Below are 57,194 nucleotides of genomic sequence, written 5' to 3'. Positions count from 1 at the left end.
CAGATGGCGTTCATCCTGTTCGCTGCGCTTGGCTTCGAAGAAAGCAAGCGGATCAAGGACCTGCTCGAGCGCGGCCGAGAACGCCTGGAACAGCTCGTCGCTGCCGATCAGCAGGCGCGCTTCGAGTAGCGCCGTCTGGATCGTGAGGTCGCTGGCAGCAGCCTGCGAGCACTCGTCGACGGTGCGCACGCTGGGAGCGACTTCCAGGCCAATGTCGTAGCAAAGGGTGACCGCCTGTTCCAGCTGCGTCGTCAGATCGCCGTCGGGCGGTGCGGGGAGAAGCAGCAGCAGGTCAACATCCGAGGCTGGATAGAGCTCGCCACGCCCGTAGCCACCGACCGCGAGCAAGGCCAGAGACGCCGGCAACTGCAGCGATCGCCACAGGTCGCAGAGAACTTCATCGATCAGGCAACAACGCTCGTGCAACAGGCGCGGCGCATCGCCGCTGGCCAGATAACGCTCGCGGATCGCCGCCTGGCCTTGTTGCAGATGTGAGCGGTACTGCGCGACCAGCGCCAGCGGGTCGACGGTGGCGGCGTCCACCGGCTTAATGTGAAAGTCGCGCATGCGACTCACCAACCTCCCTTCTCCCCCTGCGGGAGAAGGGTCGGGGGTGAGGCGGGGAATTCAGGGAGCATGCTCCCTGCCTGCCGAACGATTCCGGCGTGCAAGCCGGAATGCGCACTGCAAGTGAGAGGGGGGCGGTCATGACTTTCATGATCAGGGGTGTCTCGACATGTCATGACCGTTAGGCCCGGATTCCCGCGGGCGGTGGCCGCGTCCCCTCGGACACGGTAAGCACTTCGTAACCCGTTTCAGTGACCAGGATAGTGTGCTCCCATTGCGCAGACAGGCTGTGATCCTTGGTAACGATCGTCCAGCCATCGGCCATGGTCTTGATCGCCGCCTTGCCGGCATTGATCATTGGCTCGATGGTAAAGACCATTCCTGCCTGTAGTTGGAGGCCCGTGTGTGGGCGGCCATAGTGAACAACCTGCGGTTCTTCGTGGAACTTGGCGCCAATACCGTGACCACAGAACTCGCGGACCACCGAGTAGCCCGATTTCTCTGCCTGCTGTTGAATGGCATGGCCGATATCGCCGAGGTGCGCACCCGCGCGAACTTGCGCGATGCCCAGCCACAGGCATTCGAAAGTGATCTCGCACAGTCGCCGCGCTTGAACCGAGGTTTCTCCGATCTGAAACATGCGGCTACTGTCGCCGTGATAGCCGTCTTTGATGACCGTGACATCAAGATTGACGATATCGCCGTTCTTCAGTTGCCGATCGCCGGGAACGCCGTGGCAGACTTGGTGGTTCACCGAGGTGCACACCGACTTCGGGTAGGGTCGGTAGCCTGGTGGCGCGTAGTTGAGGGGCGCCGGAATGCTGCCCTGAACATCGACCATGTAGTCGTGGCAGAGGCGATCAAGCTCGCCGGTCGTGATTCCCGATCGCAGGTGTGGCGTGATGTAGTCGAGTACTTCGGCCGTGAGTCGGCCGGCGACACGCATCTTTTCTATTTCCACGGGGGTCTTGAGTGTAATGCTCATGCGTTCGGGTCGCCGCCAAGGGTAAGAGCGGCAAGGATAAAGGAAGCGACCGGCTTAGGCAATTTGCCGAGCGCACTCGGTGCGCCGCGAACATTCCCCGGGCGCGTCGGAGGCGCCGCTGGGGAAGGACCTGCGAAGTCATTTGAAATGCAGGGGCCCCTGATGGTACTATCGCCCGGTTTTGCTGGCTGCGGTCAGCAAAGCGGGAAGCTGCGCCGCTGGGGCGCAGCGGGTGTGCCGACGAGGCACGCCTCATTTCGCACATTCGCCTGTTCAAGGGTGCCTGCCAACATAACACGGCAGACTGTAGCTCGGCGGATGGTGGTCAAACCCTGAATATAGAGAGTAAAAACATATGTCTACAACGATGCGTCAGATGCTCGAGGCCGGCGTCCATTTCGGTCACCAGACACGTTTCTGGAATCCCAAAATGGCGCCTTATATTTTTGGTGCTCGCAGCAAGATTCATATCGTCAACCTGGAAAAAAACGCTTACCAAATACAACGAAGCCATGACCTTCGTGCGCAAGCTGTCTGCCAACAAAGGCAACATTCTGTTTGTCGGGACCAAGCGCCAGGCGCGCGAGATCATGGCCGAAGAAGCTTCGCGATGTGGCTCGCCGTACGTCGACCAGCGTTGGCTGGGCGGCATGTTGACCAACTTCAAGACGATCAAGCAGTCGATCAAGCGTCTCAAGGACATGGAAGGCATGGTCGAAGATGGTTCTCTTGAGCGCCTGGGCAAGAAAGAGGCGCTGATGACCACGCGCGAATTGGACAAGATGCTCAAGTCGATCGGTGGCATCAAGGACATGGTGACCTTGCCCGATGCGCTGTTCGTGATTGACGTGGGTTACCACAAGATCGCCATTACCGAGGCCAACAAGTTGGGTGTTCCGGTGGTGGCGGTTGTCGATACCAACCACTCGCCGGAAGGCGTTGACTACGTTATCCCGGGTAACGACGATTCTTCGCGCGCCATCCGTTTGTACGCGCGCGGTGTCGCCGATGCCGTTCTCGAGGGGCGTAGCCAGTTTGTCGAGGAAATCATCGAAGCGGTCTCTGGCGACGAGTTCATTGAAGAGGCCAGCGACGACTGATCGTCGCCTGCTGCGACCGTGCGGCGTGCTGTCGCCGTCGGTCTGTTTGTTCTGAATGTTCAGTGAGGCACGGCCGGCACTACCGGCCGTGTTCACAAGTGGAGAATGAAATGGCGGAAATTACCGCAAGCATGGTTAAAGAGTTGCGCGAGAGAACCGACGCGCCGATGATGGAGTGCAAACGGGCGCTGACCGAGGCTGCTGGCGACCTGAGCAAGGCTGAAGAAGTCCTGCGCGTCAAGCTTGGTTCGAAAGCGAGCAAGGCGGCAAGTCGTATTACCGCCGAGGGTGTGGTGGCGATCCATCTATCAGCTGACGGCAAAGTGGGCGCGCTGGTCGAAGTCAACTCCGAGACCGACTTCGTTGCCAAGAACGATGACTTTCTGAAGCTGGCCAGTGATTGTGCGGCGCTGGTCGCCAGCCATGATCCAGCCGACGTGGCTGCCTTGTCGGCCCTGCCGATGGGTGACGGGACCGTTGAATCGACGCGTACCGCATTGGTGGGCAAGATCGGTGAAAACATGTCGATTCGGCGTTTCGTGCGCATGCCAGCCACAGGCCAGCTCGCTTCGTATGTTCATGGCGGTGCCAAGATCGGCGTCCTGCTTGACTACGTGGGTGGTGACGAGCAGCTGGGCAAGGATCTGGCGATGCAAATCGCCGCCGGGAAGCCGAAAGCGCTGGATTCGACGGGCGTTGCCGCCGATCTGATCGAGAGCGAGCGGCGCGTTGCCATCGAGAAGGCGAAAGAGGCCGGCAAGCCGGAAGCGATGCTGGAAAAGATCGCCGAGGGCTCGGTGCAGAAATTCCTCAATGAGGTGACCCTGCTTGGCCAGGTCTTCGTCAAGGCCGAAGACGGCAAGCAGACGATTGCGCAATTGCTCAAGGCCAAAGCGGCGTCGGTTGCCGGCTTCACGCTGTTTGTGGTTGGCGAAGGCATTGCCAAGAAAAGCAACGACTTCGCGGCCGAAGTGGCTGCTCAGGCTGCCGCTGCACAGAAGTAAACGACGACCCGTACCCAGACCGACCAAGGAGCCAGACGACGATGTCCGACAACTCGCCGAAATACAAGCGCATCCTGCTCAAACTCTCCGGTGAGGCCCTCATGGGGTCCGATGCATACGGCATCAACCGGCAGACGATTGCGGGAATCGTTGCCGAAATAAAGGGCATTGTCGACATGGGCGTCCAGGTCGGTGTGGTGATCGGCGGTGGCAACATCTTTCGTGGTGTTGCACCCGCCGCGTCCGGCATGGACCGGGCGCAGGCAGACTACATGGGAATGCTGGCGACGGTGATGAATGGCCTGGCCTTGCACGACGCCATGCGTTCGGCCGGAATGGTCTCGCGCGTCCAGTCGGCGCTGAACATCGAGCAGGTGGTCGAGCCGTACATTCGTGCCAAGGCCATTCGCTATCTGGAACAGGGTCGAACGGTGATTTTCTCTGGCGGTACCGGCAATCCTTTCTTCACTACCGATACGGCAGCCGCTCTGCGTGGCGCCGAAATCGGCGCTGAAATCGTCCTCAAGGCGACCAAGGTCGATGGTATCTACTCGGCCGATCCGAAGAAGGATCCGCTGGCCATCCGCTATGACCGGATCAGCTTCGACGAGGCGATCGCCCAGAGCCTGGCGGTGATGGATGCCACGGCTTTCGCACTTTGCCGAGACCAGAAGTTGCCGATCAACGTCTTCTCGATTTTCAAGAAGGACGCTTTGCGGCGGGTTACGATGGGCGAGCACGAAGGCACCCTGGTGTATTGCTGAAGGAGACCAAGATGTCCATAGCAGATGTAAAGAAGACGACAGAAGCGAAAATGCACAAGTCCCTGGAGGCGCTGCGCAGCGACCTCGCCAAGGTACGCACCGGACGCGCTCACATCGGTCTGCTCGACCATGTGCAGGTCGAATACTACGGCTCGCTGGTGCCGATCAACACCGTCGCCAACGTGACCTTGATTGATGCCCGTGCGCTCGGAGTTCAGGCTTGGGAAAAGGGGATGGCGGCAAAGGTCGAGAAGGCCATTCGCGACTGCGACCTGGGGCTCAATCCGTCGTCGCAAGGCGATCTGATCCGCGTGCCGATGCCGATGCTGACCGAGGCGCGCCGCCGCGATCTGATCAAGGTTGTGAAGGCCGAGGCCGAAGGTGCCAAGGTCGCTGTCCGCAATTTGCGGCGGGACGCCATGGCGACGCTGAAAGAGATGCTCAGGAACAAGGACTGCTCCGAGGATGAGGAGCACCGCGCCCAGGACGACATTCAGAAGCTCACTGACCGCCACGTGGCGGAAATCGATCAGCAACTCAGCCACAAGGAAACCGAGTTGATGGCTATCTAGGGCTTTCGGAGCAGTTATAGAAATGGCTCTTTTCGCCAGTTCCACTCGCGACGTTCCGGTGACGTCGGTGGTGCCTCGGCACGTGGCGATCATCATGGACGGCAATGGTCGCTGGGCCAGGAAGCGCTTGTTGCCGCGCTTTGCGGGCCATCATCGCGGCGTCGAAACGGTGCGTGCCACGGTCAAGACCTGTCTTGAGCGGGGTATCGAGTTCCTGACGATTTTTGCGTTCAGTTCCGAGAACTGGCGTCGTCCGCAGGAGGAAGTTTCCCTTTTGATGCAACTCTTCGTAAAGGCATTGAAGGATGAAGTCAGCAAGCTGCATCGTAACGGTGTTCGCCTGCGGGTGGTAGGCGATTTGTCGCGCTTTGAGCCGGAGCTGCAGGCGCTGATCCGCAGTTCCGAGGAGCGCACCGCCGACAACAAGCGCCTGATCCTGACGGTGGCCGCGAACTACGGCGGGCGCTGGGATATTCTTCAGGCAGTCAACCGCATGTTGCTTAGCGAGCCGGGAAAGAACGGCGAGTGGACCGAGAGCGACATGGCGCCGCATCTGGCGATGAGCTACGCGCCAGAGCCTGACCTGTTCATCCGCACCGGCGGTGAGCAACGGATCAGCAATTTCCTGCTCTGGCAGCTGGCGTATTCCGAATTCTATTTCACTGACCTGCTTTGGCCGGAATTTGATGCGACGGCTTTCGATGCCGCGCTGGCCTCTTTTCAGCAGCGCGAACGCCGCTTCGGACGAACCAGCGAGCAGCTGCTTGGCGATTCTCCTGCGACCACCGCGGCAGCGACGAGCCGGCGCATAGATGCTTAGGACGCGGGTAATCACCGCGGCCTTCCTGTTTGCCGCTTTCTTTGCCGCCCTTTTCTACCTGCCGCCCGCGGGTTGGCTGGTCTTCGTCACGGCGATAGCCGCCGTCGCCGCCTGGGAGTGGGGGGCGTTGATGCGCCTTGCTGCTGTGGCACGGATCGCGCTCGGGGTTCTCGCCGTCGCGCTGTGTGCCTTGCTGAGTGCCGTCGAACCGGCGGCTGTTGGGCTTGGCACGGGTTTTTCTCAGCCGGCAGCGTGGCGTCTGGGTGCTTTCCTCTATTTGCCGGCGGCCGCTTTCTGGCTGCTCGCGGTGCCCATCTGGCTTCGTCAACGCTGGCCTTTGTCGAACGCGGTGTTTGGCCTGCTCACCGGCTTGCTCTTGATCCTGCCAACCTGGTTGGCCCTGGTACAGCTACGGCAAGCGGGCCCTCTCGCCCTGCTGGCGATTATGGCCGTCGTCTGGCTGGCGGACATTGCTGCCTATTTCGCCGGCCGCCGCTTCGGGAAACACAAGCTGGCCGCCAATATCAGCCCGGGAAAAACCTGGGAGGGGGCGATCGGGGGGGGCATCGCCGTCCTCGCCTACGGTTTTCTGTTGTCATCGAAACTGCCTGTGGTGCTGGCCGAGAAGCCTTTGCTGCTGCTCCTGGTGTTGATCGCCCTGACCTCGATCAGCGTCGTCGGCGATCTCTTCGAGTCGCTGCTCAAACGCCAGGCGGGGCTGAAGGATAGCAGCAATGTGTTGCCAGGCCATGGTGGAGTTCTCGATCGTATCGACAGTCTCACCTCGACACTGCCGCTGGTGGCACTCGTTTGGCTGTTGAGCTTCTCGTGAGGGCTGGCAGCGCTGGCAGCACCGTGCAAAACCTGACCATCCTCGGGTCGACCGGGTCGATCGGGGCCAATACTCTGGACGTCATTCGCCGCCATCGGCAAAGCTATCGACTGGTGGCTCTGTGTGCGCATCGGCAGATCGATCGCCTGTTCGAGCAGTGCCTCGAGTTTCAGCCGCGCCATGCGGTGGTCGGCGAAGCGGCGCTGGCGACTGAACTGGCGGCACGCTTGCTCGCCGTCGGCTGCCAGACCGAGGTTAGCTACGGTCCTGATGCGCTGCTGCGCATGGCGGCCCTGCCGGAAGTTGATACCGTCATGGCCGCCATTGTCGGTGCGGCTGGCTTGCCGCCGACCTTGGCAGCGGCCGTCGCCGGCAAGAAGATCCTGCTCGCCAACAAGGAGGCTCTGGTCATGGCCGGCGCGGTCTTCATGCGCGCTGTTCGCCAGAGTGCTTCCATCCTGTTGCCGATCGATAGCGAACATAATGCGATCTTTCAGTCCTTGCCGAGTGGTTATACGGGTGATATCGACGACGGCGGGGTGCTCGGCCTGTATCTCACCGCCTCGGGTGGTCCGTTTCGCCTGACGGCGCTTGCTGACCTCGCTGCGGTCACTCCGGAGCAGGCTTGTGCGCATCCGAACTGGGTGATGGGACGAAAGATTTCGGTCGATTCGGCGACGATGATGAACAAGGGTCTGGAGGTGATCGAGGCGCATTGGCTGTTCAACGTCCCGGCCGAGCGCATCGAAGTGGTGATCCATCCGGAAAGCATCATCCATTCGCTGGTTCAATACGCTGACGGCTCGGTGATCGCCGAACTTGGCAATCCGGACATGCGCACTCCAATCGCGCATGCGCTGGCTTACCCGCGGCGCATGACTGCGGGCGTCGAGCCTCTGGATCTGTTCAAGGTCGCGTCGCTGCATTTCGAGCGCCCGGATCTGGAGCGTTTTCCCTGCCTTGCCCTGGCCTATCGTGCGCTCAAGGAAGGCGGCTGCGCGCCAACGACCTTGAATGCCGCCAACGAAATAGCGGTCGAAGCTTTTCTTGACGGGCGGATCGGCTTTACAGCGATTCCCCGAGTCATTGCTGGCGCCATGGACCAGCTACCGGTAACCCGGGTGCCAGGCTCGCTGGCCGAAGTTCTTGCCGCCGATCGCATGGCGCGCGCCGCCGCCGAGCAATTCGTCGTCACCCTGGGCCGACCATGAGCAGTTTTCTGTACTACCTGGCGGCATTCGCTCTGGCCCTCGGAATTTTGGTCGTGGTGCATGAGTTCGGCCACTATCTGGCCGCGCGTTGGGTGGGGGTCAAAGTGCTGCGTTTCTCAGTCGGTTTCGGCCGGCCGCTGTGGGCGAAGCGCTTGGGGGCGGACGGCACCGAGTGGGCCATTGCGGCTTTCCCCTTGGGCGGTTATGTCAAGATGGTCGACGAGCGCGAAGGCGATGTTGCTGTCGAAGACTTGCCGCGCAGCTTCAATCGGCAGCCGGTGCTGTCGCGAATTCTCATTGTTGCCGCGGGCCCGGCCGCCAACTTTCTGCTCGCTATCGTGCTCTATTGGGGACTCTTCTGGCACGGTACCGAGGAGTTCAAGCCGCTGCTGTCTGCACCGGTTGCGGCCAGCGCCGCCGCTGCGGCCGGCCTGGAAGACGGTGAGTTGGTGCTCAAGGTGGCTGGTGAAAAAGTTCAGACCTGGCAGGAGATGCGCTGGCTGCTGCTGCAGCGGGCGGTCGATCAGGATCTCATCGACCTCGAGGTGATCAATGCGCGCCACGAGATCAGCCTCCGTCGCCTCGATGTCTCGCCTGTCCGTCAGTCGGGCTGGGAGGGGGACGCCTTGGGACGGCTTGGCCTGGGCCTCTTCCGCCCAGAACTGCCGGCGGTGTTCGGGACGGTCAGTGGTAACAGCGCTGCGGCCGACGCTGGGTTACTTTCGGGAGACGAGGTGCTGGCCGTCGATGGGCAGGCGATCGGCAACTGGTCGGACTTCGTGCACATCGTTCGCGGCTCGCCTGGCAAGCCGCTTAGTCTGGACTTGCTGCGCAATGGGCAGCAGATTACGGTCACGGTGACGCCGGCTTCGGTCGATGAGCAGGGGCAGGAGGTCGGGCGCATTGGCGTCGCAGTGAGTGATGGCGATCGGTCGCGAGCCGAGTTGATGGTCACCGTTAGCTATGGCCCCCTGGCGGCACTGAGCAAGGCGGTTGGGGAAACCTGGGACAAGTCGACCTTCACCCTGCTGATGATCGGCAAGATGATCACCGGTGACGTGTCGTGGCGAAATATCAGTGGGCCGGTGACCATTGCCGACTACGCTGGCCGATCGGCGAGGCTGGGAGTGGACTATTACATCAAGTTCCTGGCGCTGGTCAGCATCAGCCTCGGTGTCTTGAATCTGTTGCCGATCCCGATTCTGGACGGGGGGCATTTGCTGTATTATCTCGTCGAAATCATCAAGCGTGGGCCAGTTTCCGAGCGCAGCATCGAAATCGGTCAGAAGATCGGTATGGCACTCCTGTTCATGCTGATGGCTTTCGCTTTCTACAACGATATCAATCGACTGTTTTCCGGCTGAGTTCATGAACAAATCGCTGCTCACAGGTCTGCTGGCCACCCTTTTTGCTGCTGGCGCCATGGCCATGGAACCGTTTACGGTCGCGGACATTCGTGTCGAAGGCATCCAACGCGTCGAAGCCGGGACGGTGTTCAGTTACCTGCCGGTCAAAGTTGGCGAAACGATGGATGACGAGAAGGCGGCACAGGTCATCAAGACCTTGTTCGCCACCGGCTTCTTCGAGGATGTGCGCGTTGAAATAAATGGCGACGTGCTGATCGTCGTCGTCCACGAGCGACCGGCGATTGCACAGATCGACTTTGTCGGGCTGAAGGAGTTCGACAAGGAACAGTTGCTCAAGGGCCTCAAGGAGGTCGGGATTGCCGTCTCGCGCACCTTCGACCGAGCCACGCTCGATAAAGCCGAGCAGGAACTGAAACGCCAGTATCTGTCGCGTGGCAGGTATGCGGTGACCATCACCACCACCATCACACCGCTGGATCGTAATCGTGTGGCGATCAACTTCAACGTCGACGAAGGTGACACTGCCAAGATCAGGGAGATCAACATTGTCGGTGCCCATGCCGTCAAGGAGAAGGACCTGCTGAGCGTGATGGAGCTGAAAACGCCAAACTGGGTCAGTTGGTACACCAAGAGTGACCAATACTCGAAACAGAAGCTGGCAGCAGATCTCGAAACGCTGCGTTCCTACTACCTGGATCGTGGCTTTCTGGAGTTCAACATCGAATCGACGCAGGTTTCGATCAGTCCCGACAAGAAGGACATCTACCTCACGATCAGCATCAAGGAAGGCGAGCCTTATCTTGTTTCCTCGGTGAAGCTCGCTGGCGATCTGATCTTGCCGGAAGAAGTGTTCAGGGAATCGGTCAAGATCAAGCCGGGCCACGTTTTCTCACGCAAAATACTTAACGAAAGTACGAAATCGATTGCCGACAAACTCGGCGCTGAAGGCTACGCGTTTGCCAACGTCAACGCTGCGCCAGAACTCGACCAGGAAAAGCATCTGGTGGCGTTCACCATTTTCGTCGATCCCGGGAAGCGTGCCTACGTCCGGCGGATCAACATCACCGGCAACACCAAAACGCGCGACGAGGTGATTCGTCAGGAAGTGCGTCAGATGGAGGGGGCCTGGTACGACGCGAACCGGGTCGTGAAATCACGTGAAAGAATCGACCGGACCGGCTACTTTGGCGAAGTCAACGTCGAGACGCCGCCAGTGCCCGGGACCATTGACCAGGTTGATGTCAGCATCAACGTGGCCGAGAAGTCGACCGGCAATATCTCACTCGGCGCCGGTTACTCGAGTTCGGAGAAGGTCATCCTTTCAGGTTCGATATCGCAGTCGAACATTTTTGGTAGCGGCAAGTACCTGGCTTTGCAGTTGAATACGGGCAAGTTGAACCGTACTCTGGGGATCAACTATACCAATCCATACTTTACCGTTGACGGTATCAGTCAGGGCTTCGATCTCTACTATCGCACGCTCAACCCGACTTCTCTCGGCTACGCGTTCCAGTCCACGTCCTACGGTGGTGGGATCCGCTTTGGCTACCCGCTCACGGAGGTGGACTCGCTTACCTTCGGTTTGGCGATAGATCAAACCAATATCGACATAACGCCGGTTACCTTGGCAACGCCAATCCAGTATATCCAGTTCCAGGCGCAGCACGGCGACTCCAATCTTACCCTGCCGACGACCTTGGGCTGGGCTCGTGACACGCGGGACAGCGCTATCTATCCGACCAAAGGTGGAACCCAGCGAGCCGGAGTGGAGGTGGCGATTCCCGGCGCCGACCTGACTTTTTATCGGGCGACCTATCAGAATCAACACTACTTTGAACTCGTCAAGGACCTTGTGCTGATGCTCAATGTCGACCTTGGCTACGGGGACGGTTTGTCGGGGCAGACCTTGCCTTTCTACAAGAATTTCTATGCTGGTGGTGTAGGTTCGGTACGTGGCTACGATACAGCCAGCCTCGGCCCGGTAGATCCGCTATATCCGGATACACGCCTCGGCGGCACGCGCAAGGCAGTGTTCAATTCCGAGATTCTGATGCCGTTTCCGGGCGTCGACAAGTCCTTCCGCTTCGGTCCTTTTTTTTGATGCCGGCAATGTTTTCACCGATAACTATACCTATGCCGAAGAGGGCTTGCGGACCTCGGTCGGCCTCGCTGCGGCGTGGATTTCGCCTCTGGGGCCGCTGAAATTCAGCTACGGTCAGCCGATCAACGAGCAAAGTAATGATAAACTCCAGAAGTTCCAATTCCAGTTTGGAACGACTTTCTAACCCAGGAGAACAAGCTTGAAGAAGACGATTGCCAGACTGCTGGTTGCGTTGATGGCCTCGCTGCCGGTGTCCTATGCGTCGGCGGTGGATCAACTCAAAGTGGGGTACGTGAATACCCAGCGTCTTTTCCGCGACGCTCCCGCTGCCGTGCGCGCGGCGAAGAAGATCGAGCAGGAGTTCTCCAAGCGCGACCAGGATTTACAGCGTCTGGCGAAGCAGGTGCAGGGCTTGCAGGAAGCGCTGGAGAAAAATGGTGTGACCATGGCCGAGCCCGAGCGCCGTACCAAGGAGAAGGATCTTGGTGAGTTGTCGCGAGAGTTTCAACGCAAGCAACGCGAGTTCCGTGAGGATCTGAACCTGCGCCAGAACGAAGAGAACGCGGCAATCATCGAAAAGGCCAACAAGGCGATCAAGCAGCTTGCTGAAAATGAGAAGTACGACCTGATCGTTCAGGATGTGGTCTGGGTCAGCCCGAAACTTGATATCACTGACAAGGTGATCCAGGCCTTGTCCGATCCCCGGGACGGAAAATAAGCCTTAATGTGAATGTCGCGTACGCGACTCACGAATCACCCTTCGTCCCTGCGGGACAAGGGCCGGGGGTGAGGCGGGGAATTCAGCGAGCATGCTCGCTGCCCGTCGAACGATTCCGGCGTGCAAGCCGGAATGCGCGCTGCAAGTGGAGGGGACGGTCATGACTTTCATGATCTGGGGTGCGATCTGGGGTGTCTCGACATGTCATGACCGTTAGCTCACCAGGCAACGGAGTGGAGGTGTCAAGGGGGCTACGGCTAGACGAGATCGTCGCCGCTCTCGGCGGGGTGCTTGAAGGCGACGGGTCGGTGCTTGTCTCGCAGGTCGCCAGCCTCCTTTCGGCCGGCGAAGGGCGCATCGCCTTTCTCGCCAGTTCCAAATACCGGCAGCAACTGAAAACAACGCGGGCGACGGCGGTCATTGTGCCGCCGCAGTTTTCAGCCGAGACCTCACTGCCGCGAATCGTGCACCCCAATGCCTACGCCTACTATGCGCGTGTGGTTGCCTTGCTCAATCCGCTCCGGCAACGTCGGCCCGGCATCCATCACGGCGCAGTGGTCAAGTCGGAATTGCGACCATCGGTGAGTGTTGGCGAGAATGCCGTCATCGGCGAGCGCGTGCACATGGGTGAGAATGTCACCCTCTACCCGGGCTGTGTGATCGGTGATGACGTCGTGATTGGCGACGATTGCGTGCTCTACCCGAATGTCGTGGTCTATGACGGCTGCGTGATCGGCAGGCGGGCGATTATCCACGCCGGTGCGGTTCTCGGTGGCGACGGCTTTGGCTTTGCCAAGGACGGTGAGCGGTGGGTCAAGATCCCGCAAATCGGTCGGGTGGTGATTGGCGATGATGTCGAAGTCGGAGTGAATACGTCAATCGACCGAGGCGCACTGGACGACACGGTGATTGGCAATGGCGTCAAACTCGACAATCAGATTCAGATTGGTCACAACGTCAGTATTGGTGAGCATGCGGCGATGGCCGGCTGTGTCGGGATCGCCGGCAGTACCCGCATCGGCCGTCGCTGTACCGTTGGCGGCGCCGGCATGATCATCGGTCACCTGGAACTCGCCGACGACGTGCATATCTCGGCGGGCAGTATGGTGACCAAGAGCCTGCCCAGAGCCGGGCAATACACCAGCATCTTTCCGCTCGAAGGGCACCAGGAGTGGTTGCACAATGCGGCACAGATCAAGCGTCTGGCGAGACTCGCCGAGCGGGTCGCCGAACTTGAAAAGAAACTCGAACAAAGGGAGAACACGACTTGAACGCAATGAGTATCCACGAAATCCTCGAACATCTGCCGCACCGCTATCCCTTTCTCCTGGTCGACCGGGTGCTCGATTTCGAACTCGGCAAGTCCATCCATGCCTACAAGAACGTGACCGTCAATGAACCATTTTTCGTGGGTCACTTTCCGCATCACCCGGTGATGCCGGGGGTATTGATCATGGAGGCTCTGGCGCAGGCGGCCGGCATCCTGTCTTTCAAGACCATGGGCGCCAAGCCCGACGCGAATTCCGTTTTCTATTTCGTCGGCATCGACGGCGCGCGCTTCAAGAAGCCGGTGACAGCGGGCGACCAGTTGCACTTGCACGTACAGATCCTGCGCCAGATGCGCGGCATCTGGAAATACAAGGCGGAAGCACGCGTCGACGGCGACATCGTCGCCGAGGCCGAACTGATGTGCGCCAAGCGCGATGTCGGCGGAGCCGGGGTGTGACAGGTGCCATGATTCATCAAAGTGCGCTCGTCGAGCGCGGCGCGCAACTCGGCTGCAATGTTTCAGTTGGTGCCTATTCGATCATCGGCGAAGACGTGGAAATCGGCGACAACACGGTGATCGGTCCGCATGTGGTGATTTCCGGGCGGACGCGCATCGGTCGTGACAACCGGATCTTCCAGTTCAATTCGCTGGGGGAAGTGCCGCAGGACAAGAAATACGACGGCGAGCCGACGCGACTGGAGATCGGTGACCGCAACACCATTCGCGAGTTCTGCACCTTCAACCTGGGGACCGCCCAGGATGTTGGCATCACCCGCGTTGGTAATGACAACTGGATCATGGCCTATGTGCATATTGCGCATGATTGCCAAGTGGGTAACCACACCGTATTCGCCAATAACGCACAGTTGGCCGGCCATGTGCATATTGATGACTGGGCAATTCTCGGCGGCTATACCGGGGTACACCAGTTCTGCCGCGTTGGCGCCCATACCATGACGGCCGTCGGGACGGTGGTGCTGCAGGATATTCCGCCGTTTGTCATGGCAGCCGGAAACACGGCCAGTCCCTTTGGGATCAACGCCGAGGGGCTCAAGCGGCGTGGTTTTTCTCCGGAAGCGCTGCTGGCTTTGAAGCGCGCCTACCGGACCCTCTACAAGTCGGGGTTGATGCTGGATGAGGCGCGCGCCAAACTGAACGAAGAGGTGCTCGTTCATCCGGAGATCCAGCCGCTCCTCGATTTCCTCGCGGCTTCGAAGCGCGGCATCATTCGATGAGCGCTGCGGCACCGCTGCGCATCGCCATGGTCGCCGGCGAAGCCTCGGGCGATCTCCTCGCCAGTCAGCTGGTTCAGGCCTTGCAGGCGAGGCTTCCGGGGGCCGTTTTTTTCGGTGTCGGTGGCCCGAAGATGCTCGCGACGGGTTTTACGGCCTGGCATCCGCTCGAAAAGCTGGCCGTCCGCGGTTACGTCGAAGTCCTTCGGCACTATCGCGAGATTGCCGCCATCCGCCGCGATCTCAAACGCCGCTTGCTTGCTGACCCGCCGGACGTCTTCATCGGCGTCGATGCGCCGGACTTCAATCTATCGCTCGAAAAGGCGCTCAAGCGGCGCGGCGTTGCCTGCGTGCATTACGTCAGCCCGTCGATCTGGGCCTGGCGCGGCGAACGCATCCACAGCATCGGTGCGGCAGTTTCGCGTGTGCTGGCACTTTTTCCGTTCGAGACCGCGCTCTACGAGAAGCAAGGCATTCCCGTGAGCTATGTCGGCCATCCTCTGGCCGACATGCTGCCGCTCGAAGACGGTCGCCATACGGCGCGGACGCTGCTCGGCATTTCACCAGCGACGCCGGTCTTCGCGCTCTTGCCCGGTAGCCGCCAGTCCGAACTGCAGTACATGGCGGAGACTTTCATCGAAACCGCCCGCCGCATGCACGAGCAGATTCCGGAGGCGATTTTCCTGGCTCCGCTGACGACGCGCGAAACGCGCGTGTTGTTCGAAAGCGCACTGCATCGCCGGCGGGCGAAGCAGTTGCCTATTCGCCTGCTTTTCGGGCACGCCCATCAGGCGATGATGGCCGCCGATGCGGTCCTGGTCGCCAGCGGCACGGCGACCCTCGAGGCAGCACTGCTCAAGCGGCCGATGGCCATCGTCTACAAGATGGCGCCGCTGTCGTACCGAATGATGCGCCGTATGGGCTACCTGCCCTATGTCGGTCTGCCGAACGTCCTGGCCGGCAAATTCGTTGTTCCGGAGTTCATCCAGGACGAAGCGACCGCCGAGAATCTGGCGCAAGCACTGCTCAATCTCTATGCGGACAAAGAGGCGTGCGAGCGCATCAAGTCCGTATTTCGGGAGATCCATTTGCAGTTGCGGCAGAACGCCGCCGAGAAGGCTGCTGCTGCGGTCATCGCCTGCCTGCCAACAACAGCGCTACACGTCGATGCCCTTGCTGTTGCCGGTTGAAGGTCTGGTTTGCGGCGTCGACGAAGCCGGCCGCGGGCCGCTGGCGGGACCCGTGGTCGCCGCCGCCGTGATCCTCGATCCAGGTCGGCCAATTAGCGGTCTGAACGACTCGAAAAAACTTTCGGCCGGCAAGCGGGAATTGCTCGCCGAGCAGATTCGCGGCAGCGCACTGGCCTGGGCCGTCGCTGAAGCCAGTGTCGCCGAGATCGACCAGATCAACATCCTGCAGGCCAGCCTGCTGGCCATGCAGCGTGCCGTCGCGGCGCTCACCGGCGCCCACGGTCCGGTATTCCCGAGTCATGCACTGGTCGACGGCTGTCATTGTCCACAGCTGTCGTGTTCCGTCGAAGCCATCGTCGGCGGCGACGGCAAGGTCGCAGCGATCGCTGCCGCATCGATTCTCGCCAAGACCTATCGCGATGCCGGCATGCTTGTGCTGCACGCTAGTTATCCGCAGTACGGTTTTGATCGCCACAAGGGTTACCCGACCGCATTTCACCTGCAGGCGCTGCGCGAACAGGGTGCGAGTCCGCAGCACCGCCGCAGCTTTGCACCGGTGGCGCGGCTCAGCGACTTATGAAACGAATCGGCTCGCGCGACAATGCCCATTACAAGGCACTCCTGAAACTCTCGCAAAGCAGTCGTGAGCGGCGCAAGAGCGGCCGCGCGCTACTTGACGGCATGCACCTCATCGAGGCCTACGAGCAGAGCTGCGGGGTGCCTGACGAGATCGTGGTCAGCGACGGCGGTGCTGCGCGGCCGGAGAATGCGCGTTATCTCGATAGCCGGCCAGCGGGTAGTCGCATCAGCGTTCTGGCCGACGCCTTGTTCGACGATCTGGCGCTGGTCGATACGCCCAGTGGCATCATGGCCGTCGTTGCGCAGCCACAGCCGGCTGGCGGCTGCGACCATGCAGCCGATGCGGTTTTGCTTGATGGCGTTCAGGATCCGGGTAATCTCGGTTCGATTCTGCGTAGCGCTGCTGCTGCCGGCTTTCGCCAGATCCTGCTCTCGGCGGATTGCGCGCAAGCCTGGTCGCCAAAGTCCCTGCGTGCGGCGATGGGTGCGCATTTTCAACTCGACATCCACGAAAACAGTGATTTGAGCCGCTTTCTAGCCGCCTATCGTGGCCAGTCTGCTGCCACGCTCCCCGCCGCATCGAGCAGTCTCTACAGCGCTACGCTCGGCCGACCGCTGGCCTGGGTTTTCGGCAGCGAAGGTCTTGGTGTCCGGCCGCAAGTCCTTGCACAAACCAGTCGGCATCTGCGCATCCCCATGTCTGCTGCCAGCGAATCGCTGAATGTCGCCGCCGCCGCTGCCGTTTGCCTTTTTGAAACGCTGCGCCAGCGTCAGGCGGCCGAACTGTCGGCGCTGCCTGGCGTGGACTAGCGAGGCCCGGTGTTCTGCCTTTCTGGCTCGTTTCACATTTGGTGTTGGCGTCACCTTCTGCTAGAATTCGCGGTCTTCCGGAGAGATGGATGAGTGGTTTAAGTCGCACGCCTGGAAAGCGTGTTTAGGATAATATCCTAACGCGGGTTCGAATCCCGCTCTCTCCGCCATAGGCCTATCAGGCAAGGGCGTTATAGGCTGAGCAGGCGAAATGTATGCCTAGAAGTAGGCCTGCGATTATTTGGCGGTAGCACGGGAAGGGCCACGTCGTTGGCCATGCGACCAGCGGTCGTGAATTGCTAGCCTATGGACATGGATGGACCGTCAAGCCCTTGGCAGTCCTTCGGCTTAACGCCTATAGAGCCGCCATAGCAGTCGCCATCGCACCCCAATTCCTGCCCTCCGCGCGCTCCTGTTGCCATCGTCCGCATCGCAGAGGTGCGAAGCTTGCCCTTGACGTCTGGCAGGCCTCTTCACCCGCCAGACGGGGGGCTTTCCTGGCAGCGCTCAGCTAACGGTCATGACATGTCGAGACACCCCCGATGATGAAAGCCATGACCGTTTTCCCTCTTCCCCTGCCCCTTCTCCCGCAAGGAGAAGGGAGTTTCGTGAGTCGCTTGCGCGACTTTCACATTAACACGTGAGGGCTACTTCACCTACCGGCTGGTGCGTGGCGAACGCATCGCAGGCAAGGTCCGTCAGATCGTCCTGCTGAATCTGGGACGCAATTTCTCTATCAAGCAGGAAGACTGGCCGGTGCTGTGTCGGCGCATCGAACAGCTGCTGCACCCCCAGGAAGCGCTGCTGCCCGTGCCATGCGCAGGTCATATCGAAAGTGCGGCCCAGCGCTACGCCCGGCAGCTGATCGTGCGGGCACCGATGAGCAACGCGTCGGCGACAGAGGCCAGCGACCCTGCCGGAAACCCGCGTCCGCCGGTGACATTCGTCGAAGTCGATGTTGACTCGCTGCAAACGATGCAGTCGCGTTCGGTCGGCGTCGAGCACGTCGGCCTGCATGCGCTGGCCGAACCGGGCATCATCGACAAGTTGCGGGAGTTGGGCGTTAATGGCGTTCTGCGGGCGTCGATTATCGGCAACCTGATCGGAAGAATGGGCCATCCGGGCTCCGAGCGGGCGACCTGGAACTGGTTGCAGAAGCACAGCGCCTTGGGCGAACTGATCGACGTCGACTTCCTGTCGATGTTGCACATGGCTCTTTACCGGGGTTCGGACGTCCTGATGAAGCATCGGGAGGTGATTGAAGCGTGTTTGTTTGGCACCGTTCGCACGCTCTTTGGTCTGGAAGAAACGATCACGCTCTACGACCTGACCAAGACCTACTTCGAAGGCGAAGTCCCGAGCAATCGCAAGGTCAAGCGTGGCCGTTCCAAGGAGAAGCGTAGCGATTGCCCCTTGGTGACGCTTGGTCTAGTGCTCGACGGCAGCGGCTTTGTGCGCCGCTCGCAGACCTTCGAAGGGAATGTCAGCGAAGCCGGCACGTTGGCCGGCATGTTCACCGGGCTAAACGCCCCGGCGGGGGCGCTGGTGATCATGGACGCGGGCATCGCCAGCGAAGCCAAGGTCGCCTGGCCAACTCGACTGGGATGAAGAGCGGTTCTGGCGCACCTATACTCTGCTGACCGACCTGGAAAGTGTGTTTCGCAGCCTGAAGAGCGAACTGGGCTTGCGGCCGATCGACCATCACACGGAAGATCGCGCCGACGGCCATCTGTTCATTACCGTGCTGGCTTACCAGTGTGTGCAGTTCCTTCGCCTAAAGCTGAAGGCGGCGGGCATTCCCGACAGTTGGGCGACCCTGCGCGAAACCCTCTCGATCCAGCGCCGGGTGACGACGACTTTCCGGCAACGCGATGGCCGCACGCTGCACGTCCGCAAGGCCACTGCCGCCGAGCCCGAGCTGATGGCGATCTATCGCGCCTTGGGCGTCAACTCAGACCCCGGAGGAACCCGAAAACTGGTCGCCTGACACGAAATTACGCGCTTGTTGTGCCATTAGAGATTCAAGTGCCTTGCAAGCAGTTGATTATGCAAGAGGTTTTTTTGAGAATGTTAAACACGGGGTAAGGCCTGACGCCGCAGAGGTACCGGTTACGCAGCAGCAACATCTGGGCTTTGGTTGCGTGCGCGAGCGGATTGATCAGCTGTTGCAGCAAGACTGAATAAGGACTATATTAAGTCTCGATCGTATCGAGGAGGCAGGCCGTGCGCTACTCGTCGCAAATCAAACCCATCAGTTATCTCAAGGCAAACGCCGCCGAAGTCTTGGCCCGGCTGACGGAGGGGCGAGAGCCGCTCGTCATCACCCAGAATGGCGAAGCCAAGGCGGTCATTCAGGATGTCGCTTCCTACGAAGAAACACAGGAAACCTTGGCGCTGCTGAAAATTCTCGCCCTGGGCAACGCGGAGATTGAAGCTGGGAAAGTAAAGCCCGTGGGTGATGTTGTCGCAAGGTTGCGGGCCAAACCGGCAGCCAAGTAATGGCTGGGCCCAAGTACGAGGTAGTGCTGACCGCGGGTGCCGAGCAGGATCTCGAATCGATTTACGACTACATCGCTGAATTCGACTGCAAGGCCAATTCCGATTACGTCCTTGATCGTTTGTTGGAGGTTGTAGAGAGCCTGACTGCCTTCCCGGAGCGTGGTGCCTACCCCAAGGAACTGATTGCCCTCGGCATCCGGGATTATAGGCAGACCGCCTTCAAGCCCTATCGAGTGATCTACCGCGTCATGTGCCAGAAGGTCTTCATTTATGTGATCGCCGATGGTCGGCGGGACATGCAATCGTTACTTGCGCGCCGTCTGCTCGGGGCCTGACGGCCGAACGCAGTTTTCCGCAGCTACCCTCACCAGTCCTCACATGCCCCGATAGCGAGTTTTCTTCCAGGGAACTACGCACCACCAGACAAGAAGACTAACCCCTCGTCGGGTTGGTTTTTTTTTGCCCGCTCCCGCGTGTTTGCGCGGCTGTGTGCGGATTCCTGTGGACTTCGAGTTTTCCCGCAGGCGCCCGGATTTGGCCGTTTTCACTCTCTCCGGGGCATTCTTCTCTCCGCCTCGATCTCCGCCGAAGGCCCGAAGTCCACGAGCGCTCGCAATTGGCCTATTAAAAATCAACGGCTTATAGGTGGTCCAATCAAGCGGTTGATTCGTGGAATTGGTAGGCGATGGAAACAACAACGCTGGTCACGACCGCAGTTATCGGAAAAGGGCGTTTTTTGCCCCCGACTCTGGCTCTGTTTAGAAGCGCGGTCGATCAAGCTCCTGGTCGATCATTGACACGGGGTCTTCCAATGGTTCCAGATGGGTCGTGACGTGCGCCCGTGGCAAGAAATGATGAATCTCGACCTCGATACGCTCCGCCCAGGTGTGACCTTCCTGTACCGTCCAGTTACCCGGCACCAGGACGTGCAAGACCACGAAGGTACGACTGCCTGACTGACGAGTGCGCAGGGCATGAAAATCCAGCCCCTGGGCGCGATACCCCGCCAACAGCGTTTCGATCTGCTCAAGTTTTTCCGCCGGTACCGATACATCCATCAGGCCGGCGGCGGAGCGCCGCACCAGCTGCAGGCCGGTCCAGACGATGTTCGCCGCAACGAGCAGCGCGATGACCGGATCGAGCCAAAGCCAGCCAGTCAGCCAGACCAGGCCGACGCCGGCAATGACCCCCGCCGAGGTCCACACATCGGTCATCAGGTGATGTGCATCGGCTTCCAGAGTGATCGAATTGTGTTCTCGACCCACACCCATCAAGATCCTCGCGGTCGCGAAATTGATCACGGAAGCGACCACAGAAACCAGCAGTCCGACCCCCACGGCTTCGAGCGACTGAGGATGCATCAGGCGGATAATGGCCGTATAGCCGATGCTGACAGCCGCCAAAAGGATCAGGCAACCCTCGAAAGCACTTGAGAAATATTCAGCCTTGCTGTAACCGTAGGTGTGATTGTCGTCCGCTGGACGCGCCGCCAAGGTCAGCATCCATAGCGCCATCAAGGCCCCTGCAAGGTTCACGAATGACTCGATGGCATCAGACAACAGCCCGACCGAACCGGTCAGCCACCAGGCCACGCCCTTCAGCAGAATGGTGGCAATGGCCGCCGCGATCGACAGCCAGGCGTAGCGTGTCAGCGACGGGGAAAGGGTGGTAGTGCTTTCCATTACTCGGGTACCTTCACTATGATGGTGAGCACCGGCAGGCACCGGCGCACGCGCGGCGCAATATTTTCTTTGTCAGTGTTCTCTGTCGTTTCGTCGAAGGCCCCGGAAAAGGTGTGAGGGTCGAGTAGCGCCACGATGAGGACGGACTGGTTTCTAGGCGGATTCTCCGCACGTGCCGAGTTGCCTGGACGAAGCGGGGACGACCGGTTCAGTCATCGTCATCGTGTTCCTTGCGGCCACGTTTCCCATCGCGCTTGCCCTCCCTTTCCCCGTGGCTGCCTTTGATGTCATCCTCGTCGGCACTGCGGTGACACTCGACGCAATTGTCGAAATCACGGATACCTTCCTCGATATGCTTGCGGCGAATGTTTGCCAGCGAGTGTTCGTGGCACCCGTAGCAGGTGTAGCGGCTGTAGTCATTGCCCAGATGACAGGTCACACAGCGCGCATTGTGGTCGCGGTCCAGGACAAAGTACTTGTTGTGATCGAAGCTTGCCGGTAGCCACTTCTCCTGGTTGTGGCACTGGCTACAGTTGCCGCTGATCTGTTGGTGCAGCGAGTCGGCAGGTGCCTTGTGGCAAGACTGGCACTGCTGGAGCGTGTCCTTCTTCAGCAAGGCATGGTTGAAGCGCCCTTGCTGCCGGAAACGCCTCACTCCCGCATGATCACTATGGCAGGCGACGCAGTCCTGAGTGGCGAGCTTCTGGTGGAAGGGGGTCGTGGTGAGCGGCTTGGCGATCGGCAGGCCGACAGTTGTCAGGCGACCGATATCAGCCGGTTTGTGACAGCTGATACAGAGTTCGGAACTAGCTCCCATGAGGGGCGTGTGACAGGCAAAGCAATCGGCGTCCAGTTGCTGGTGGCCGGGAATCAGCGTTCCTGGTGCGACCATCAACTGCGGATAGACGAAAGCCAGAATCGCCAGCGCGATCAGATTGGCCGCCAGAATGATCTTGACGATACGGCTCATATCCAGCCCCAGAACAGGAAGATGCTGATGATGTGGCCCAGCGCCAAGGTGGCGAACACGATGAAGATCGGAATATGCACCTTTCGCCACAGCGTCATCGCATCGACTGCTACCGCATCCCAGAACACGGCCTGCTCCGCTTCTGGCCGCGACAGACCACGCAGTTGAAAGCTGTCGCGCTGACCCTGCAGATGGCGGCGCGAGCGATCCAGCAACAGTTTGCCGACCATGCCGCTGATCACGTTCACGCCCATGGCCACTGTCGCCAGCCAGGGCAGGATGGCGTTGAAATGGATGCCGGCATGGATAAGCACCATCAGCGAACCGAGCCAGGTGCCGATCTCATGCAGGGTAAGCAGGGATTTCGCGTTCCCCGTCGTGATGAACTTGCGTTTGCGCAGCGAATAGACCAGCGAGCCGATGATCAGGATCGTTCCCGGAATGCCCATGTAGCGGCCGACCCACACCAGGTTCAGTCGATGCAGCAGGTAGTCGCCTGCCAGGGTCGCCGCGGCCAGCAGACCCACCAGCAGGGAGAAGGGCAGAACATGCTGACGCCAGAGCGAGGTCATTATCTATACCTCCAGGGTGACGCTGGTCTTGGGCGTGCAGACGCAGAGCAGGCAGGTGCCCGGTTCTGGATCGTAGTCCGGCGGTTGACGGTAGGCCACCTCACCGGCGCGGATGGTCGTCTGGCAGGTGCCGCAGCCGCCAGCCCGGCAACCGGAGTCGACCGGAATGCCGTTGGCCTCGGCGAAGGCGAGCAAGCTGCCGGCAGTGGGTTGCCACGGAAACTGTTTGCCAGACTTCGCGAAGGTGACGACGATGTCGCCATCCTCCACTGCGTTCCGTGGCATCGTGGCAGCGCTGGTTTCGGCTTGCTTGCGGAGGACCGACGCGGGGCCAAAGGCCTCGAAGTGGATGTGGGCGTCGGGCACACCCCAGTCACCGAGCGCAGGCACCAGGCTTTCCATCAGCGGGGCGGGGCCGCAAATATAGAAGTGGTAGGGCTTGAGGGCAAGTTTCAGACGCAACAGCGCCAGATCGATGCGGCCCTGATGATGATAATCACGTCCGACCACTTCTTCCGGCAGGGGCTGGCTGAAGCAGAACAACAAGTGGAAGTTCGGATGTGCTTCTGCCAAGGCCGCAAGATGCGATCTCATCACCAACTCGCTGCCGTCGCGCACACCGTAGAAAAGCCAGACCTCGCGGCCCGGTTGTTCGACCACGCACCAGTTCAACATGCTTAGCATCGGTGTGATGCCAATGCCGCCACCGATAAGCACCACAGGTGCGTCGCTGCGGTCGATATGAAAATGTCCAGCGGGCGCACGTACCTGGAGCAGGCTGCCGACACCCACCTGGTCGTGGAAGAAATTTGAGGAGCGCCCTGCTGGAAGTTGGTTCCCCGCTGGCGGCAGTATCCGTTTGATCGAGACGCGGTAGCTATCGGGGCGAGGCGCATCCGACAGCGAATAGCAACGGATGACCTGTTCCGTGCCCGCCGTCGTCGGCAGGTCAAGGCGAAAGGTCAGAAACTGTCCTGGCAGAAAACGCGGCAACGCTTGCCCGTCTTCCGGCAGGAGGTAGAACGAGCAGACGGACTGCGCGACATCCTCCGTCACCTTGCGCTCGACCCTGAACGTCCGGAAGCCTGGCCAGGGAGCCTTGGCCAAGTCGCTCTCCGCCGTCGGAGAAGTGGCTTTGACGGGCAGGTTGAACTCCACGGCGCGGCCGCGCAATGCCTGATACTCCTGCCAGTGACGCCAGAAGCCGACACCCAGATAGATCGCCACCTGCAGCACGATTCCCGACGCAATCCAGAGGATCAAGTGGAGAGAAGTCATCTTGCTACGTTCGCTGAGAACAAACGGAAACGATCGCGCGGAGAGCGGTCACGCCGCCCAAGCGCCCATTCTTCAGAAACACATTGATTCCCTCCCCCTGTCGGTTACAGTGATTTTAGCAACCGCAGGTGAACAGGGCCTGAACGGACGCCTCACCAGAGTAAGCGGTGCATGCTTTCTGGTTTGTGTGGTCGGCGACGCGATGCCCATCGAGAGGAGTGTTTGGCGTCAGCCGCAGGAGGTGCACCATCTGCGCACCTGTCGCTTTGCAGGATCAGGCCTATCCACTGAACAGGGTTGCAGTGGCTATGCTCATCCGCTCCAGACAGCTCAGCACAGGAGTAAATCATGAAACGGAAAACGTGGGTTCTATCGGCCTTGGTAAGCACTTTGTCATTGTCTGCCGGGTGGGCATTGGCAGGCGATCCGCAAGCGATCAAGGAAAAGCCTCAAGTTCAGACGCAGGAGCAAGTCTATGGCAGCCAACTTATGACGCAAGACGAGCAGATGGCACATCGCGCGAAAATGCGGGCCACGACGACTACAGAGGAACGAGAACAGCTCCGCAAGGAACATCATGAGCAGATGCAGGAGCGCGCCAAGGCGCGTGGTGTGACACTGCCCGCCGAACCGCCGGCCAGAGGTGGCGGCATGGGTCCCGGCGGCGGCATGGGGCCTGGTGGTGGTCGTGGTTTCTAAGCGGGCAATAAGTGTCACGTAAAAACTGCCACACCCACCAGCGCCGTGGTCGAGCAAGTTCGTTGTCAAACGCAGGCGACCGATCCGGTAGCGGGGCCGGTGACCATGCGCGGGACGATGCTGGCCAACGTGTCCGCTGGTCTCAACCGTCAGTCGCTCGCGATCGGTTGCAGAAGCTCTGGGTTTGCAGAAAGCAGACATCGCAACCGGCACCTTGATAATCGGGTTCGCTGAGACGCGAATAGGTCCTTCGGTCCACTTGCCGCGTGACAACAGTGTTCTGCGGCCGTCAGCTTTGTGATCAGTAAGCCGACATGGCACTTGTGGACGTCATTAGACAGGTATGGGTCTCGGATCCAGTTTACTCGCCTGCGCCTCGACGCTCACGAAAATTGACCCACCGTTGGCGCGCGCCAACACCCAGGTTTTCGCCTCGGAGCGGGGTCAAGGGCGGGCTGCGGTTTTTGCAGCCCGGCGCAGCGTACCGTTGACGCCGCTCCGAGGCGAGTACGCTCGGGAATGGCTGTGTGCGCGGCATTTTCGCGCGCATAGCCATGACGACCAGGCGGGTCCGTTTTTATGAGCAAAAGTGGGTCAATTCCTGAGAGCGTCAAGGCCTGCGACAGCAGGTCGCCGAGCAGGGCCGGTGCGCGCAGGATACCGCGCAGTTGTTCGAGCACCGCCGACTCCAGCTCTGCCGCCGGCAAGCGTGGCAGAACGGACGCGCCCGCCTGCTCCTTGGTGTCACGCATCGGGATGTAGTACCGGTAGCGGCGCCCGTTGCTCTTCTTGGTCGTGTGCCAGGGAGACAGGGCACGACTCGCGGCGACCATCACTCCCGCCGACGCCTTAACGGCGCTCGGACGCCTGACCTATCTCTACAGCACCCACCGCGACAGCCAGCGCCACGTTTCTCTCCCGCGCCCGGACGAACAGCAAGCGAAGATCCTCACTGCTCTCGGTCTGACCTTCCCCACCAAGCCAAAAGTTGAGCAGCGCGCCGCGTAGGCCGAGCGCACTGTCTGCGGGTTGCCGCATTTTTGATAAAAATCATATGCATGCGGCAGAATTGCGCTTACAGCGCCGAGGAAGATCCGTTGGGGGGGCCGCGCCTTCGCGCGACCCGCCGCGTGGGCATGCATCGATTCTGCCCAGGCAGTTATGGCCTCCTGGGCTTCATTTCCTTGTGCGGCGGCTTCGTCCCAGCAGGCGGCGCTGGATCGGGATCGAACGCGGCTAGGTAGGCCGTGAGGGTGGTGGCGCCCTTCACGTAGGCGCCCTGGGCCTCCGGTGCCTCCGGGTCCTCGGGCATCATGCCGGTGTGGTAGATGCCTACCGGGTTCTCGTCGCCGTCCTTGGCGAGGTGAAACTCCACTCCGTAGCGACTGCGCAGGATGAAGAACGCGACGTGATCCCAGTCGACCGTGAAGTTGTCGCCGGCACGATCGGGTGACTTCGCGTTGCCCTTGAGGTGGATCGATCCGTTCATGAACACCAGGTCGCCCATGCGCGGTTCGAACGGCTTCCAGCTGGTCTCTGTCACGGTCTCGACGCGGCCGCTGAGCTGCACGGCCCCGATGCTGCGGATCCGGTAACCCTTCTTCAGCAGCTCTTCCCACAGCACGCGCGGCAGCAGGTCGCCGACTTGCGGCCGGGTGCCCGGCGCGACCTCGCCGCGCGCCCGGCGGACGAAGTCGTTGCAGTTCAACGGGCCCATGGACATCGCCTTGACGACACCCGGCGGGAAGCAGGCCGTGACGTCGATGCGGCTGCGACCCGCGATCCTGCGCGGCTGGATGCCGGGACCCAGCACGCGGTCGAGGTCCGCATCGGTGTCCTTCGGCTCGGGCCTGATGAGGATCGCATTGCCATCCCCAAGTTCGGCCGTGAAGCGATACAGGGTCGTGGCCGGCGCGGCAGCCTGCTGCACCACGTGCGCCAGTTCGTGGGCGATCAGCCGCCGGCCGCGCCAAGTCTGCGGCGCAAAGTGCCCCTCGCCGAAGAACACGTCGCGCCCCACCGTGAATGCATCGGCCTTCACCTCCCGGGCGAGCGCATTGGCCCGCGGGCCGGTGTGGATACGCACGTCGGGAAGCGCCTGCCCGAGACCAGCCTCCGCGAAGTCGCGCAGGCCAGCGGGCAGTGCGTCGCCGTGACCAGACAGGCCGCGGATCGACCGTTCGACCCCGGCGCTGACGGCACCACCGCCCGCACCCTCTGTGGCATGGCGGTGCAGCACCGCTTCATTCGGATTGAACGGGGGGTCCGGCGCGGCTTCGTCGGCCAGGGCCGGCCGCGCCCGGCCGGGCCGCAAGATCCACGCGTACCGGTCCTGTCCCATGATCTGCGGGATCGATTGCGGCCCGCCACGGCTCGGCAACCTCTCGGCATAGCTCTTGAAAGGCGTGCTGAGCGCGCGGCCCGAGAGGCGGCCGGGACGGCTGGCACCGATAAAATTGAACGAGTCGCCGGCCTCTGCCACCACAATGTTGGCGTGGTAGGCGTTGCCGCCCGGGCGGAGGAACAGGACGATATCGCCCGCCGCGGGTGCGGCCATCGCGGCCGGCGGGCTCGCGCTATCGTAGACCACCGTACCGTTGGCGAGCGCCCAGTCGACCATGCGCTCGGCCCACTGGAGGCCCCAACCGGGCAAGCCGCGACGTTTCAGCATACGCTCCTTGTCGATCTCCTCGTAGCGCTCGGACTGTGGCGGGTAGATCTGGCCGGTGAGAGGGAAGTCATGGTAGCCCGACAGGCGCATCACGGCTTCGGTGTATGTGTTGCAGACGACGCCATAGTCGCGCAGGGCGGTGAGCAGCTCGTTCGACGCCGGACCGGTCTTGTCCACGATGAGGGCGCGCAGCGTCTTCTGCCAGCAGCTTTCCTTGGCTGCGGCCAACTGCCCCGCCAGCTCGGCCGAGGTCTTCTCGGCCTGCTCGAGCGCTTTCAGGGCTTTCTCGGCGGCGTCTCCGCCCGACGCCCCAGCGTCACCGCTGGTGGGCTTGGCTTGCTTGGCAGACCTGCCCGCGTGCAGCTTGGCCTTCAGGCCGGCGATCTCGTCGGCCAGCTGGCGCTGCTTCTGGGCGATCTGCGCTACCGTGTCATCGCCCGAGTAGGCATAGGGCAGGCCCGACAGCCTCTCGGCCCAGCGCAGCACTTCCTTGCGCCGGGCGTCAGCGTCATCTGCCTTGGCGGCCGGCGGGCTGGCCGCGGTGCCGGCGGCGGCAACCTGCCTGAACAGGGTCTCACGCTTCGGTGCCACCTGCAGCGGCGGCGCCTCCGGGAGCGCCGGGTTCTTCGCGGTCTTTGGCGTGTCCGGGGCCTTGGCCCGGTTCGCCGCACCCTGCCCCGGCACGTCCTCGGCCTTCTCCCAAACAAACACCGAGCGGCCGATCTGCAAGTACCGGTGCTTGGCCTTCACGTCCTCCCAGTAGTTATCCGCGGCATGACCCATGTAGTTGCCGTTCTCGTCCCGCGCCGGATAGTCCGAAAACAGGTCGATCATGCCGCCCTGGCCTACCGCACCCACGACCGGATTCGGCTCGTCCCGGTTCAGGATCCTCAGCGCCAGGGCCCGGTAGCGGGTGACGGCTGGGGTCAGCTGGACGGCATAGGCCTGCATCGTCTTGGGCTGCTTCTCGGGCAGCCCGGTCGGGTCCCCGGGCTCGAAGTCGCCAATGAAGGCCCGGTACTCGCGCGAACCCTTGCCCTTGTAGCCGGTCACGCTGCCGTACAGCCGCGGCCGATGCACGATCTTCTGGATCGACGCGCCACCCTTCATCTTGCCCACCAGCACGTAGCCGACCGCGGCGTCCTCGCGCGGGTCGGTCCGCGACGACTCGGCGAAGATCACCGCGGCCAGCGTCTGCACATCGGCCTCCGAGAGGCGGCCGCTCTTCGTCTCGACCATCGGCTCACCGGCGTCCGCGCCGGTGCCGGCATCCGCGGGCTGGCGGGCGATTCCCCCTCCCTGCTGCAGCACATGCGTCAGCTCATGCGCCAGCAAGCGTCTGCCAGCGTCGCTGTGCGGGGCGTATTGGCCGCTGTTGAAAACCATGTCGTGGCCGACGGTATAGGCGAGAGCGTTGACGGCGCGGGCCGATTCGCTGGCCTGGGTGTTGGTGTGAATACGCACGGCACTGAAGTCGGCGCCGAAGCGCGGTTCGAAGAAAGCGCGGGCAGGCGGATCGAGGGGGCTGCCGGGCTGACGCAAGGTGGTGACGACGGTATCGAGGCCGGAATTTTCGCTATCGCTTGCTGGACTCTGGGGCTGCCGCTGCAGTTCCTCGTCTTGTTCGCATTCCTGGCATAGACGCTGGATCGACAACGGACGGATCGGTGTCCGATCGATACCCGGCCGCGTCAAGGCAGGCTCGGGCATGCGCAGGACCTGATCGGCGATACGATCGGCTTCCTGTTCGTAGAAATCGTTCGGGTGGCTGACCGTGAGTTTGGGTTGAAGGACCTGATTACGCAGCCCCGCCGGGATGGCGTGATGACCACCGCGCACGGGATTCACGACATACGTCGGTCCGGGCTTAGCCGGCGAGGAAGTGCGGGGTATACGACTTGAGGATGACGGTATCGCCTGTCTGGTCGCTTTCACGTTTTCTCACCTCCTGCCATCGGCCCCGGAGCCCAAGGCATTCCTGAACGAACCCCAAAAATCAAGGGACGCGGGCGCCCGCAACCGGGCAGTGGTGCCGCGAGCCTTACACTACGTCCATTGGCGGGTCCTGATCCGGCCCGTGCCGCACGGTCTGCCGTTCACTGGCGGGGAGCAGGGGGAAACGGCGCGCCCGGGTAAGGATTCGGCGGTTGCTTGGGAAAGCTTTCCCGCAAATCCTGGATCAAGGCCTCGGCCGCATTGCCGGTCAGGGCAACGATGGATTTCCCATCTTCAGCAATGGTGGCTTCCGTGCCACCCACCATAAAATGCTCGCTGGCGTGGTCCTGGGTCATGACGAAAACCACGCCCTTCATTGGTTGCGGGTAGACACGTTCGTTCTTGTCGTCGATGGAATAGGTGATCCGGTAATAGTTCATACACTGATTCTCCTAACAATTGGCGGCGGCCTTGACCACCGCAACTTACGGATAGAGCAATTCAGCGACGGCAGTCAGCATGCACAATTCTAGACTGGTGCCTTCAAAAGCGTGCCGTTGCCTGCTTGCCAGATAGATACCCCGTCAAAGACCAACAGGCCAGTGTGGCTTCCTGTCGAGGGAAGGAGCATCGGCAGGACGGTATTGGTGTATATGTCGACTCGATATCCCTGACCATTGGTGCACTGGACCAGAAGATGGGTACCGTTGAAACACATCCTTGCCGGCAGGGCGCCTGCGGGCAAGGCTACGCTGGTGGTGGCGGTGCTATCAGTGGCTATCTTGCTCAGGCTGTTGGCGCCAGTGTTGGCCACCCACATGTTGGAATAGTCAAAGACAATAGCCTGTGGAGCCGCGCCAACAGGGATCGTGCCATAAAGGGGGCCGTCAGCCCAGGCGCCCAGTTTGCTGACTGTGTTGTCGCCGGTGTTGGTGATCCAGACATAATTACTTTCACATGCGACTCCTTGCGGATTGCTTCCGACGCTAAAGGTCCCCGCCAGCGATGTGGCGTGTTCGTAAAATACGCTGACCGTGCCGTCGCCGCTATTGGCCACCCATAGCGTCTGATAAAATGGATCGTATGCAATGCCGGCCGGATTCGCGCCAACGGGGATGGTGGCCAGCACGCTGCCGGTAAGGGGATCGATCTTGCTGACGCTGTTGCTGCCGAAGTTGGTGACAAAAACATGCTTCCCGTTGTAGACGACGCTGTGTGGTCTTGTACCGACCATCACGGTCCGCACGACTTGCCCGGTGTCGATGTCGACCTGCAGAACCCGGGCGCTGCCATAGACTGCCACCCACATATATAGGCCGTCAAACGCCATTCCCCGGGATTCCCCCGCCAACAGCGTCGCCGCAACGGTATTGGCTGCAAGGTCGATCTTGGTCACCTGACTCGACCCAGCAACCCACAGGAATCCCGAAACACTCGGCATCGCAGCACCCCAGAACCCGACAGGCGCTGGAACAGTGGCGACCACTGTGTTGGTGTTGGTATCGACCTTCTGGACCTGATTCCCGCCCACCCATAGAAAGCTCCCAATTACGGCAAGCGCAGATGGATAATTGCTCGCTACTGGAACGGTAGCCACCACTATATTGGCGCCGACATCGACCTTGCTCACCGTACCCGAGTTGTTATTCGCCACCCAAAGAAACGTTCCGGTCGCGGCAGCCAGGCCTCTGGGCTGGCTGCCAACGGATACGATCGCCACCACGGTGTTGGTCGCCATATCGATCTTGCTGACGCTATCGCTACCACTGTTGGCGGCCCACAGGAAGCTGCCGACCACCGCGAGGCCAGCAGGGTTCGACTCGACCGCAACCTTAGCTACCACGGCCTCCTTCGCCATATCGATCTTGCTGACGCTATCACCAAAGTAATTCGCAACCCAGAGAAAGGCGCCACTCACCGCCAGGGCGTTCGGTTGCGACCCCACGGATATCCTTGCGACCACGCTGTTGGTCGCGACATCGATCTTGCTCACGGAATTGCTGCCCCAGTTGGCCACCCACAGATAGCCACCGCCGAACGCCAACCCGAAGGGGGTGGAATCGACAGCCACGATAGTCACTACGAGATTGGTCGTCGGGTCGATCTTGAGGACCGCATTCTCATTACTAACAGTATTGGCCACCCAAAAATGGGTTCCGTCAAATGCCATCCCACCGGGCAAGTATGCCAAGGATACGGCCATCGGCGGATTGAAAATCTGGGCCAGTAGCGGCACTCTCAGCAGCCGGGAGCGGGTGATGGGGTCCAGCTTGGCGAGGGTGACGCTGCGGTCAGCCGGCGCGAAAGGGTGGGTGTGGAGCGCGGCAGCGTTGGAAGTCGGACCGGCAGTCAAGACATTCAGGTTGGTCGCAGTGACGTCGCCACTGACACCTGCCAGGTCGGACGGCGATATCTTCTTGCTGTCGGCGCCGTCGTGGCCGTGACCGGTGGCGATGTTGAACCGCGTCTCGCGGGCAATGGCGCCATCGAGGCGCGCGGCAGCAATGACGCCGCTCCCGGCGTTGATCTGGGTGACGAGACGATCGACACCGCCCTGGGTATCGACCTGCGCGGCGGTGGTGAGGTGCGGATTGCTGGTGCTCGCCACGTGGCCATCGAGTTTGCTTCCGTCGGCGGACACATCGCGGCCGTCCACGCTACCGCTGACCGCAATATCGCCGACCACGTCGACCGGCGAACCGATCTTCAGTTTCCCCGACGTATGTCCGGTGACCACGCTTCCTTCGACGGTCACGGTGTCCGCATCGGCGTCGCCGAGTACGACGTTGCCCTGGACGGCGAGGTTGCCGGTCATGGTGACCGGAGAATCGATCCGCAGTTGGCCGCTGCTGTGACCGGTGAGTATGCTCCCCGCGACGGTCACGGTGTCCGTGTCGTCATCCCCGAGAACGACGTTGCCACGCATCTGGTCGGCCTCGATCAGCGTCGTCTGCCCGTGGACTTCCAGGTTGCCCTTCACGGTAAGGTCGCGCCCAACGGTCAGGTCGCCTCCCACGACCGGCGCCGAGTCGATGCGGCGATAGTCGCTTTTCAGGGTCACCGCACCGTTCCCGGCGACGGCCGCAACCTGTGCCAGGCCGACTGCGCCGGCCGGCAGGTCGACGACCACCGCCGGCAGCGCAGTCTCCGTCCAGCGCGTTTCCAGCTTGATCGGGTCGGGATCAACGGCTTTATCGGTCTTCTTCTCCTCGAGAGCGATCACGACGTAAGCATTGGCATGGGTCGCATTGATGGCCACCATGGCATCCGTCTCCAGGACGATCTCACGTCCGTCGTTGTCGATTGCCATGCCGGCTTTGACGATCACCTGGCTGGCGCCCGCAACCACTTCCAGACCATAGACGATTCCCGGCGTATGCGCGCTCTTGTTGTGCTTTCGGCGCATCGACAGGTGGTAGTCCTGCTCAAGCTTGAAATCATCCTCGCGCAGAAACTGGCCAGTGAAATAATTGAGCCGCTGGATTGCCATGGTTTCGCCTCCTCAACAACGCTAAATAAGGGTATCGATGCCAACCGTCGACTGCACGCCGATCTGAAAGGTCGGACCGGAAATGCTCAGGCTGTAGGAAGTGTGTGCCGGCTTTTCGATATCGAGCACCGCCCGCACCGATTCCGTCTTCCGGGACAACTCGGCCGGATCCGGCGTCGTGAACGCGACATTGACGTGAAACAGGTGCGGCGGCATGCCGCCGACAACAGTATCGACGCCGACTGTCGAAATCGTGCCAACCTGTATCGGGTCGTGTTCGTCGGAAATCGACACGCCATCGCCCACGTAGATCTTTAAGTACTCTTCCAGCCCGGCCTTGGTGCCGCGTTTGCGATACAGCGGGATAATCTTTGCAAGCACCGTTCGCTTCTGCTCCGGCGACCAGTCCGCCCGCAGCACCAGTGCAGTCCAGCTGGCCAGCCACGGCAGAAAATCCTCGCGTGCGCGCATGGGGTCGAAGTAGTCGGGGATTTGGTCGAGCAGACACTCCCAATCCGTGAACATCGGATCGATGACCTTGAGCAGGCGCGTCGCCGGGGGTGCGGCATCGCCGTCGGAACCCGAACCCGAGTCAGCGTGCTGCAACAACTCGGGCAGCAGCGATGCATAGTTGAAGGCGGCGTTTTTGGTTGTCATGATCAATTCACCGGGGTTATGGTCAAACTGCGCAAGCTTGGCAGATCGTCGATCGGCACCTCTCGAGCCTGCAGATCTTCGTTGATTTCGAGACCCTCGACATGGTCCACTCCCGCCAGCGATTCGATCAGGTAATAGAGTTCGTAGGCCGACACCGGCCTGCCGAATGGCCAGCCCCTGCGGTCGCGGCCACCGCCGAGCGGATTGAAAAAACCCGAGATGGCGCCGGTAACCGTGTCGACCACCTCCCTTTTCACGGTATTGGGTCGCGTCACAAGCGAGACCTTCAGCGTGATGTCGGTATACCGCGGTGGCCGCACGACGATGCGCGTGCCGACCAGCTTTCGATCGTCAAGTCGTGCCTTGACGGTGCGCAGGAGTGCTGCGTCCGGGACGGCGCCGGAGGCTGGAACGACCGCGACCGTGATCGTGCCAGCCTCCGGAAAGGAGGCAATGGATACGCGGCCGACATCGGCGCTGGCCAACATCGCCTCACGCTCGAAGTCTGCGGTGGTAATGGCTCGATAGGGATCGTTGAAGAAGCGAAGGGCGCGCTGTCTGGCGCCATCTAGAGACTCCGCGACCGGCCGCGGTCCAGACACCCATAATCCCTGCAGTCGCATCTGCGCTGCGCGGACGATGTCGGCGGCCTGCATCGCCCCGGCGCGCAATACGATCAATACCGATACGCGGTTCTCGCGCTCGGCGTAGCGGACATGCACCTCGTCGACCTCGCCGCTCACCTGTCTTGCCGCGCGCTCGATATCCTGGGTGGTGACACCGCTCATTGCCTGTCGGAAGTCCTCACTCTGGATGGACGACTCGCCGAGCAGTAGCGAGATGAAGTTGGCCAGGGTCCTGGCGGGTATGCGGTTGGCGCGATAAAGGTTCGCTTCGCTCACCCACGCCAACAACTCGAGCAGGGTGATGCCGGGGTCGGAAAGGTTGTGGTTGGTCCACTCCGGCGCCAGCAACGGAATCATGGCGCGCATTTCTCCGACCAGATCGTCGAAGCGGCGGGTGTCGAGATCTGGCAGCGGCAATGGCATGACTAAGCTCCCGTCGCCACGATGGTGTGGTGTCCCGATGCAGCCAGATCGTTGCTAGCCATTGCGATACGTTCCTGCGGTCGATCACTGCCGGATTTGCGGATGCTCAGATTGCGCACCCGGTCCACGCCCTCGGTTCCCTGCACCACAGCGCCAACTTCAGATAAATATATGGCGCGACCAAATTCCCAACCTTCGCCATCCGGGCCACCACTCAGCGGATGCAGGAACGCCCGCAACTCGTCGAACACCCGCTTCTCGACCGCCTTCGCCTCCTCGATGCGCAGGGGGATCACTTCTGCTGCGACGTCGATGGGAACGTAGCGCGGACCGATCACGTCGATGCGGCTGCCCAGGGTCGCCAGCGCTCGATCCGTCAGGAAGTCCTTGACGGTGTGGAGCAGGTTCTCGGTCGGGAGCGGCTGGTCCTCGTCCCCGTGCGGCACGATGATCACCGTGATCCATCCCGGCGCAGTGCCCTGACGATTGTCCTTGGTCAGGGAATCTGCACTGGTCAGTGCCAGGCAGCGGGACTTCGCGACCTCTCCCGCGGCCTCGCGCGCCAGCCATTCGTAGTCCTCGACGGTGACGGCGCGATTCCGGCTCTTGATGCGCAAAGGACCACTGATCGCCACATTGGCGATGGCTTCCGCATCCGCGCCGCCGTGCGACGCTTCGAGGTTGAAGACCTGGTCGACGAGAGGGATGGTGGTTTTCAACTCGGTCAAGGTGCGCAGCGCACACTGGCCCTTGGCGCCGCCACCCGCGCGGTAGATCCTGACCATAATGCTGTCCTTGCCTGCCGGCGGAATCCGGCCGTGCACACTGTCGCCGAAGGTAATGGTGCCGGTTACGTGGTCCACGACATAATGGCGATCGGCAGGTGTCGATAGGCTCATTGCCGACACGGCATGCCAGCGCACCCAGACTTCGATGACATTGCCAGCGGCATCGGTAACGGTGCGAACCGCGTCCGGACCTTCGTCAGCCGCAATACGCTGCTGGTCCGCGTCGCCCGGCGGCGTGGGCTCGCGAACCTCGATGATCTGGCCCGCCAGTATCGGCGTCTTGGCGAACTGGAACCTTTGATCGGGGTCGCCATTGCTCGAGCCGAGGATGTGGTCCCTGAAGGTTACGCCGTGGCTGGCCCAGACCGTGTTCAAGGCGATTGCGCCCAGTCGGGGTGGTGCAGCGTAGCCGCCAGACTCGAGGCTGGCGCGAATCCACAAGCCCTTCCTGCCGAACAGATATCGCTCCCTTGCATTCGCCGGCGAGATGAAGCGCAGGAGCCCGCTGCGGGTGAGATTTGTCGTCTCGTCTTCGGCCGGCAACCGCTGCCAGTCCGTGCCGTTCCAATACCACCAGACGACGATCGCTGCGCCTGCCGACCCAATGGCCTGGGCCGGCTGTCGAGATCCATAGAGCGGCTGCACGACCTGTAGGTAAATGCTCAGCGCGGTGCCGGTCGGGGTGGTGACGGGGTCGAATACAAGGTAGAGCGCGGGCCGGTTTTCGTTCCATCCGAAAAACGGTTGAAACGGACCGGGCGCGGTCACGTCCCGATAGGTGAAGCTGTTTTCCGTCAAAAGGGCGTGCGCCTTCCCGCTGCTCGTCACGCTATAGCTGAGATCCATGGATTTGATCGACGGGACCGCGAAAGTCGCGGCGACGTACATGAAGGTATCGACCAGTCCGTTCTTTGTCAGCAAGGCCAGGATGCTCTGGTACTTCTTGGAATCGGTTTCGATTTCCGCCAAATCCTGCTGCAGAGCGGCATTGGCCGTCTGTTGGTACCCGGCTTCCCTACCGTAATCACCCGCGATGATTCGGATGCGAATCCAGTAGTCGTCGATGCCATTGACCGACGTTGGTACGATCGGCGGGCAACGGAAAGTGACGGCACCAGCTTGTGTAAAGGCCTGGCTGGTGTCCGAAAATTCGAAGTCACCCGCGGTGGGCGCACCGCCCTGCGTGGTCGTGCCGACAATGCGCCAGATGGAACCGTCCCAGTACTCCCAGGCCAGACTCACCGTCTCGACCGGTTGGGGAAGCGCTTGCGACAGGTCCACGTCCAGCGTGATCAGGGCATGGGGGATGCTGAGTGCCTGGAGACTGGCGATATAGAGGGTGTCGTTGAATTTGGGACGTTCGCCAAACGGGAAGAAATCCTTGCTGATATCCAAAGGAACATTGTTGAAAAAGGCCAGGTATGCGGGTACCAGCCGATCGTCGATCACCGTGCCGACGGCAATACTGCTGACCTGCACTGGCACGGCGTCGTTGGTCTTCGCCCGGAGCCAATAGCTCGATCTGCTGACCATGGCACCGACGTCATCGTGGCCGGCAACCGTCACCGGGGCAATGCCCGGTGTCTTCAGGGAATATCCTGAATTGCCTGTAGTCACCTCTTCCGGCTCCCGCCAACCCGCAGCCGTTGAATACTCCCAGCGCAAGATCGGCAACTGATCGTCCTTTGCCAGAGTGAATTCAACGGTCAAGCCCGCCCCCGCCCGGTCGGCATTTGCGTACAAGCTGTCGTGCCCGATGTAGAGCGCATGCGGGTTCGCTTGCCACGCAGACGGCCCGCCCGCATCACCAAACACTTCCAGGCCAGCGGCGTCAGGAGCTGCAAGCAGTCCGCTCAATTCGATGTAGCGGTCCTTGCGCAGGTCCACCGAGAACGCTCCCGCCAAGGTGGCGCGGGTCACGATCAGGTCCAGTTCCGTCTCGAAGACGACATCCTCGCGTTTGGCGGCACCCACCTGCGTGCCTCTCGGCACCAGTCGGTCGGTCGGAGCCTTGTCGGACAAGACAAAGGTCAGCGGCGCGCGCGCCGGCTGGGGTGGCTTTCGGTCTATTCCCAGAAAATCCAGAAACGCCAGGAAATTCTTTTCCGGCACGCGGTTGATCTGACCGGTGAGCGTTTCCCCCATGTGCGCGGCCAGCTTCAACAGGGCCATGCCGAAGTCGCTCTTGTCATCGGCAACACTCAGGATCTGGTCGTCGTCACCACTAACCTCTGCCGCCGACTTCCACTCCTTGAACCGATCCGGGATCCTCCGGATCATTTCGATCAGAAAATGCTTGGCGCGCCGCGGATCAATGGGCGGATGGCTCGCGGACAAGGTCATTCCCTCCCCAGGTAATAGGGGTAAACGAGGTTGTGTTCGCGGTTCGTTGTGATGACGCGGTAGTCGATGCTGATCAACAGCGTGGCATCGGAATCGGAATCCGCCTGTGCGTCCACCAGGAGCAGTTCAATCCTGGGCTCCCACTTTTGGAGCGCCTCGCGGACAAAAAAGATTGCCAGGCCGGCGGTCGAGGTATTGTTCGGGGCGAACGCCAGGCGATTCAGATCGCAGCCAAACTCTGAGCGCATCAGTCGCTCGCCCGGCGGAGTGCCGAGCACGATCCGGATCGACTCCTCGATCGATTGTTCGTAGGCGGACACTGCAATACGGGTGATGCGGTCGGGTCCCGCAGCGACCGCAATCGGGAATCGCCAACCGACCCCGAGAAAGTCACGTTCCGCCATGGCCGCGCTTACCCGATGAACACGGTGCCAACCGCAAGTACGGTTCCGGCCGGCAGGTCGGAAGGATCATTGCAGGTCGTCGCCATGTCGCCGTTGCGGGCCGCCATTTTGCCGTTGATCTTCACGGCGGTGCTGCCGACCTTGATCGTGGCCTTGTTGCCGGGCGGATTCTGGAATGGGCCGCCCTGGGGAATGTGCGGCGGGGTATTGGAGGCCGTGGAATCTACGGTCGCCGCCGCCATCCCCATGATATTCACATCGGCGCTGAGAGCGCCGTCGATGATCCCGACAAAGGGATGCGGCAAGGGCGTGGGCACCGGCGCAGGACCGGCCGGGATCATCACGATGTGGATATCGGTTGCCATCACCTGGTCGCCCTTTTTTGCCGCTGCTTGTCCCATGACCATCTCCTAGTTGATGTTGACGGTCGCGCCCTGCAAATTCATGGTGGCACTGGCCTTGATATTCATTTCCGAACCGGCTTCCACCTTGATCGCTGCGCTGGATTTCAATTCCAGCTCTTTGGCGATCAGGCTGATCTTGCCCTGCGGCGCGTTCAGCACGAGGTCCTTGTCGGTGGTGATGGTGATCGTGTTTTCCTTGCTATCGATGACCACGGAGTTCTTGCCGGTCTTGTCGATGACCTCGATTTTTTCGCTGCCATCCGTGTCGTCAAGCTTGATGATGTGGCCGCTGCGCGACTTGATAAGCCGGACGTTGTTCTTGCCATCGTTCGCGAACTCCGGCGGCAGGACGTCGACGCCGTTCCATAGCGCACCAATCACGAACGGTCGGCGCATGTCGCCGTGCTCAAAGGCCACTAAAACTTCGTCATCGACCTCGGGCAGAAACACGCTGCCGCGTTCCTTGCCGGCCATCAGCGTCGCCACCCTGGCCCATTCGCTCTCGTCATCCTCGGAAAACCAGGGAAATTTCACCCGCACGCGGCCGAGGTTGTCCGGGTCCTTGAGGTTGGTGACAACGCCAATGGCGACCCCTGCTCCGGATACTGGAGCGGTGACATCTCGGCCGCCGTGTTCGCCGCTGCCTGCAGGAGCATTCGCGGCGCCGATAAGCTGCTGACATAGACTCATACGGAATTCCTCGTAACTTCGAAGCGAGTACGATAGCCGGTCGGCCCGATCGTGTGTTGGGCCGATACGACGTAATAGGGGCCGCTGAATGCCTTGCCGACGCCGGCAATATCGATTGTCTTGCCGGCGCGGATCAGGGGCGATCCCGCGCATTCCCCTTGCGCCTCGATGAAGTTGCTTTGCTGGCGGTTGTACCAGGCTTTCGCCATCTGGGCGGCCGCATCGGCGTCGGCCAGGATCTGCCCCGGAATGGTGCGTGTCGCCGACGTAAAGGCGGCAGCCGACAATTCGGCACCGGTCTGCTTGCCACCCATTTTCGCTGTTTCGTCGCCAGCCCCTGCTTTGCCCAGAATGAGTTTCTTGGTCTTTACATCCCAGCCACGCACCTCGACCTTGGCGCCGTCGGCTATGACCCGCTGGCGTGGCGTAAATTGGATCAGGTCGCGGCGATAGGTCAGGCTGATAACGGGATCGTCCTGCAGCTTGGGCTTGCGAAAATAGAGTGTCTTGTCCTCAACCGACACCTCATAGTTGAGCGGCCAAGCCAGGCGTAACAGGAGCGCCAGGTCGGTTTCGTTATTCTGCGTGACGTGCGGATGTTTTTCGGTAGTGCTCTCGGCCGCGGCGGTCAAGCCAATCGCATTGCCGATCTCGGCGGCGATGTCGCTGGATGTCTTGTTTTGAAAAGTGCGCTGGCGGTTCCCGAACTGAAGCCGGTGCAGGCGATTGTAGGCCCGAACCCGCAAGCTGTCGGGGCCGTCGATGCCGCCGAACGCGGGCTCCAGGGCAGTGACCTCACCGGTAAATACAGCGGTCTCGCTATTGATGCCGAGTGCCATTTCAAGCGGCGTACCCAGCGCAAACTGGTCGAGATAGGCTTCATTCAGGCGCATGCGCATCCCGTCCCAGAGATTGACCGAGAAACTCAACATCGCCGGCATGTTGAGGTCCTCGCACAACTCTACCGAGCCGATGTCGGCCTTCAGCGCCGGGTCAGCTGCGACCTTGGCTATCGACAACGTGAATCGCGGTATGCCGACCAGCGGCGTGACGGGCGCGCTCATGCTCTCGGGGCAGGTACCAGCAACAGGCGGCCAAAGTCCTGTTGAACTGGAAATCGCAAGGGGTCGGCGATGCCGTTGGCGTCAGCGATTGGCCGCCACAGACGCGGGTCACCGTAGACCTGCGCAGCAATCATTGGCAGCGTGTCCCCTGACTTTACTGTCCAAACCATCGTCGATGTGATCATTGCCGGTATCCTGATATTTCTCCGTTTGCCGCCGTGGCCACCCTCAACTGGATTGCGGCCACGCTTTGAGCGTTAGCGTCAGCACCGATCTGACCGGAGTGCCGTCAGCGAGAAACAAAGAGAAGTCTTCTTTGAGACTCACCACGACCCCCTTGTAGGTGCTCTTTCCCCACTGGAACAGGCAACCCACGGCCTGGCCCGTTTTCGATTGGCCCGGGTCAAGCCGTTCCTTGAAGTGTTTTGTCTTCTCGCGAACATCGGTACGTGCCTCGTAGCTGTCGTAGTTCAACGTGAGCACGAGATCGCCTGCCGTAGTCTTCGTCCACTGCAGGCTTTGCCCGACTTCGTTCCAGGTGATGTTCCAGGTGTTCGAGTAGGTCGCCGGGTTGAACTGCACCGTAATTCCGGCACCAGCTATCGGCTTTCCGTTCGCGTTGAGCGGCAGCAATTGCGCTTTGTGATCTGCGCCGGGATTCATGATCGGATACCTCTCCGTTCCCGTTCCACCACCAGGCGCCGCTCGAGTATGCTGAAAACGCGGTCGGCGAGGAACTCGATCGACATCGACGATACCTTGCCCCCCTGGCTACTGCTCAGGTCCTGGTGCGTGGCAAGTGCTGTCGGAGTTGGTGTGGCTGCGCCCAAGGTCGCGGCCACAAGCGTCGGAAGCGGGTTCTCTTCCGCAAACGAGGTCCGCAGGGTAAGCTCGGTGGCCATCGGGCGCGTGCCGGCTGCTGGCTGCGCCGCCGTCGGCACATCGACCACCAGGTCGGTCATATCCGGCGCTTGCAGGACATCACCTAGGTCATGACGCCGCTCAAGCCCGGCCACTAACGGACGGTCAAGGATCTGTCTGGGCATGATCAACGCCCGAGCCGGCTGCCATCGCTCGGGAGTGGTCCGAGCATCCGGCAAGGCGCTGCGGCCAGCCGCAGATATCGTCAGCGGCAGCGTGGAGGTCAACTGCCGCGTGCCATCGCTGCTTGGCGTCGCGGTGATCGCCGACGCTGCTGGATAGTTGTGCTCCGGCGCTGCTGCAGATGACCTCACGCCGAATGACGGGCCACCGAACGATCCGCCAATAGCCGCGGTGACCGGCGTACCAAGCCTGGGCAGGGCGAGCAATTTGCGTTGCACGAGCCGCTGATCGCCCGCCATCGACACCTGCCGAAGCAGGCCAGAAGCAGGACGCGAGGCCGCGTACGACGGAGCGCCGCTACGGGCGACTACGGGTACCGCTAGCGTCGGCGCGCGACCAGCGGCATGATCGTGCATACTGGGTGGCACCTCATGCGCGGTGGCTGTGGATGACGCCAGGATGCGCTCGGCAGTAGTGGATCGGAAGGCCGTGGCGGTGACGTGACGAGGATCAGCGACGGGACTCAGGCCAGCGCTGGTGGTCGGGCGGCGAACCACCATCCCGTGTTCAGCGAGCGTTGTTGCAGTATCGGCAGGGACCTTCGCGCGATCCGCGCCAGGCAGTGCAATGGCCGTTGCGGTGGCTTGACGGGTCATCGTCAGGGGGACGCCCAGCGCGCATGGTGCAACAACGGTCATCGCAGCCGGCAAGGCGCTGCGGCCAGCCGCAGATATCGTCAGCGGCAGCGTGGAGGTCAACTGCCGCGTGCCATCGCTGCTTGGCGTCGCGGTGATCGCCGACGCTGCTGGATAGTTGTGCTCCGGCGCTGCTGCAGACGACCTCACGCCGAATGACGGGCCACCGAACGATCCGCCAATAGCCGCGGTGACCGGCGTACCAAGCCTGGGCAGGGCGAGCAATTTGCGTTGCACGAGCCGCTGATCGCCCGCCATCGAAACCTGCCGAAGCAGGCCAGACGCAGGACGCGAGGCCGCGTACGACGGAGCGCCGCTACGGGCGACTACGGGTACCGCTAGCGTCGGCGCGCGACCAGCGGCAGGATCGTGCATACTGGGTGGCACCTCATGCGCGGTGGCTGTGGATGACGCCAGGATGCGCTCGGCAGTAGTGGATCGGAAGGCCGTGGCTGTGACGTGACGAGGATCAGCGACGGGACTCAGGCCAGCGCTGGTGGTCGGGCGGCGAACCACCATCCCGTGTTCAGCGAGGGTTGTTGCAGTATCGGCAGGGATCTTCGCGCGATCCGCGCCAGGCAGTGCAATGGCCGTTGCGGTGGCTTGACGGGTCATCGTCAGGGGGACGCCCAGCGCGCATGGTGCAACAACGGTCATCGCAGCCGGCGCAAGCGGCGCCGTGGCGACAATCAGCGGATTGCGTTGCACCAGCAAACGTCCCATAAACACGGGCTGTGGCCATGACCAGCCCGGCGTCCACGTCGCCGAGGCCCCGTGCGATGGCCTCACCAACTGACGATCGAGGCTGGTCGCCAGCCGGACAGCCGGTCGCGCCGGCGCCTCGGTTACGCCGTCCAAAGCGGTTGGCCCTTTCTTTCCCGTGCTGGCATCACCGGCAATGCCAGCGGGTTGCAGCATGCGCAGCACCAACGACGGTCCGCGCCGGATAACCGGCGCAACGAAATACTTGCCGAAAACACGTGCGGCAAACGTCGCTGCTACTGCCGGGCCTGTCGCCTGGATGACGGGTACAGGGTGCCCGTAAGTGGCGGCGGTTCGATCGTCCCGAGGGTCATCTGGGGTCATGTTGCTTTCCTTTGATGCCCCTCTTGCAGAGTAGTCGTGCATTCTAGAAACCAACCGAACCGACGACGCCGAGAACGCCACGAACGCCGGACAGGGCCTGGTTTAGCGCTGACTTGGTCAGGCCGTGGTGCGCCAGGGTCAGAGTCTCGAAGGCAACCTGCCCAGATGCAGCGTTGAGAGTCGGTCCGGACCACTTGACAGGGAAGGCCTGGAAAAAATCCCACCACATCGCAGGAATACCCTGGGAGTCGAGCAGATAGATGCTGCCGTTTTTGCGCTCGACCTTGCCGGCCACCACATCTGCATACCAATTCCAGAGCAGATCGTGATCGGTCTGGCCTTTCTTCAGCACCAGGTCGCTCTGGGTGGTCCACTTGGGAAGCCTGTGAACGTAGTCGTTTACACCGCCTTCGCGAATCGACTCGACCTCGGTACTCATATCCAGACCCGACAGCTCGCTGAATCCGCCGGCGATGATTCCCTCGATCTCGACCAGGAAGTTATACGCGCCATAGGGATCCCGGCGCGCACCAAGGGCACGGCCGGCGATGGTCATCGTGGCATTGATGCCTGAAACGGGCATGATTACCTCCGCTCGTACTGCTCATTGAGCTTCTTGTTGATGGCCGAGACCTCATTACACCAGCGATGGCGGTCCCGATGCTCTAATTCGAATATCTCCGCATACGACCAGTGCAGGTGATAAGCCAGGAAGGCTACCTCCTCGTATAGTGCACCGAGGGGGTAGCCGGTTATTCCCCCGGCTCCACCTCTACGACGAACTGATGGTCGCACTTGGGGCACACCGTTGTTAGGGTATTCGACCCCTGCTCGTTGATGCGCCGGTAGATGCCCTGGAGGTAACTGAGGTCCTCCGCAAACAGGCCCTCGATGACCCGGGTATTGACCATCTTGACTTCTCCCAGCCGAGTGATCACCCGCGACAGAAGGATGATCGTCAGGTACGCGGGATTCTGCTGCACCCGCGCATCCTTCATTGGCAGAATCTCGTCGCCGGCTGTCGCCAGCCGCATCACGCCTTCCTTGTGCAGGTTGCCATCCGGGTCCAGATAACCCTTGGGAAGGATGAATTCATACTCGGTCTGCAGTGCCATAACGCGCTTCCTTGCCGGTCACGATGCAAGTCATAATCCACCGGCAGAAACCGGTGGCCTGATTTGTCGGCGCCGAAAAGGCGCCTTGATTAATTACTGAACCCGAACGACTTCCTCACAAACCAGATCCAGACTCTCGATCAGCACCTCGGCACCCTTGGCGGACAGGTCACTGGAATCGTACTTGGTGGGCCAGGCCTCCATGATATTCCAGCGCGCCTTGTCGTCGCCGGCCTCGTCGATCAGCACCAGCGACAGGTTCTTTCGATTGTCCTGCGCGCCTTTGTCGATGACCTGCTTACGCCAGTTGTAGAGGTCCATGGAATCGGTCAGACCCCATTTGAGAGTGACGTTGCCGTAAGTGGTCTGACCCGAAAGCTTGCGGTTATGCACCGGGTCGGTGCCTTCGCGGTAATCGATCGGCGCCGTGGTCGAGTCCGGAATCACGGCATCGGCGAACGCGGCCTGGTTAATGCCGTCGATTTCGACGCGAAAGCGGAAGTTACGATAGGGATCTTTGCGTGCCATGTTGAAGTTCCTCCTCGATCAAGTTAACCGGCTTTGCCCAAAGTCTTCTGGCTGATGCGGATGATGACGAACTCGGCCGGCTTGACCGGCGCCACACCCACCTCGATGATCAGACGCCCGGCGTCCACCACCTCGGGTGGATTGTTTTCGGCGTCCACTTTCACGAAGAAGGCCTCCGCTGCGCTGGTGCCGAATAGGGCCCCGTCGCGCCACACGTTGGTCAAGAATGCCGTGATATTGCGTTTGACCCTACCCCACAGCATCGGTGTATTCGGCTCGAATACCACCCACTGGGTGCCCTCGTCGATCGTTTCTTCGAGGAACAGGAACAGTCGGCGCACGTTGACGTACTTCCATTCCGAGTCCGCAGACAAGGTGCGGGCGCCCCAGACGACGCTACCGGCGCCAGGAAAGGAACGAATGACGTTCACGCCGATCGGATTGAGGGTGTCGTGCTCACCCTTGGTGATCACACGCTCGAGCCCGATGGCCGATTTCAGATACCCCACCTCGATGCCGGCCGGGGCCTTGTGGACCCCGCGCGCCACGTCGGTGTGGGAGTAGATGCCGGCGATGGCGCCTGAGGGTGGAGTGAGCTTGCTCTTGCCGGTGAGCGGATCGGAAATGGAGATCCAGGGATAGTAGATGGCTGCGTACGAGGAATTGAAGTTTCCGGTTACCATCCTGAAGGCGGCGGCCCCTTGCGCATCCAGGTTCTGGGGTGTGTCCGCGACAAAGAAACAATCTTTGCGGTTATAGCAATAGGTATAGGCGTTCTGCGTGACGGTGGCATTGCCGAGGGCATCCGGAATGGCGACGATGTTGATGTCGTCCACCGGATCGAAGGAGTTGATGAAGCCGGTGGCGCCAGCCCAATCGGAGCTCAGCAGCGTGTCGCCATCCAGGCCCCCGGCCAGAGGGGTGGTGCCGTTGGGTGGCCGGGTAGCGCCGTTGTCGACCATTTCCACCCACTTCGAGTCCACGCGCTTGAGAACATGATCTGGCCTTGCTTCATCCAGCGTGACGTTATCGAAGGCCTCGACGACGGCACCATCATAAACAATGCTCAGCTGGAAGTAATCGATACGCACACTACCTCCCGGCAACGTGGTCTCGTCGGCCACCACGGCGCTCAACGCGTTGCCCCAGATGCCCTCCGAGTTGGCGCGCACGACCAAGCTGCCCATAGCCGCGGTCTCGGCCTTCTTGAGCGTCGTCGCGCTCCCCTTGGCCGCACGGATCACATAACAACGCGTACCGCCCTCGCTGAAGAACTGGTAGACCGCATAAGCCAAATACCCATTCTCAACGAAGCCGCCGAAGGTGGCGGTAAATTGTGTCCAGTTGGTGATCAACCGGGGCTTACCGATTGGTCCGCGCTGGGCGATGCCGACGAATGCTCCGGTCGAGGTTCCCACCCCTTCGACCGGCTTGATTCCCGATGAAACTTCCTCAACATAGACTCCTGGCGAAAGATACTCTGGCATGGCAACTCTCCTTTTCCCGGGTTAGGTGTTACTGCAATGCGACGACAGGCTTTATTCCGTTTCCTCCTCGTGTCGAGCGCCGGGCTGAGCGGCCCGCCGCTTCGGGCGGGGCGATTCCGGCGCCTGTGCAGGTTCGGATTCCGATGGCGCGGGAAGCGTCGACTCGACCGTCGGCTCGGGTGAGGCCGCCGCACTTCCCTGCCCATCGCGCTCCCGCAACGCCCACTGCCCGCTCTCAATCAGACTCTGGACATGTGGGGAATCGAGGTCGGTTGCCGAGACACCGCACTCCTCTCGTGGCTGGAAATGAAGCATCCTGCCGTCGCGGAGCAGGGCGCCGGTCGGTTGAAACAGCCTGTTCTTGATGACTGGCATGATGAACATCCTTCCTTGAGTTGGCGCGATATGTGTTGGTGATTTACCCCAGCCGTACGTCGCGATGGTCACACCGTGAATTTTCTTCGTCGGTGGCGCGATTGTTCGTTACTTTCACCGTGATCCAACCCTGATAGTTTTTTCCACGACACGGCTGATGGGCGCGATCCTCGATGACGGCACCTGTACCGGCGATACCACGTAGGTCACCGACAGGCTGAAGGCCTTGTTGGGGAACATCGCCCATAGCCGGTTCATGTCCTCCAACGAGAACGGATGGGGCGTGATCCGCACGGCCTCGTTGCCGGCATCGACCATGGTTGGCGGCAGCAACGGCGGTTTCAGTACTGGATGGTCGTAGAACACGCGCATCACGGACTCCAGGTGGCCCAGGGCGGTATCGGGATCCTGGGACAATGCGGTGACCAGGTAGAAAAGATCCAGTGGTAGCGGCGGCGGACGCAGGCCGTCCACGCCAACCTCTTGCTGTTCCGCATTCCTCAGGTACGAATTCTGCTGGACCTGGAACAGGAACAGGGCAACCTTGGCCGACGTGGCGGCGTCCACCGGCGACTTCATGACGATGTCGCCGTCAGCGAACCCGGCCTGACTCTTGAGCAGATCGATCATCGTTTTGCCTGCCGAGGAGATGATTGTTCCGATTTGTTCAGCCATCGAGAGCCTTGATCAGGTGGTGGTAGGCACCGAAGTCGTTCGCGGTGCACGGCCAGCCCAGCTTCTTGTACTCGCGCCTGGTGGCCATAATGAGATGCGGCATCGTCAGACCCGTGCCTTCCGCGGCTGCAAGGAACGCCGCACATAGTCCGATGTTCCTGATGTTCCCGCCCGGCACCTTAAACTGCTTCGCCAGGAACCGGAAGTCGATCTCCTCATCCCTGGGCACGTCGGCAGGGAAAAGCCCCTCCCATAGCCTGGTTCGGTGCTCCTCGTCCGGAAACGGAAACTCAACGACGAAGTGCATGCGGCGACAGAAAGCTTCATCGAGATTATTGCGAAGATTGGTCGCCAGGATCACGATGCCCTCATGCTGCTCCATCCTCTGCAGGAGGTAGCCGGTTTCGATATTGGCATACCGGTCATGGGCATCCTTGACTTCCGAACGTTTGCCGAAAAGCGCGTCTGCCTCGTCGAAAAACAAGATGGCGTTGCCCGACTCGGCTTCCCGGAACATCTGGTCCAGGTTTTTCTCCGTTTCGCCAATATATTTGCTCACCGCCTGCGACAGATCTATCTTGTACATATCAACTTGGAGCTCGGCGCCGATGACTTCGGCTGCCATTGTCTTGCCGGTACCGGGAGGCCCTGTGAAGAGGGCGTTCAGGCCTTTGCCGAGGGACAGCCGGCGCTCGAATCCCCAGTCACCGTAGACGATGTGCCTGTGCCGGGCCTGATTGCACAGCTCCCGCAGCAGCCGCAGGTGATCTGGCGGCAGGACCAGATTGTCCCATTTGTGCACCGGCGCGGTCTTCACGGCTAGGCCTGAGACCTTCAGCGAGACCTGCGCACGACAGGCCTCGGAGATATCCTCCGCGGTGACGGTTTGTCGCGCGGGGTCACGCCAGTAGGCAATCGTTTCGGCCGCATCGAGAGCATTTCGTATTTGCTCGGCGTTGAATCTAAAGCGGCTCGCCAGTACGCCAGGGTCTATGGTGGCATGGACTTGGCGCGCCGCGAGGTGGTCTTCCCAAAGAGATCTGCGGACTTCAACAGCGGGTGTCGGGAAAGCGATCTCGATATAGATCAGTCCCTCACTCAGCTTGCCGGGAGACCATAAGGATCTTCCCAACAAGAACGTGAGTTGCGAGAAGCCACGGATGGCGGTGAACCACGCTTCGCGCTGCGCGAAGCTCTTGGCATCATCAAGCCAAGAGTCTGTGCTTTCAATGCAGATGGCCGCCGGCAGCAGAACAGCCTCGCGTCCGATCAGCCAGGGCAGTTCGCTTGAAGTCGGCCCCGCCGCCATCGCTTTCTCGATATCGACGAACACCACCAAAAGCGCAAGATCGCGGCAAATGCTTTCGACGGCGGCGCGCTGCGCGGCTACGTCCGCGCCGTAAAGATGAAACGCGAGGCCCTTCGGCGCTTCGCTGGAGGCCAGGTGATGGCGGACGAACGCCTTCATCCTGTCGGCTAGTTTCGCCAAGGACACGGGTAGCGAGGCCAGCCGTGGGTCGTTGGTGATCAGCCTGGCGACAGGCAAAAGCCGATCGTCGATCGACGTGATGCCAAGAAGATAATTGGCGATTCTTTGATCGATGTAGAGCGCACGCGAGAGAGACGGCGACACGGCGTCGCCCCTCGCGTCGGCCACCTGGAGAAGCCTGTACTCGAATAACGGTGATTGAACGGAAAATGCCCTGCGGGCAGCCTGTCTTTCGCCCTGGTTGGGACAAAGCAAATCCAGAAGCAGCGCCGCGCTTGGGTGCTTCCGAGCCACGTCATTCTGCAGGAAAGCGTAGTGCTTTTCGTATCTTGCGTCGATCTCGATGGCAAAACATGTCAGCAGGCACTGCTCCTCGAATGTGCTGAGCCGAAAGATGTCTGCCAAACGTGGCAGGGCCAAGTGAGTTCCCGCAGCCTGACTCGCGCGACGCTTCTGTTCGATGTCCCGACCGCGCGCGACGAGCGCGTCAAGCAGTGCTTTCTCCATGACGGCGTCGCTGCCTTGCGCCGGAAAATACGCTACCGAATCTGGGACAGTTCCCGACTGTAGTTCGCTATACGACGAATGCGCACGCTCCTCGCCTTGGCGCCGGAGCACGGCAATGCGGATGCGCAAGTCGAGCCGACCAAGCTCATCGTCAACATGCGCCCAGCTATTGGAATAGCCACGACCAGCCTGCGGATAGCAATCTGGTGACATGTCTACACGCTCGAAAAGTAAAGATGCGAATTCCTGGACTCTGCTCACATGCCACTAATGGTGGTGTGTTCATGTAAGCCGAACGAGAGGAAGAAGATATTTCTGAGGCTGCTTGCAGCGGTGGCGAGAGGCCAGAAACACCCTCCCGAGAACAGCAATATATACGCCCGAATGCACGGCCGTCAACCGCCAACCTCACGCTAAATTTGTTCTCCGCACCGCCCCACGCTTGGGCGTTTCCGACCGAGTTTCTGGTCATCCGCAGATAATCAAAGACCAGGCGGACTATCAGGTACGCGCCGAAAATTCCGGAGAGCGCGCATTGCGTGCTGCGACTGTCGAGCCACGACCGGACCTGATGTTGCTCGACGGGATGATGCCCGGCTTGGATGCTTACAGCGTCCATGAGCAGTTGCACAGCAACCCCGCCAGCACCGACATCCCGGTGATCTTTCCCACCGTCCAGGCCGAGACGCGCGACCTCGAGACCGGTAACCGTATTCACCGCACACGGAACTACGTTAATCTACCGGCCGAGCGACGCCGATACAAGCCGCGGTTTTCACGGTGCGGAAGTTACGTTCGACTTTTTGCAGATCGCGATAGCGCTCATCCACGGTCTTCGCATCCATCAAGTCGACCGGGACGTTGGTTTCCAGGAGGTAGCAGCCGTCGAGCAAGCTATCTTGGGCTTTGGCCTCTTCGTCGATGGCGCAGACAATGACCGCCTCCTCCAGAGTGAGCGTGACGAACATGCTGAGCTTGTGGCGTTTGACCCAGTTCTGCAGGGCCACCAGTCCCGCCTGTGCGCTGGCACGTTTGGCACCCTTCACGAAGGCGTTGCGTTCGGACTAGAGGCCGCGCGCGGTGAGCTACCTGGATCGTCAGCGGGGGCGAACAGCCGAAGTTCACCACCAGAGCCATGACGCCAGATGGCCCTCGGCACCTTATCGTGAAGTTCAGCGAGATCGAGGAAGGGCCCGTAAGCGAGCGCTGGCGTGATCTGCTGATGGCCGAACACCTCGCGCTGAACACGCTGCGCGAAGCTGGCGTTCCTGCTGCCAAGACGCAGATATTGGACCACGGCGCTCAGCGCTTCCTCGAGGTCGAACGTTTTGATCGCACCGGCAAGCTGGGCCGGCGTGCGCTGATCTCTTTGGCCGTGCTGAATGCCGAATTCGTCGGGGCAGGAACAGGTGGCTGGCCTGCCATAGCGCGCCACCTTGCCGTTGACGGCCTAATTCGTCCGCAAGCAGCCGACGGGGCAGATCTCCTGTGGGCCTTTGGCACCCTCATCGGCAACTCCGATATGCACAACGGGAACTTGTCATTCGTCTCCGACGATGGTCGGCCGTATGACATTGCGCCAGCCTACGACATGACGCCCATGACTTTCGCACCCCGAAGTGGTGGCCGGCTTCCTGACACCCTCTCCGAAGCAAGCATTCACGCCAGTGTGGCCAACGAAACCTGGCGACGGGCAGAAGCACTGGCGCGCGCGTTCCTCGCCGGGGTCGTGGGTTAAGTAACCGATTTGGACCCTGCATCACCGCGCTGGAGCAGCACATCGAGACGGCCAGCCTCAAGATCGAACGGCTGGCTTGAGTCTGTCGCAAGAAGCAACCCCAGGCAGGTGGCTGAGGTATGAATCGCCCTGGCAGGCCAGGAAGCAGCCACGGGCACTCCCCGCCCTCTTGGCAGTACACTGAGCCTTTGGGCGCCGAGTTGATCGCGATGCAAGCTTGTCCGTGGTGCGAAGGTTTCGACCTTTACCGTGACTACCATGATTCGGAATGGGGCGTGCCGCTCTACGATGATCGATCCCTGTTTGAACTGCTGATCCTGGAAGGAGCGCAGGCCGGTTTGTCCTGGGCGACGATCCTCAAAAAACGAGAAAACTATCGCCGTGCCTTCGATGGTTTTGATCCGGCGCGGATAGCCGAGTATGACGACCGAAAAGTTGCCGCATTGTTGGCCGATGCGGGGATCGTTCGAAATCGCGCCAAGGTAGCCGCAACCATCCAGAACGCCAAAGCCTACCTTCTACTCACCGGCGACGGACAGTCGTTCAGCAATTTTCTATGGCATTTCGTTGATGACACCCCGATTCAGAATCAATGGACGACAATGGCCGAGGTACCCGCCAAGAGCACACGCTCGGAGGCCATGAGCAAGGCCTTGGGTCGAGCCGGGTTCAAGTTCGTCGGCGCAACGATTTGCTACGCGTTCATGCAGTCGACGGGCATGGTCAACGACCATCTAACGACGTGCCCGCGTCATGGCGAAGTCCAAGCCAGCTTCCGCAGGTAGTTCCAGCCGCCGCGACGGGCATAGGTCACCGCGCTCGCCGGCGCCCTCTGTCCCGAGCGCCGCATCGACTGGTGCGCCCGGTCCGACGGCGAGCAATAGCTTACCGACCGCCTCTCGTCATCCGTCGCTGCGGCGCGGCCGCCAACGCCAACGTCAGCTTACTTGATCCAGCCGTTAGAGAGCATGCGGCTGATCGCCGCGTTCGCTGCGGGCCGATCGAAGCGTGCGGGATCGAAGTCCAGCCCCGCCCAGGTGCGCATCTGTTCGGTCTCTTCTCCGTAAGGATCGCTCTCGAAGCTCTCCACGAACTCCTGGTAGCGGCCAACGCCACCGGCATCCTCGGGCGGACATGCGCGCTCGCCCGCCTCGACCCCGGCGACGGGTCCGTCGTTGTAGCGATCATCGCGGGCGCGAACCTGCTCGACGCTGATGCGATGTTCCCAGCTGTCGCCAAAGTCGTAGAGGTAAGTGAAGCTGCTGCCCATCGCCAGGCGACGGTCGAGTCGGATGCGCTTTTCGACGGCAACCGGCTGGTCGGGCTCATCGTACTCCGCATCCGGAACACCGATTCTCATGTTGCCGACCCGGAACTCGTGCAAATGGACATCCTGCCAGCCCATCGCGGCCTGAATGACGTGGTGCAGCATGGCGAAGCTCGCGTCTCCGTTGATCACGATCTGGCGCCAGATGAGAGGCGTCGTATCGACGAGTTCGACATTCAATGTGAACAAGGTCGAGGATGAATTCTTGCGAGTAGTGGCCACGGCGCTTCCCTGATCATTTTTTTTCCCATTCTACGGAAGCTTTGCCCCTGCCTCCATTCACTCCACGAAAAATGCAGGAAATCTTGATGACCGCCCTGGCGTTGGTCGCCATGGCACCGCGAACGCCCGGTGAGGATTACGGTGATGGCTGGCTTCAACTGACTGCGAATTACTGCTGCTTGAGCACGCTTTCTGCGGACAAGCCGATTTTCAGGCATCATCGCGAAATCATCGGGAGTATCGACATCATGCCCATCTACGAATACGCGTGCTCCGCCTGCGGCAAGGAGTTCGAGAAGCTGGTCCGTCAGTCATCACCTGCGCCGGAGTGCCCGGACTGCCACAGCAGCGAGTTGCGCAAGAAGCTGTCGGCTTTTGCCGCGCCAGGCAACTCGGCATCGCGTGCCCATGCCATGCCCAGCTCCTGTGGCAGTTGCGGCCACCCGGATGGTCCGGGTGCCTGCGCTTTTCAATAAGCCGCCGTTCGCTCCTTCCCTTTCCCAGGAATCCCCAATTTACCACCGGCCTGCCGTCGTGGCTGAACGAGGACAGCCTGGACCTCTCACGTGTCCCGATTGGCAGCATTTTCCAGCAATCGCTCTCGGCGAACGAAGACCTGTTCAGGGACGGCTGCAAGCTGCTCAATTCGCTGTGTCATGGGGGGCGGGTCGAAGCGGGCGTGTTTCTGCTCGGTCTGCTCAGGCAGAATTCCGACAACTACGCGCGCCTGACGGCAATCGCAGAAGCGCTCACCGCGTTTCCCACGGCGGCAACGGTCGATGCGCTCGCATCGGAACTGCTTCGCGTCAAAGGCTCGAACGCCACACGCGGCTACCTGCGCCGGATCATTGACACCCTTGAGCACTTTCCCGACAACATCGCGCAAGCGCGAATTCTGGAACTATCGTCCGACCCGCGGATCGGCACACGCTTCCGTCGGCGCCTGCAATCGATCGCCTTCGGCACCTTCAATGACTGGTGACCGAGTCCGCAACGCTGCACCAGACAAGAAAGGCCCGCACCCGTCATGAATCCAAAGCAAGACCCAAATGCCGACAAGCATGGACAAGCACTAAGCGCGCAGCGCTTCCAGATGATCAAGGACATCGCCGACGAACTGGGAAAAGGGGATGTCGTCTTTCCTACCAGCTTCGACGCCGCTTTGCGCCTGCGCCGGGAACTGCAGAATCCCGACCTGCCGCTTGCACGCATCAGCAGCATCGTCAGCCTGGAACCCCTGATCGCCGCCAAACTGCTGCAGCTGGCCAATTCCGCTCTCTATCAGGCGGGTGGCGCGCCGGCGCAGGATCTCAAGGCAGCGATCACCCGCCTGGGCCTCAATCTGGTACGCACCACGGCGCTGGCCATCGCCATGCGCCAGCTCGTGCGCTCCAGGGATGTCGCGATCTTCAACGACCTCACCGTCGCCCTCTGGACGCACTCGCTGAAAAGCGCGGCGGCAACGCGCGTTCTTGCCCGCGCCCACACGCGGATCAATCAGGACGCAGCCCTGCTGGCCGGCCTGGTCCACGACCTCGGGGCTTTCTACATGCTCTACCGCGCTGCTCAATACCCGGAGCTGTGCGCCCGCCCCGACAGCATGAGGTTCCTGATCATGCAATGGCATGAAAGCATCGGCGTCTCGCTGCTCGGCGCCCTCGGCATGCCTGAGGAAATCGTCGACGCGACAATCGATCACGATCAGCTGCGACCAGCACCAGACCCGATACGGACACTCGCAGACGTCGTTTATATTGGCAGCATCCTGGCCGGCACGGATTTTGAATGGCTAGCTCAGGACGTCAACCCGAATGCCGACGAAGCAGAGGCCTTTCGCAAGCGCTTCGCCGACCTCCTGCCGGAAATCGACCGCGACGCTCAGCAAATGCAGACCATATTTGGCTAGCAGGCATGGCCCGACCGCTGGCCATCGCCTAAACTCGGAGCATCGGCGACCAGCCATGGGCTGAGAACAGCGTGTAGTCGCCTCAGCGCACGGCCTGCACTCCGCCAATTCGCCATGTCCGACTACGCCACCATATCCCCCTCCTCCGAACTCGAACGCCTTGCCGGCCTGGTTGAACGCGTCACCTTTCACAACGAGCAGAACGGTTTCTGCGTCCTGCGCCTGAAAGTGAAGGGCGAGCGCGAGCTGATCACCCTGATCGGCCACACGCCGGTCGTTTCACCCGGCGAGTACGCAGCGGCTTCCGGGCACTGGGTCACCGACCGCGAGCACGGTCGTCAGTTTCGCGCGCTGTTCGTCAAGATCTCGCCGCCCACGACGCTGACGGGCATCGAGCGCTACCTCGCGTCAGGCATGGTCAAAGGCATTGGCCCGGTCTATGCCGGAAAACTGGTGACGGCCTTCGGCGCGGCGGTGTTCGATGTCGTCGAGCACTCGCCACAGCGCCTGCGTGAAATTCCCGGCATTGGCGATATTCGCGCCAGAAAGATCACCTCCGGCTGGGCCGACCAGAAGGTCATTCGCGCGATCATGGTCTTCCTGCACGCGCATGGGGTATCGACCTCGCGTGCGGTGCGCATCTTCAAGACCTATGGCCAGGCAGCCATCGCCATCGTCAAGGAAAATCCCTACCGCCTGGCCCAGGACATCCGCGGTATCGGCTTCCTGTCGGCCGACACGATTGCCCGGAAAGTCGGCATCGCCAAGGATTCTCCACTGCGTGCCCAGGCCGGCATTTCCTATGCACTCAGCGAAGCTTCGCGGCACGGCCACTGCGGCTTGCCGTATGCCGAACTGGTGCCCCTGGCGGTGAAGTTGCTCGACATCCCGGCAGCGATCATCGAGGCGGCCATTGCCCAGGAGATCGCCAACAAGGCCCTGCTACCCGACACCGTCGAAGGACAAGCCTGTGTGTTTCTGGCACCGCTGTACTACGCCGAGCAGTCGATAGCCGCTCAGATTCAGCGGCTCAAGAGCGAAGTCACGACCCTGCCGACCTTCGCGGGCGACAAGGCGATTCCCTGGGTGGAGCAGAAACTGGCCATGCAACTGGCCGACAGCCAGAAGCAGGCAGTCCGTCTGGCTCTGTCGTGCAAACTGCTGGTCATCACTGGCGGGCCCGGGGTGGGCAAGACCACCCTGGTGAATTCGATTCTGACGATCATGGCCGCCAAGGGCGTCAAGCCCCTGCTCTGCGCACCCACCGGACGCGCCGCCAAGCGTCTCGGCGAATCGACCGGACTGGAAGCGAAGACCATCCATCGCTTGCTGGAGATCAATCCGCTCAACGGCCAGTTCAAACGCAACGCCGACAACCCCCTCGCATGCGATCTCCTGGTGGCTGACGAATGCTCGATGATCGACGTGCCGCTGGCAAACCAGTTACTCAGCGCTGTCGCCACCAGCAGCACGCTGATTCTGGTGGGCGACGTCGATCAACTGCCTGCGGTCGGCCCGGGGCAGTTCCTCGGCGACGTCATCGACTCGGGCGCGGTTCCGGTCGTCCGGCTCACTGAAGTCTTCCGCCAGGCAGCAGCCTCGCGCATCGTTCGCAGTGCCCACCAGATCAACCAGGGCGTCTTTCCCAGCCTGCCCGCGAAAGGCGAAGCCTCGGATTTCTACCTCGTCGCCGCCGAGGAACCGGAAGCCATCGCGCAGACTGTCGTCGATCTGGTACAGACTCGCCTGCCCGGCAGGTTCAAGATTGATCCGCTACGCGACATTCAGGTGTTATGCCCGATGAACCGGGGCATCACCGGCGCCCGTAGCATCAACCAGGCCCTGCAGGCGGTGCTCAACCCGCCCGGCAAAGACAGCATCGACAAGTTCGGCAACCGCTTCAGCGTCGGCGACAAGGTCATGCAGATCGAGAACAACTATGATCGCGACGTCTTCAACGGCGATATCGGTTTCATCACTGCCCTCGGTGCCGACGAAAAGGAGCTTACGGTGGCTTTCGATGGCCGGGAGATCAACTATCCGTTTGGCGAACTCGACGAACTGGTCCTCTATTACGCGACGACGATACACAAGTCACAGGGTTCCGAGTACCCGGTGGTGGTCATTCCCGTCTCCACCCAGCACTACATGATGCTCAAGCGCAAGCTGATCTACACCGGTATCACCCGCGGCAAGGCGCTGGTCGTGCTGGTCGGGCAGAAAAGAGCGCTGGCCATGGCGGTCAAGGGCAAGCAGGTGCAACAGCGCTGGTCGAAACTGAAGGAACGTCTCGTGATGATGTGCGGCCGATCGTGATCAGTGCCATTCACCACCGGCACTTCGCCAGGGCATGCACACGACCATTGGGCGAATTTCTCTTTTGCAGCACAATGCTGCCCACGACCAACCAACGCTAACGATCATGTCAGTCGAGATACCCCGGATGATGAAATTCATGACCGTCCCCCCTCTCACTTGCAGTGCGCATTCCGGCTTGCACGCCGGAATCGTTCGACGGGCAGGGAGCATGCTCCCTGAATTCCCCGCCTCACCCCCGCCCCTTCTCCCGCGAGGGGAGAAGGGAGTTTCGTGAGTCGCTTGCGCGACTTTCACATTAACGGTCATGACACGTGGAGACACCCCAAATCATGAAAGTCATGACCGTTTCCCTCTTCCCCCTGCC

Annotated in this window: 51 protein-coding genes, 1 tRNA gene and 7 pseudogenes (1 of these 59 running past the window's edge); 29 read left to right on the top strand and 30 right to left on the bottom strand. The window is 61.1% G+C overall.

Annotation, left to right across the window (positions count from 1 at the left end; genetic code table 11):
* Window positions 1-567, bottom strand: the 5' end (the start) of a protein-coding gene (locus E4Q23_RS02245) for a [protein-PII] uridylyltransferase (RefSeq protein WP_169065119.1). It extends 2,040 nt beyond the left edge of the window; 567 of the gene's 2,607 nt are visible here — the first part of the coding sequence; the start codon lies at window positions 565-567; its stop codon lies beyond the left edge, outside the window.
* 181 nt (window positions 568-748) lie between these two features.
* Window positions 749-1,552: a type I methionyl aminopeptidase gene (gene map / locus E4Q23_RS02240; RefSeq protein WP_169065118.1), complete on the bottom strand. Its 804-nt coding sequence runs from the start codon at window positions 1,550-1,552 to the stop codon at window positions 749-751.
* 355 nt (window positions 1,553-1,907) lie between these two features.
* Here map and rpsB point away from each other — a divergent pair.
* From rpsB to E4Q23_RS02140, 20 genes and pseudogenes are all read left to right on the top strand, one after another.
* Window positions 1,908-2,652, top strand: a pseudogene (rpsB, locus tag E4Q23_RS02235) (30S ribosomal protein S2).
* A gap of 110 nt (window positions 2,653-2,762) precedes the next feature.
* The gene (tsf, locus tag E4Q23_RS02230; protein WP_169065117.1) at window positions 2,763-3,656 is read left to right on the top strand and encodes a translation elongation factor Ts; all 894 of its coding nucleotides are present in this window, start codon (window positions 2,763-2,765) and stop codon (window positions 3,654-3,656) included.
* Between the two features lie 41 nt (window positions 3,657-3,697).
* Window positions 3,698-4,420 (top strand): UMP kinase, encoded by a 723-nt coding sequence (pyrH, locus tag E4Q23_RS02225; RefSeq protein ID WP_169065116.1) that lies wholly within the window; start codon window positions 3,698-3,700, stop codon window positions 4,418-4,420.
* Between the two features lie 11 nt (window positions 4,421-4,431).
* On the top strand, window positions 4,432-4,992 hold the full coding sequence (gene frr, locus E4Q23_RS02220; RefSeq protein WP_169065115.1) for a ribosome recycling factor: 561 nt from the start codon (window positions 4,432-4,434) through the stop codon (window positions 4,990-4,992).
* Between the two features lie 22 nt (window positions 4,993-5,014).
* Window positions 5,015-5,812, top strand: coding sequence for a polyprenyl diphosphate synthase (gene uppS / locus E4Q23_RS02215; RefSeq protein WP_211203600.1), 798 nt, complete (start codon window positions 5,015-5,017; stop codon window positions 5,810-5,812).
* A complete protein-coding gene (locus tag E4Q23_RS02210) occupies window positions 5,805-6,644 on the top strand; it encodes a phosphatidate cytidylyltransferase (RefSeq protein WP_169065114.1) in 840 nt (279 codons plus the stop codon). Before uppS ends, E4Q23_RS02210 begins: the two co-directional genes overlap by 8 nt.
* Complete coding sequence (ispC, locus tag E4Q23_RS02205) at window positions 6,641-7,855, top strand: 1-deoxy-D-xylulose-5-phosphate reductoisomerase (protein WP_291997966.1); 1,215 nt, start codon at window positions 6,641-6,643, stop codon at window positions 7,853-7,855. The genes E4Q23_RS02210 and ispC overlap by 4 nt, the downstream gene beginning before the upstream one ends.
* On the top strand, window positions 7,852-9,219 hold the full coding sequence (rseP, locus tag E4Q23_RS02200) for an RIP metalloprotease RseP (protein ID WP_169065113.1): 1,368 nt from the start codon (window positions 7,852-7,854) through the stop codon (window positions 9,217-9,219). Before ispC ends, rseP begins: the two co-directional genes overlap by 4 nt.
* A 4-nt stretch (window positions 9,220-9,223) precedes the next feature.
* Window positions 9,224-11,507: pseudogene (gene bamA / locus E4Q23_RS02195) on the top strand (outer membrane protein assembly factor BamA).
* Window positions 11,508-11,558: 51 nt separating this feature from the next.
* Window positions 11,559-12,041 carry an OmpH family outer membrane protein gene (locus E4Q23_RS02190; protein ID WP_169065112.1) on the top strand — a complete coding sequence of 161 codons (483 nt, stop codon included), beginning with the start codon at window positions 11,559-11,561 and terminating at the stop codon, window positions 12,039-12,041.
* Window positions 12,042-12,247: 206 nt separating this feature from the next.
* Window positions 12,248-13,312: a UDP-3-O-(3-hydroxymyristoyl)glucosamine N-acyltransferase gene (gene lpxD / locus E4Q23_RS02185; protein ID WP_169065111.1), complete on the top strand. Its 1,065-nt coding sequence runs from the start codon at window positions 12,248-12,250 to the stop codon at window positions 13,310-13,312.
* Window positions 13,313-13,317: 5 nt separating this feature from the next.
* Window positions 13,318-13,767 carry a 3-hydroxyacyl-ACP dehydratase FabZ gene (gene fabZ, locus E4Q23_RS02180; protein ID WP_169065177.1) on the top strand — a complete coding sequence of 150 codons (450 nt, stop codon included), beginning with the start codon at window positions 13,318-13,320 and terminating at the stop codon, window positions 13,765-13,767.
* Window positions 13,768-13,775: 8 nt separating this feature from the next.
* The gene (lpxA, locus tag E4Q23_RS02175; RefSeq protein WP_169065176.1) at window positions 13,776-14,546 is read left to right on the top strand and encodes an acyl-ACP--UDP-N-acetylglucosamine O-acyltransferase; all 771 of its coding nucleotides are present in this window, start codon (window positions 13,776-13,778) and stop codon (window positions 14,544-14,546) included.
* Entirely contained in the window at window positions 14,543-15,733 is a 1,191-nt protein-coding gene (lpxB, locus tag E4Q23_RS02170; protein WP_169065110.1) for a lipid-A-disaccharide synthase, read from the top strand. The genes lpxA and lpxB overlap by 4 nt, the downstream gene beginning before the upstream one ends.
* Window positions 15,711-16,313 (top strand): ribonuclease HII, encoded by a 603-nt coding sequence (rnhB, locus tag E4Q23_RS02165; protein ID WP_169065109.1) that lies wholly within the window; start codon window positions 15,711-15,713, stop codon window positions 16,311-16,313. The genes lpxB and rnhB overlap by 23 nt, the downstream gene beginning before the upstream one ends.
* On the top strand, window positions 16,310-17,122 hold the full coding sequence (locus tag E4Q23_RS02160) for a TrmH family RNA methyltransferase (RefSeq protein ID WP_169065108.1): 813 nt from the start codon (window positions 16,310-16,312) through the stop codon (window positions 17,120-17,122). The genes rnhB and E4Q23_RS02160 overlap by 4 nt, the downstream gene beginning before the upstream one ends.
* A gap of 79 nt (window positions 17,123-17,201) precedes the next feature.
* Window positions 17,202-17,292, top strand: a tRNA-Ser gene (locus E4Q23_RS02155).
* 466 nt (window positions 17,293-17,758) lie between these two features.
* Window positions 17,759-19,109, top strand: a pseudogene (locus E4Q23_RS23480) (IS1634 family transposase); the annotation flags it as partial.
* Window positions 19,110-19,345: 236 nt separating this feature from the next.
* Window positions 19,346-19,621: a type II toxin-antitoxin system prevent-host-death family antitoxin gene (locus tag E4Q23_RS02145; RefSeq protein WP_169065107.1), complete on the top strand. Its 276-nt coding sequence runs from the start codon at window positions 19,346-19,348 to the stop codon at window positions 19,619-19,621.
* On the top strand, window positions 19,621-19,956 hold the full coding sequence (locus tag E4Q23_RS02140; protein WP_169065106.1) for a type II toxin-antitoxin system RelE/ParE family toxin: 336 nt from the start codon (window positions 19,621-19,623) through the stop codon (window positions 19,954-19,956). The genes E4Q23_RS02145 and E4Q23_RS02140 overlap by 1 nt, the downstream gene beginning before the upstream one ends.
* A gap of 423 nt (window positions 19,957-20,379) precedes the next feature.
* Here the strand turns inward: E4Q23_RS02140 and E4Q23_RS02135 are convergent, their stop codons facing one another.
* The 4 genes from E4Q23_RS02135 to E4Q23_RS02120 all read right to left on the bottom strand — a co-directional run bounded on the left by E4Q23_RS02135 (window position 20,380) and on the right by E4Q23_RS02120 (window position 24,123).
* Window positions 20,380-21,303, bottom strand: a complete 924-nt coding sequence (locus tag E4Q23_RS02135) for a cation diffusion facilitator family transporter (protein WP_169065105.1) — start codon at window positions 21,301-21,303, stop codon at window positions 20,380-20,382.
* 208 nt (window positions 21,304-21,511) lie between these two features.
* Window positions 21,512-22,273, bottom strand: coding sequence for a cytochrome c3 family protein (locus E4Q23_RS02130; protein ID WP_169065104.1), 762 nt, complete (start codon window positions 22,271-22,273; stop codon window positions 21,512-21,514).
* Window positions 22,270-22,845, bottom strand: coding sequence for a hypothetical protein (locus E4Q23_RS02125; protein WP_211203598.1), 576 nt, complete (start codon window positions 22,843-22,845; stop codon window positions 22,270-22,272). The genes E4Q23_RS02130 and E4Q23_RS02125 overlap by 4 nt, the downstream gene beginning before the upstream one ends.
* A gap of 3 nt (window positions 22,846-22,848) precedes the next feature.
* Window positions 22,849-24,123 (bottom strand): 2Fe-2S iron-sulfur cluster-binding protein, encoded by a 1,275-nt coding sequence (locus E4Q23_RS02120; RefSeq protein ID WP_169065103.1) that lies wholly within the window; start codon window positions 24,121-24,123, stop codon window positions 22,849-22,851.
* 348 nt (window positions 24,124-24,471) lie between these two features.
* Between E4Q23_RS02120 and E4Q23_RS02115 the strand changes: the two genes are divergently transcribed.
* On the top strand, window positions 24,472-24,822 hold the full coding sequence (locus E4Q23_RS02115) for a hypothetical protein (protein ID WP_169065102.1): 351 nt from the start codon (window positions 24,472-24,474) through the stop codon (window positions 24,820-24,822).
* Window positions 24,823-25,406: 584 nt separating this feature from the next.
* Here the strand turns inward: E4Q23_RS02115 and E4Q23_RS02110 are convergent.
* A pseudogene (locus E4Q23_RS02110) lies at window positions 25,407-25,640 on the bottom strand (recombinase family protein); the annotation flags it as partial.
* A gap of 7 nt (window positions 25,641-25,647) precedes the next feature.
* Between E4Q23_RS02110 and E4Q23_RS25060 the strand changes: the two are divergent.
* Window positions 25,648-25,830: pseudogene (locus E4Q23_RS25060) on the top strand (transposase); the annotation flags it as partial.
* 151 nt (window positions 25,831-25,981) lie between these two features.
* Here E4Q23_RS25060 and E4Q23_RS23470 read toward each other — a convergent pair.
* From E4Q23_RS23470 to E4Q23_RS02005, 21 genes are all read right to left on the bottom strand, one after another.
* The gene (locus E4Q23_RS23470; protein WP_291996711.1) at window positions 25,982-29,341 is read right to left on the bottom strand and encodes a DUF4157 domain-containing protein; all 3,360 of its coding nucleotides are present in this window, start codon (window positions 29,339-29,341) and stop codon (window positions 25,982-25,984) included.
* 248 nt (window positions 29,342-29,589) lie between these two features.
* Window positions 29,590-29,868 (bottom strand): hypothetical protein, encoded by a 279-nt coding sequence (locus E4Q23_RS02095; RefSeq protein ID WP_169065101.1) that lies wholly within the window; start codon window positions 29,866-29,868, stop codon window positions 29,590-29,592.
* Between the two features lie 89 nt (window positions 29,869-29,957).
* On the bottom strand, window positions 29,958-32,918 hold the full coding sequence (locus E4Q23_RS02090) for a hypothetical protein (RefSeq protein WP_169065100.1): 2,961 nt from the start codon (window positions 32,916-32,918) through the stop codon (window positions 29,958-29,960).
* A gap of 21 nt (window positions 32,919-32,939) precedes the next feature.
* Window positions 32,940-33,575 (bottom strand): phage tail protein, encoded by a 636-nt coding sequence (locus tag E4Q23_RS02085; RefSeq protein ID WP_169065099.1) that lies wholly within the window; start codon window positions 33,573-33,575, stop codon window positions 32,940-32,942.
* A 2-nt stretch (window positions 33,576-33,577) separates the two neighbouring features.
* Window positions 33,578-34,624: a baseplate J/gp47 family protein gene (locus tag E4Q23_RS02080; RefSeq protein WP_169065098.1), complete on the bottom strand. Its 1,047-nt coding sequence runs from the start codon at window positions 34,622-34,624 to the stop codon at window positions 33,578-33,580.
* 2 nt (window positions 34,625-34,626) lie between these two features.
* Complete coding sequence (locus E4Q23_RS02075) at window positions 34,627-37,749, bottom strand: putative baseplate assembly protein (protein ID WP_211203597.1); 3,123 nt, start codon at window positions 37,747-37,749, stop codon at window positions 34,627-34,629.
* Between the two features lie 2 nt (window positions 37,750-37,751).
* Complete coding sequence (locus tag E4Q23_RS02070; protein ID WP_169065096.1) at window positions 37,752-38,159, bottom strand: GPW/gp25 family protein; 408 nt, start codon at window positions 38,157-38,159, stop codon at window positions 37,752-37,754.
* Between the two features lie 8 nt (window positions 38,160-38,167).
* Complete coding sequence (locus tag E4Q23_RS02065; RefSeq protein ID WP_169065095.1) at window positions 38,168-38,560, bottom strand: PAAR domain-containing protein; 393 nt, start codon at window positions 38,558-38,560, stop codon at window positions 38,168-38,170.
* A 9-nt stretch (window positions 38,561-38,569) separates the two neighbouring features.
* Window positions 38,570-39,253, bottom strand: coding sequence for a phage baseplate assembly protein V (locus tag E4Q23_RS02060; RefSeq protein ID WP_211203596.1), 684 nt, complete (start codon window positions 39,251-39,253; stop codon window positions 38,570-38,572).
* The gene (locus E4Q23_RS02055) at window positions 39,250-40,317 is read right to left on the bottom strand and encodes a phage late control D family protein (protein WP_169065094.1); all 1,068 of its coding nucleotides are present in this window, start codon (window positions 40,315-40,317) and stop codon (window positions 39,250-39,252) included. The genes E4Q23_RS02060 and E4Q23_RS02055 overlap by 4 nt, the downstream gene beginning before the upstream one ends.
* Complete coding sequence (locus tag E4Q23_RS02050; RefSeq protein WP_169065093.1) at window positions 40,314-40,502, bottom strand: LysM peptidoglycan-binding domain-containing protein; 189 nt, start codon at window positions 40,500-40,502, stop codon at window positions 40,314-40,316. Before E4Q23_RS02050 ends, E4Q23_RS02055 begins: the two co-directional genes overlap by 4 nt.
* 43 nt (window positions 40,503-40,545) lie before the next feature.
* On the bottom strand, window positions 40,546-40,980 hold the full coding sequence (locus E4Q23_RS02045) for a hypothetical protein (RefSeq protein ID WP_169065092.1): 435 nt from the start codon (window positions 40,978-40,980) through the stop codon (window positions 40,546-40,548).
* Complete coding sequence (locus E4Q23_RS02040) at window positions 40,977-43,142, bottom strand: hypothetical protein (RefSeq protein ID WP_169065091.1); 2,166 nt, start codon at window positions 43,140-43,142, stop codon at window positions 40,977-40,979. Before E4Q23_RS02040 ends, E4Q23_RS02045 begins: the two co-directional genes overlap by 4 nt.
* 43 nt (window positions 43,143-43,185) lie before the next feature.
* Window positions 43,186-43,725 carry a phage tail protein gene (locus E4Q23_RS02035; protein ID WP_169065090.1) on the bottom strand — a complete coding sequence of 180 codons (540 nt, stop codon included), beginning with the start codon at window positions 43,723-43,725 and terminating at the stop codon, window positions 43,186-43,188.
* Window positions 43,726-43,727: 2 nt separating this feature from the next.
* On the bottom strand, window positions 43,728-43,937 hold the full coding sequence (locus E4Q23_RS24745) for a DUF6760 family protein (protein ID WP_336511588.1): 210 nt from the start codon (window positions 43,935-43,937) through the stop codon (window positions 43,728-43,730).
* A complete protein-coding gene (locus E4Q23_RS02030) occupies window positions 43,895-44,257 on the bottom strand; it encodes a phage tail assembly protein (protein ID WP_169065089.1) in 363 nt (120 codons plus the stop codon). Before E4Q23_RS02030 ends, E4Q23_RS24745 begins: the two co-directional genes overlap by 43 nt.
* A 93-nt stretch (window positions 44,258-44,350) precedes the next feature.
* Window positions 44,351-44,785 (bottom strand): phage tail protein, encoded by a 435-nt coding sequence (locus tag E4Q23_RS02025; RefSeq protein ID WP_169065088.1) that lies wholly within the window; start codon window positions 44,783-44,785, stop codon window positions 44,351-44,353.
* A 23-nt stretch (window positions 44,786-44,808) separates the two neighbouring features.
* Window positions 44,809-46,272 (bottom strand): phage tail sheath family protein, encoded by a 1,464-nt coding sequence (locus E4Q23_RS02020; protein ID WP_169065087.1) that lies wholly within the window; start codon window positions 46,270-46,272, stop codon window positions 44,809-44,811.
* Window positions 46,273-46,323: 51 nt separating this feature from the next.
* Complete coding sequence (locus E4Q23_RS02015; RefSeq protein WP_169065086.1) at window positions 46,324-46,647, bottom strand: hypothetical protein; 324 nt, start codon at window positions 46,645-46,647, stop codon at window positions 46,324-46,326.
* A 114-nt stretch (window positions 46,648-46,761) separates the two neighbouring features.
* A complete protein-coding gene (locus tag E4Q23_RS02010; protein ID WP_169065085.1) occupies window positions 46,762-47,322 on the bottom strand; it encodes a Pvc16 family protein in 561 nt (186 codons plus the stop codon).
* Window positions 47,315-49,531 (bottom strand): ATP-binding protein, encoded by a 2,217-nt coding sequence (locus E4Q23_RS02005; protein ID WP_291998432.1) that lies wholly within the window; start codon window positions 49,529-49,531, stop codon window positions 47,315-47,317. The genes E4Q23_RS02010 and E4Q23_RS02005 overlap by 8 nt, the downstream gene beginning before the upstream one ends.
* Window positions 49,532-49,643: 112 nt before the next feature.
* Between E4Q23_RS02005 and E4Q23_RS24475 the strand changes: the two are divergent.
* Window positions 49,644-50,006, top strand: a pseudogene (locus tag E4Q23_RS24475) (response regulator); the annotation flags it as partial.
* A gap of 82 nt (window positions 50,007-50,088) precedes the next feature.
* Here E4Q23_RS24475 and E4Q23_RS01995 read toward each other — a convergent pair.
* Window positions 50,089-50,382 (bottom strand): annotated as a pseudogene (locus E4Q23_RS01995) (transposase); the annotation flags it as partial.
* Window positions 50,383-50,453: 71 nt separating this feature from the next.
* Between E4Q23_RS01995 and E4Q23_RS01990 the strand changes: the two are divergent.
* On the top strand, window positions 50,454-51,056 hold the full coding sequence (locus E4Q23_RS01990; RefSeq protein WP_336511587.1) for a HipA domain-containing protein: 603 nt from the start codon (window positions 50,454-50,456) through the stop codon (window positions 51,054-51,056).
* Window positions 51,057-51,265: 209 nt separating this feature from the next.
* Entirely contained in the window at window positions 51,266-51,841 is a 576-nt protein-coding gene (locus tag E4Q23_RS01985; RefSeq protein WP_169065172.1) for a DNA-3-methyladenine glycosylase I, read from the top strand.
* Between the two features lie 158 nt (window positions 51,842-51,999).
* On the opposite strand, the gene E4Q23_RS01980 is transcribed toward E4Q23_RS01985, so the two are convergent.
* Window positions 52,000-52,605 (bottom strand): plasmid pRiA4b ORF-3 family protein, encoded by a 606-nt coding sequence (locus E4Q23_RS01980; RefSeq protein ID WP_169065083.1) that lies wholly within the window; start codon window positions 52,603-52,605, stop codon window positions 52,000-52,002.
* An 86-nt stretch (window positions 52,606-52,691) separates the two neighbouring features.
* Here E4Q23_RS01980 and E4Q23_RS23460 point away from each other — a divergent pair, with 86 nt between their 5' ends.
* The 4 genes from E4Q23_RS23460 to E4Q23_RS01960 all read left to right on the top strand — a co-directional run bounded on the left by E4Q23_RS23460 (window position 52,692) and on the right by E4Q23_RS01960 (window position 56,827).
* Window positions 52,692-53,081: an FmdB family zinc ribbon protein gene (locus E4Q23_RS23460; protein WP_248595193.1), complete on the top strand. Its 390-nt coding sequence runs from the start codon at window positions 52,692-52,694 to the stop codon at window positions 53,079-53,081.
* Between the two features lie 203 nt (window positions 53,082-53,284).
* Window positions 53,285-53,587, top strand: a complete 303-nt coding sequence (locus E4Q23_RS01970; protein ID WP_169065082.1) for a hypothetical protein — start codon at window positions 53,285-53,287, stop codon at window positions 53,585-53,587.
* Between the two features lie 45 nt (window positions 53,588-53,632).
* Window positions 53,633-54,511: an HDOD domain-containing protein gene (locus E4Q23_RS01965; RefSeq protein ID WP_169065081.1), complete on the top strand. Its 879-nt coding sequence runs from the start codon at window positions 53,633-53,635 to the stop codon at window positions 54,509-54,511.
* A 114-nt stretch (window positions 54,512-54,625) separates the two neighbouring features.
* Window positions 54,626-56,827: an ATP-dependent RecD-like DNA helicase gene (locus E4Q23_RS01960; protein ID WP_169065080.1), complete on the top strand. Its 2,202-nt coding sequence runs from the start codon at window positions 54,626-54,628 to the stop codon at window positions 56,825-56,827.
* Window positions 56,828-57,194: the final 367 nt, after the last annotated feature.

Source organism: Candidatus Accumulibacter phosphatis (assembly GCF_012939955.1).
Lineage (GTDB): Bacteria > Pseudomonadota > Gammaproteobacteria > Burkholderiales > Rhodocyclaceae > Accumulibacter > Accumulibacter delftensis.
Note: the sequence above shows the minus strand (reverse complement) of the source record. Positions and strands in the feature narration are given on the sequence as shown.

Coding starts and splice junctions, on each gene's coding strand:
- map (WP_169065118.1), bottom strand. CDS start 1,552: ATGAGCATTACACTCAAGACCCCCGTGGAAATAGAAAAGATGCGTGTC.
- tsf (WP_169065117.1), top strand. CDS start 2,763: ATGGCGGAAATTACCGCAAGCATGGTTAAAGAGTTGCGCGAGAGAACC.
- pyrH (WP_169065116.1), top strand. CDS start 3,698: ATGTCCGACAACTCGCCGAAATACAAGCGCATCCTGCTCAAACTCTCC.
- frr (WP_169065115.1), top strand. CDS start 4,432: ATGTCCATAGCAGATGTAAAGAAGACGACAGAAGCGAAAATGCACAAG.
- uppS (WP_211203600.1), top strand. CDS start 5,015: ATGGCTCTTTTCGCCAGTTCCACTCGCGACGTTCCGGTGACGTCGGTG.
- E4Q23_RS02210 (WP_169065114.1), top strand. CDS start 5,805: ATGCTTAGGACGCGGGTAATCACCGCGGCCTTCCTGTTTGCCGCTTTC.
- rseP (WP_169065113.1), top strand. CDS start 7,852: ATGAGCAGTTTTCTGTACTACCTGGCGGCATTCGCTCTGGCCCTCGGA.
- E4Q23_RS02190 (WP_169065112.1), top strand. CDS start 11,559: ATGGCCTCGCTGCCGGTGTCCTATGCGTCGGCGGTGGATCAACTCAAA.
- lpxD (WP_169065111.1), top strand. CDS start 12,248: ATGACCGTTAGCTCACCAGGCAACGGAGTGGAGGTGTCAAGGGGGCTA.
- fabZ (WP_169065177.1), top strand. CDS start 13,318: ATGAGTATCCACGAAATCCTCGAACATCTGCCGCACCGCTATCCCTTT.
- lpxA (WP_169065176.1), top strand. CDS start 13,776: ATGATTCATCAAAGTGCGCTCGTCGAGCGCGGCGCGCAACTCGGCTGC.
- lpxB (WP_169065110.1), top strand. CDS start 14,543: ATGAGCGCTGCGGCACCGCTGCGCATCGCCATGGTCGCCGGCGAAGCC.
- rnhB (WP_169065109.1), top strand. CDS start 15,711: ATGCCCTTGCTGTTGCCGGTTGAAGGTCTGGTTTGCGGCGTCGACGAA.
- E4Q23_RS02160 (WP_169065108.1), top strand. CDS start 16,310: ATGAAACGAATCGGCTCGCGCGACAATGCCCATTACAAGGCACTCCTG.
- E4Q23_RS02140 (WP_169065106.1), top strand. CDS start 19,621: ATGGCTGGGCCCAAGTACGAGGTAGTGCTGACCGCGGGTGCCGAGCAG.
- E4Q23_RS02135 (WP_169065105.1), bottom strand. CDS start 21,303: ATGGAAAGCACTACCACCCTTTCCCCGTCGCTGACACGCTACGCCTGG.
- E4Q23_RS02130 (WP_169065104.1), bottom strand. CDS start 22,273: ATGAGCCGTATCGTCAAGATCATTCTGGCGGCCAATCTGATCGCGCTG.
- E4Q23_RS02125 (WP_211203598.1), bottom strand. CDS start 22,845: ATGACCTCGCTCTGGCGTCAGCATGTTCTGCCCTTCTCCCTGCTGGTG.
- E4Q23_RS02120 (WP_169065103.1), bottom strand. CDS start 24,123: ATGACTTCTCTCCACTTGATCCTCTGGATTGCGTCGGGAATCGTGCTG.
- E4Q23_RS02115 (WP_169065102.1), top strand. CDS start 24,472: ATGAAACGGAAAACGTGGGTTCTATCGGCCTTGGTAAGCACTTTGTCA.
- E4Q23_RS02095 (WP_169065101.1), bottom strand. CDS start 29,868: ATGAACTATTACCGGATCACCTATTCCATCGACGACAAGAACGAACGT.
- E4Q23_RS02090 (WP_169065100.1), bottom strand. CDS start 32,918: ATGGCAATCCAGCGGCTCAATTATTTCACTGGCCAGTTTCTGCGCGAG.
- E4Q23_RS02085 (WP_169065099.1), bottom strand. CDS start 33,575: ATGACAACCAAAAACGCCGCCTTCAACTATGCATCGCTGCTGCCCGAG.
- E4Q23_RS02080 (WP_169065098.1), bottom strand. CDS start 34,624: ATGCCATTGCCGCTGCCAGATCTCGACACCCGCCGCTTCGACGATCTG.
- E4Q23_RS02070 (WP_169065096.1), bottom strand. CDS start 38,159: ATGGCGGAACGTGACTTTCTCGGGGTCGGTTGGCGATTCCCGATTGCG.
- E4Q23_RS02065 (WP_169065095.1), bottom strand. CDS start 38,560: ATGGGACAAGCAGCGGCAAAAAAGGGCGACCAGGTGATGGCAACCGAT.
- E4Q23_RS02060 (WP_211203596.1), bottom strand. CDS start 39,253: ATGAGTCTATGTCAGCAGCTTATCGGCGCCGCGAATGCTCCTGCAGGC.
- E4Q23_RS02055 (WP_169065094.1), bottom strand. CDS start 40,317: ATGAGCGCGCCCGTCACGCCGCTGGTCGGCATACCGCGATTCACGTTG.
- E4Q23_RS02050 (WP_169065093.1), bottom strand. CDS start 40,502: ATGATCACATCGACGATGGTTTGGACAGTAAAGTCAGGGGACACGCTG.
- E4Q23_RS02045 (WP_169065092.1), bottom strand. CDS start 40,980: ATGAATCCCGGCGCAGATCACAAAGCGCAATTGCTGCCGCTCAACGCG.
- E4Q23_RS02040 (WP_169065091.1), bottom strand. CDS start 43,142: ATGACCCCAGATGACCCTCGGGACGATCGAACCGCCGCCACTTACGGG.
- E4Q23_RS02035 (WP_169065090.1), bottom strand. CDS start 43,725: ATGCCCGTTTCAGGCATCAATGCCACGATGACCATCGCCGGCCGTGCC.
- E4Q23_RS02030 (WP_169065089.1), bottom strand. CDS start 44,257: ATGGCACTGCAGACCGAGTATGAATTCATCCTTCCCAAGGGTTATCTG.
- E4Q23_RS02025 (WP_169065088.1), bottom strand. CDS start 44,785: ATGGCACGCAAAGATCCCTATCGTAACTTCCGCTTTCGCGTCGAAATC.
- E4Q23_RS02020 (WP_169065087.1), bottom strand. CDS start 46,272: ATGCCAGAGTATCTTTCGCCAGGAGTCTATGTTGAGGAAGTTTCATCG.
- E4Q23_RS02015 (WP_169065086.1), bottom strand. CDS start 46,647: ATGCCAGTCATCAAGAACAGGCTGTTTCAACCGACCGGCGCCCTGCTC.
- E4Q23_RS02010 (WP_169065085.1), bottom strand. CDS start 47,322: ATGGCTGAACAAATCGGAACAATCATCTCCTCGGCAGGCAAAACGATG.
- E4Q23_RS02005 (WP_291998432.1), bottom strand. CDS start 49,531: ATGTCACCAGATTGCTATCCGCAGGCTGGTCGTGGCTATTCCAATAGC.
- E4Q23_RS01990 (WP_336511587.1), top strand. CDS start 50,454: ATGACGCCAGATGGCCCTCGGCACCTTATCGTGAAGTTCAGCGAGATC.
- E4Q23_RS01985 (WP_169065172.1), top strand. CDS start 51,266: ATGCAAGCTTGTCCGTGGTGCGAAGGTTTCGACCTTTACCGTGACTAC.
- E4Q23_RS23460 (WP_248595193.1), top strand. CDS start 52,692: ATGACCGCCCTGGCGTTGGTCGCCATGGCACCGCGAACGCCCGGTGAG.
- E4Q23_RS01965 (WP_169065081.1), top strand. CDS start 53,633: ATGAATCCAAAGCAAGACCCAAATGCCGACAAGCATGGACAAGCACTA.
- E4Q23_RS01960 (WP_169065080.1), top strand. CDS start 54,626: ATGTCCGACTACGCCACCATATCCCCCTCCTCCGAACTCGAACGCCTT.